General features: G+C 70.4%; 50 protein-coding genes (2 of these 50 cut by a window edge). 35 read left to right on the top strand and 15 right to left on the bottom strand.

The window, feature by feature from the left end:
* Together OHU89_RS18045 and OHU89_RS18040 are read right to left on the bottom strand one after the other, a co-directional pair.
* Window positions 1–999: the 5' portion of an NADH-quinone oxidoreductase subunit NuoF family protein gene (locus tag OHU89_RS18045; RefSeq protein WP_266892502.1), read on the bottom strand. The gene continues 615 nt to the left of window position 1, outside the view; only the first 999 of its 1,614 coding nucleotides appear in the window; the start codon lies at window positions 997–999; its stop codon lies off the left edge, out of view.
* Window positions 996–2,300 carry a cytochrome b/b6 domain-containing protein gene (locus tag OHU89_RS18040; protein ID WP_405644166.1) on the bottom strand — a complete coding sequence of 435 codons (1,305 nt, stop codon included), beginning with the start codon at window positions 2,298–2,300 and terminating at the stop codon, window positions 996–998. The genes OHU89_RS18045 and OHU89_RS18040 overlap by 4 nt, the downstream gene beginning before the upstream one ends.
* Window positions 2,301–2,747: 447 nt before the next feature.
* Here OHU89_RS18040 and leuS point away from each other — a divergent pair, with 447 nt between their 5' ends.
* From leuS to OHU89_RS17995, 9 genes are all read left to right on the top strand, one after another.
* Window positions 2,748–5,621 (top strand): leucine--tRNA ligase, encoded by a 2,874-nt coding sequence (gene leuS / locus OHU89_RS18035; protein ID WP_405644164.1) that lies wholly within the window; start codon window positions 2,748–2,750, stop codon window positions 5,619–5,621.
* A 150-nt stretch (window positions 5,622–5,771) separates the two neighbouring features.
* Window positions 5,772–6,503 carry a hypothetical protein gene (locus tag OHU89_RS18030; protein WP_405644162.1) on the top strand — a complete coding sequence of 244 codons (732 nt, stop codon included), beginning with the start codon at window positions 5,772–5,774 and terminating at the stop codon, window positions 6,501–6,503.
* Window positions 6,504–6,575: 72 nt separating this feature from the next.
* The gene (locus OHU89_RS18025) at window positions 6,576–7,421 is read left to right on the top strand and encodes a DegV family protein (RefSeq protein ID WP_266892510.1); all 846 of its coding nucleotides are present in this window, start codon (window positions 6,576–6,578) and stop codon (window positions 7,419–7,421) included.
* 162 nt (window positions 7,422–7,583) lie between these two features.
* Complete coding sequence (locus OHU89_RS18020; protein ID WP_405644160.1) at window positions 7,584–8,630, top strand: helix-hairpin-helix domain-containing protein; 1,047 nt, start codon at window positions 7,584–7,586, stop codon at window positions 8,628–8,630.
* A gap of 65 nt (window positions 8,631–8,695) precedes the next feature.
* Window positions 8,696–11,398 carry a ComEC/Rec2 family competence protein gene (locus OHU89_RS18015; RefSeq protein ID WP_405644158.1) on the top strand — a complete coding sequence of 901 codons (2,703 nt, stop codon included), beginning with the start codon at window positions 8,696–8,698 and terminating at the stop codon, window positions 11,396–11,398.
* A 4-nt stretch (window positions 11,399–11,402) separates the two neighbouring features.
* Window positions 11,403–12,233 carry an arylamine N-acetyltransferase gene (locus OHU89_RS18010; protein ID WP_405644156.1) on the top strand — a complete coding sequence of 277 codons (831 nt, stop codon included), beginning with the start codon at window positions 11,403–11,405 and terminating at the stop codon, window positions 12,231–12,233.
* Window positions 12,234–12,320: 87 nt separating this feature from the next.
* A complete protein-coding gene (locus OHU89_RS18005) occupies window positions 12,321–12,566 on the top strand; it encodes a hypothetical protein (RefSeq protein WP_351679045.1) in 246 nt (81 codons plus the stop codon).
* A 73-nt stretch (window positions 12,567–12,639) separates the two neighbouring features.
* Window positions 12,640–13,629 (top strand): DNA polymerase III subunit delta, encoded by a 990-nt coding sequence (gene holA / locus OHU89_RS18000; protein ID WP_405644153.1) that lies wholly within the window; start codon window positions 12,640–12,642, stop codon window positions 13,627–13,629.
* Window positions 13,630–14,063: 434 nt separating this feature from the next.
* Entirely contained in the window at window positions 14,064–14,459 is a 396-nt protein-coding gene (locus OHU89_RS17995; protein ID WP_405644151.1) for a nuclear transport factor 2 family protein, read from the top strand.
* A gap of 200 nt (window positions 14,460–14,659) precedes the next feature.
* Here OHU89_RS17995 and rpsT read toward each other — a convergent pair whose 3' ends face one another.
* Window positions 14,660–14,926, bottom strand: coding sequence for a 30S ribosomal protein S20 (gene rpsT / locus OHU89_RS17990; RefSeq protein ID WP_093909403.1), 267 nt, complete (start codon window positions 14,924–14,926; stop codon window positions 14,660–14,662).
* A gap of 222 nt (window positions 14,927–15,148) precedes the next feature.
* Here rpsT and lepA point away from each other — a divergent pair, with 222 nt between their 5' ends.
* Together lepA and OHU89_RS17980 are read left to right on the top strand one after the other, a co-directional pair.
* The gene (lepA, locus tag OHU89_RS17985) at window positions 15,149–17,017 is read left to right on the top strand and encodes a translation elongation factor 4 (protein ID WP_405644148.1); all 1,869 of its coding nucleotides are present in this window, start codon (window positions 15,149–15,151) and stop codon (window positions 17,015–17,017) included.
* A gap of 231 nt (window positions 17,018–17,248) precedes the next feature.
* The gene (locus OHU89_RS17980; protein WP_405644146.1) at window positions 17,249–19,123 is read left to right on the top strand and encodes an AMP-dependent synthetase/ligase; all 1,875 of its coding nucleotides are present in this window, start codon (window positions 17,249–17,251) and stop codon (window positions 19,121–19,123) included.
* A 75-nt stretch (window positions 19,124–19,198) separates the two neighbouring features.
* Here OHU89_RS17980 and OHU89_RS17975 read toward each other — a convergent pair whose 3' ends face one another.
* Window positions 19,199–19,762 (bottom strand): two-component system response regulator, encoded by a 564-nt coding sequence (locus tag OHU89_RS17975; protein WP_405644144.1) that lies wholly within the window; start codon window positions 19,760–19,762, stop codon window positions 19,199–19,201.
* A 12-nt stretch (window positions 19,763–19,774) separates the two neighbouring features.
* On the bottom strand, window positions 19,775–23,950 hold the full coding sequence (locus OHU89_RS17970; RefSeq protein WP_405644142.1) for a HAMP domain-containing protein: 4,176 nt from the start codon (window positions 23,948–23,950) through the stop codon (window positions 19,775–19,777).
* Window positions 23,951–24,052: 102 nt separating this feature from the next.
* Between OHU89_RS17970 and OHU89_RS17965 the strand changes: the two genes are divergently transcribed.
* Window positions 24,053–25,960 carry a SpoIIE family protein phosphatase gene (locus OHU89_RS17965; protein WP_405644140.1) on the top strand — a complete coding sequence of 636 codons (1,908 nt, stop codon included), beginning with the start codon at window positions 24,053–24,055 and terminating at the stop codon, window positions 25,958–25,960.
* Between the two features lie 36 nt (window positions 25,961–25,996).
* Window positions 25,997–27,229, top strand: coding sequence for a radical SAM family heme chaperone HemW (gene hemW / locus OHU89_RS17960; RefSeq protein WP_405644138.1), 1,233 nt, complete (start codon window positions 25,997–25,999; stop codon window positions 27,227–27,229).
* Window positions 27,230–27,325: 96 nt separating this feature from the next.
* Here hemW and OHU89_RS17955 read toward each other — a convergent pair whose 3' ends face one another.
* Entirely contained in the window at window positions 27,326–28,129 is an 804-nt protein-coding gene (locus OHU89_RS17955; RefSeq protein ID WP_266892528.1) for a DUF3097 domain-containing protein, read from the bottom strand.
* Window positions 28,130–28,160: 31 nt separating this feature from the next.
* On the bottom strand, window positions 28,161–28,892 hold the full coding sequence (locus OHU89_RS17950; RefSeq protein ID WP_405644136.1) for an MBL fold metallo-hydrolase: 732 nt from the start codon (window positions 28,890–28,892) through the stop codon (window positions 28,161–28,163).
* Between the two features lie 151 nt (window positions 28,893–29,043).
* Here OHU89_RS17950 and hrcA point away from each other — a divergent pair, with 151 nt between their 5' ends.
* The 5 genes from hrcA (at window position 29,044) to OHU89_RS17925 (ending at window position 33,712) form a co-directional block, all read left to right on the top strand.
* Window positions 29,044–30,060: a heat-inducible transcriptional repressor HrcA gene (hrcA, locus tag OHU89_RS17945; protein WP_266892532.1), complete on the top strand. Its 1,017-nt coding sequence runs from the start codon at window positions 29,044–29,046 to the stop codon at window positions 30,058–30,060.
* Complete coding sequence (dnaJ, locus tag OHU89_RS17940; RefSeq protein ID WP_046262750.1) at window positions 30,061–31,197, top strand: molecular chaperone DnaJ; 1,137 nt, start codon at window positions 30,061–30,063, stop codon at window positions 31,195–31,197.
* A 282-nt stretch (window positions 31,198–31,479) separates the two neighbouring features.
* Window positions 31,480–32,565, top strand: a complete 1,086-nt coding sequence (locus OHU89_RS17935) for a nitronate monooxygenase (protein ID WP_405644133.1) — start codon at window positions 31,480–31,482, stop codon at window positions 32,563–32,565.
* The gene (locus OHU89_RS17930; RefSeq protein WP_405644131.1) at window positions 32,562–33,302 is read left to right on the top strand and encodes a 16S rRNA (uracil(1498)-N(3))-methyltransferase; all 741 of its coding nucleotides are present in this window, start codon (window positions 32,562–32,564) and stop codon (window positions 33,300–33,302) included. Before OHU89_RS17935 ends, OHU89_RS17930 begins: the two co-directional genes overlap by 4 nt.
* Window positions 33,303–33,319: 17 nt before the next feature.
* Entirely contained in the window at window positions 33,320–33,712 is a 393-nt protein-coding gene (locus tag OHU89_RS17925; RefSeq protein WP_266892540.1) for a VOC family protein, read from the top strand.
* Here OHU89_RS17925 and OHU89_RS17920 read toward each other — a convergent pair.
* Together OHU89_RS17920 and OHU89_RS17915 are read right to left on the bottom strand one after the other, a co-directional pair.
* Window positions 33,654–34,076: a hypothetical protein gene (locus OHU89_RS17920; protein ID WP_405644128.1), complete on the bottom strand. Its 423-nt coding sequence runs from the start codon at window positions 34,074–34,076 to the stop codon at window positions 33,654–33,656. The two genes, OHU89_RS17925 and OHU89_RS17920, sit on opposite strands and share 59 nt — an antisense overlap.
* A 9-nt stretch (window positions 34,077–34,085) precedes the next feature.
* On the bottom strand, window positions 34,086–35,645 hold the full coding sequence (locus OHU89_RS17915; RefSeq protein ID WP_405644126.1) for a hypothetical protein: 1,560 nt from the start codon (window positions 35,643–35,645) through the stop codon (window positions 34,086–34,088).
* Between the two features lie 216 nt (window positions 35,646–35,861).
* Between OHU89_RS17915 and OHU89_RS17910 the strand changes: the two genes are divergently transcribed.
* Genes OHU89_RS17910 through OHU89_RS17890 form a run of 5 tightly spaced genes read left to right on the top strand, consistent with a single transcriptional unit; the run spans window position 35,862 to window position 41,920 of the window.
* Entirely contained in the window at window positions 35,862–36,350 is a 489-nt protein-coding gene (locus OHU89_RS17910) for a hypothetical protein (RefSeq protein WP_266892546.1), read from the top strand.
* Between the two features lie 46 nt (window positions 36,351–36,396).
* Entirely contained in the window at window positions 36,397–39,594 is a 3,198-nt protein-coding gene (locus OHU89_RS17905) for a S41 family peptidase (RefSeq protein ID WP_405644124.1), read from the top strand.
* 47 nt (window positions 39,595–39,641) lie between these two features.
* Window positions 39,642–39,995 (top strand): histidine triad nucleotide-binding protein, encoded by a 354-nt coding sequence (locus OHU89_RS17900; RefSeq protein ID WP_405644122.1) that lies wholly within the window; start codon window positions 39,642–39,644, stop codon window positions 39,993–39,995.
* Window positions 39,996–40,001: 6 nt separating this feature from the next.
* Complete coding sequence (locus OHU89_RS17895; RefSeq protein ID WP_405644120.1) at window positions 40,002–40,907, top strand: ribonuclease Z; 906 nt, start codon at window positions 40,002–40,004, stop codon at window positions 40,905–40,907.
* A 20-nt stretch (window positions 40,908–40,927) separates the two neighbouring features.
* A complete protein-coding gene (locus OHU89_RS17890) occupies window positions 40,928–41,920 on the top strand; it encodes an adenosine deaminase (RefSeq protein WP_405644118.1) in 993 nt (330 codons plus the stop codon).
* A gap of 175 nt (window positions 41,921–42,095) precedes the next feature.
* Here OHU89_RS17890 and OHU89_RS17885 read toward each other — a convergent pair whose 3' ends face one another.
* From OHU89_RS17885 to OHU89_RS17875, 3 genes are all read right to left on the bottom strand, one after another.
* Entirely contained in the window at window positions 42,096–42,554 is a 459-nt protein-coding gene (locus OHU89_RS17885; RefSeq protein ID WP_405654539.1) for a zinc ribbon domain-containing protein, read from the bottom strand.
* Window positions 42,526–42,864, bottom strand: coding sequence for a hypothetical protein (locus tag OHU89_RS17880; protein WP_405644116.1), 339 nt, complete (start codon window positions 42,862–42,864; stop codon window positions 42,526–42,528). The genes OHU89_RS17885 and OHU89_RS17880 overlap by 29 nt, the downstream gene beginning before the upstream one ends.
* 193 nt (window positions 42,865–43,057) lie before the next feature.
* Window positions 43,058–43,840, bottom strand: a complete 783-nt coding sequence (locus OHU89_RS17875; RefSeq protein ID WP_405644114.1) for an IclR family transcriptional regulator — start codon at window positions 43,838–43,840, stop codon at window positions 43,058–43,060.
* Window positions 43,841–43,989: 149 nt separating this feature from the next.
* Between OHU89_RS17875 and OHU89_RS17870 the strand changes: the two genes are divergently transcribed.
* From OHU89_RS17870 to OHU89_RS17860, 3 genes are all read left to right on the top strand, one after another.
* Window positions 43,990–44,886 (top strand): 5-dehydro-4-deoxyglucarate dehydratase, encoded by an 897-nt coding sequence (locus OHU89_RS17870; RefSeq protein WP_405654537.1) that lies wholly within the window; start codon window positions 43,990–43,992, stop codon window positions 44,884–44,886.
* A complete protein-coding gene (locus OHU89_RS17865) occupies window positions 44,883–46,172 on the top strand; it encodes a glucarate dehydratase family protein (protein ID WP_405644112.1) in 1,290 nt (429 codons plus the stop codon). The genes OHU89_RS17870 and OHU89_RS17865 overlap by 4 nt, the downstream gene beginning before the upstream one ends.
* A gap of 350 nt (window positions 46,173–46,522) precedes the next feature.
* Window positions 46,523–47,656 carry a carbohydrate kinase family protein gene (locus tag OHU89_RS17860; RefSeq protein WP_405644110.1) on the top strand — a complete coding sequence of 378 codons (1,134 nt, stop codon included), beginning with the start codon at window positions 46,523–46,525 and terminating at the stop codon, window positions 47,654–47,656.
* 17 nt (window positions 47,657–47,673) lie between these two features.
* Here OHU89_RS17860 and OHU89_RS17855 read toward each other — a convergent pair whose 3' ends face one another.
* On the bottom strand, window positions 47,674–48,387 hold the full coding sequence (locus OHU89_RS17855; protein WP_405644108.1) for an FAD binding domain-containing protein: 714 nt from the start codon (window positions 48,385–48,387) through the stop codon (window positions 47,674–47,676).
* Between the two features lie 268 nt (window positions 48,388–48,655).
* On the opposite strand from OHU89_RS17855, the gene OHU89_RS17850 reads away from it, so the two are divergent.
* The 8 genes from OHU89_RS17850 (at window position 48,656) to OHU89_RS17815 (ending at window position 55,682) form a co-directional block, all read left to right on the top strand.
* Window positions 48,656–49,714: a PhoH family protein gene (locus tag OHU89_RS17850; protein ID WP_266892566.1), complete on the top strand. Its 1,059-nt coding sequence runs from the start codon at window positions 48,656–48,658 to the stop codon at window positions 49,712–49,714.
* Window positions 49,715–49,727: 13 nt separating this feature from the next.
* Window positions 49,728–50,225 carry an rRNA maturation RNase YbeY gene (ybeY, locus tag OHU89_RS17845; RefSeq protein ID WP_266892568.1) on the top strand — a complete coding sequence of 166 codons (498 nt, stop codon included), beginning with the start codon at window positions 49,728–49,730 and terminating at the stop codon, window positions 50,223–50,225.
* A complete protein-coding gene (locus OHU89_RS17840) occupies window positions 50,222–51,520 on the top strand; it encodes a hemolysin family protein (protein ID WP_405644105.1) in 1,299 nt (432 codons plus the stop codon). The genes ybeY and OHU89_RS17840 overlap by 4 nt, the downstream gene beginning before the upstream one ends.
* Window positions 51,517–51,876 (top strand): MmcQ/YjbR family DNA-binding protein, encoded by a 360-nt coding sequence (locus OHU89_RS17835; protein ID WP_405644103.1) that lies wholly within the window; start codon window positions 51,517–51,519, stop codon window positions 51,874–51,876. Before OHU89_RS17840 ends, OHU89_RS17835 begins: the two co-directional genes overlap by 4 nt.
* A 23-nt stretch (window positions 51,877–51,899) precedes the next feature.
* Window positions 51,900–52,253: a cytidine deaminase gene (locus OHU89_RS17830; protein ID WP_307030819.1), complete on the top strand. Its 354-nt coding sequence runs from the start codon at window positions 51,900–51,902 to the stop codon at window positions 52,251–52,253.
* A 350-nt stretch (window positions 52,254–52,603) separates the two neighbouring features.
* Window positions 52,604–53,077: a hypothetical protein gene (locus OHU89_RS17825; protein WP_405644101.1), complete on the top strand. Its 474-nt coding sequence runs from the start codon at window positions 52,604–52,606 to the stop codon at window positions 53,075–53,077.
* 187 nt (window positions 53,078–53,264) lie between these two features.
* Window positions 53,265–54,596 carry a beta-xylosidase gene (locus tag OHU89_RS17820; RefSeq protein WP_405644099.1) on the top strand — a complete coding sequence of 444 codons (1,332 nt, stop codon included), beginning with the start codon at window positions 53,265–53,267 and terminating at the stop codon, window positions 54,594–54,596.
* Between the two features lie 54 nt (window positions 54,597–54,650).
* Window positions 54,651–55,682, top strand: coding sequence for a WxL protein peptidoglycan domain-containing protein (locus tag OHU89_RS17815; RefSeq protein WP_405644097.1), 1,032 nt, complete (start codon window positions 54,651–54,653; stop codon window positions 55,680–55,682).
* A gap of 41 nt (window positions 55,683–55,723) precedes the next feature.
* On the opposite strand, the gene OHU89_RS17810 is transcribed toward OHU89_RS17815, so the two are convergent.
* Window positions 55,724–56,062, bottom strand: coding sequence for a P-II family nitrogen regulator (locus tag OHU89_RS17810; protein ID WP_171146372.1), 339 nt, complete (start codon window positions 56,060–56,062; stop codon window positions 55,724–55,726).
* Complete coding sequence (locus OHU89_RS17805; protein ID WP_405644095.1) at window positions 56,059–57,393, bottom strand: ammonium transporter; 1,335 nt, start codon at window positions 57,391–57,393, stop codon at window positions 56,059–56,061. The genes OHU89_RS17810 and OHU89_RS17805 overlap by 4 nt, the downstream gene beginning before the upstream one ends.
* Window positions 57,394–57,612: 219 nt before the next feature.
* On the opposite strand from OHU89_RS17805, the gene tnpB reads away from it, so the two are divergent.
* Window positions 57,613–57,671, top strand: the 5' end (the start) of a protein-coding gene (tnpB, locus tag OHU89_RS17800; RefSeq protein WP_405644093.1) for an IS607 family element RNA-guided endonuclease TnpB. It continues 1,399 nt past the right edge of the window; 59 of the gene's 1,458 nt are visible here — the first part of the coding sequence; it begins with the start codon at window positions 57,613–57,615; its stop codon lies off the right edge, out of view.

Genomic DNA, 57,671 nt, shown 5'->3' with positions numbered 1-57,671 from the left:
CTTCGCCACCATCAGTGACTCGCCCAGCGGGCAGGTCTCCTGACTGATCGGCAGGATCGCGCCCGCGCCGAGCGCACCGCCCACCGCGTCCAGCGAGTTGCGGGAGACGACCGCCTCGTTGACCGTCGCGGCGTCGATCCACTTGCCGTGGTAGCCGCCGGTCAGCACGCCCTGCGGGACCGGCGGGGCGCCGGCGAGCTGCAGGATGTAGCGCAGCGGCACGCCGGTGGGGGCCTCGATCACCATGGGGCGGGCGACCGCGCCGGAGACCGTGAGCATGACGGTGCCCGGCTCGTCGTACAGGCCGGTGTTGCCGTAGCGCTCCGGGCCGATGCGGGCGGCGATCGCCAGCTGCGCGAACGTCTCGGCGTTCGACAGCAGGGTGGGCGCGCCGCCGACGCCGTTCTGCGAGGCGCTGACCTTGCGGCCGGGCGGGATCGCCGGGCCGCCGTCGATGGAGCGGATCAGCGAGGCCGCCGCTCCGGTGACCATACGGACGGGATTGCGCTGCACGCGCGCGCGGAGCGCCGACCGGCGGCCGTTGCTGAGGCCGCGTTCGGCGAGCGCGGCCTCCATGGAGCGCTGGGTGGACTCCCGGGTGACCCCCACCACGAGCGTGCGGGCACCCAGGGCTTCGGCGACGAGCAGGGCGCCGTCCAGGATGAGGTGCGGGGCACGGTTGATGAGCACCGTGTCCTTGCGGCAGGCCGGTTCGTCCTCGCTGCCGTTGACGACGACGACCGGGCGCACACCGCGCTTGATGGCCGCCTCGGCGACCGAGCGCAGTTTCTTGTGGAAGGGGAAGCCCGCGCCGCCGCGGCCCTTCAGGTTGATGTTCTCGGCGAGCTTCGCGAGTTGCTCGCCGCCCAGGGGTTCGAGCGGCCCGTGCACCTTCAGGTGCATGGGCAGGTCAAGTCTTTCGACAAGGTCGAAGCCCGACGTGAGCTGAGGAAGGCCGACCACGCGGACTTCTGGGACGTCGGGCAGGGCCTCGTTCACCTATAGCCTCCGGAAGGCATGTTCCAAGGTTCGCCCGAGCCCGGTGTGTCGAAGTCATACGAATCACCGGGCGATGGATCAGTGGCGGGACCGCTGTTGTACGTGTCGTTCGGGTAGTACGTGCCGGACAAGTTGTTCGACTCACCGGTGTCGTACACATCACTCGTGCCGTATCCGGATGTGTCCGTATTGCGGTAGGTCGGGATGTTGTATCCGGTGTCCTGGAGCGGGTCGTAGGCCGACGGAGGTGCCTCGCCGACCGGCGGGGGCGACGGGATCGGCCAGCTGCCCGAGGTGCTTCCGCCGGTGTCGTAGCGCGGGATCGCCTCCGTGGGCTGCATGTCCATCGGCATGTCCATGCGGGCGGTCTGGTCGGCGCCGTAGGACGGCTGCTGCGGGATGCGCGGGGCCGGCGGCGTGACGGCGCGGTAGGCGGCCGCGAAGCCGTTCGTGGGCTCGGGGGCGGGCGGCGCGGGGGCGGGCGGCGCGGGGGCCTCGTAGGAAGGTGTCGTACGGGACTGTCCCGCGCGCGTGTTCTCGTAGCCCGGCAGGGCGGACGAGGCCTCCGCGTTCCTGGCGCGGCTCGCGTCCAGCTCCTCGCGGCCCGGCCGGTCCTCGGTGCCCAGGACGGCCTGGATCCTGTCGGCGACCTTGCGCTTGATCGGACGGGGCGCCGCGCGCAGGGCGAGTGCGCCGATGACGCCGGCCAGCGAGAGGCTGTAGAGGATCATGAAGACAGGCTTGGCCTCGCGGCCCGAGTACAGGCCGTGGACCAGGGCGAAGCACCAGGCCGGGTAGGCCAGCATGTGCATGGCCCGCCAGCGGGCGGCGACCGGGGCCGGGGAGGCGAACTGGCTGCGCAGGGCGCCGGTGATGCCCACGAAGATCATCAGCAGGCCGGCCAGTGATCCCAGGCCGATCAGGCCGGCGCTTCCGGTGACGCCGAGTGAGAACGGGATGATCGCCGAGATCAGCGATGTGTGGTCGAGGGCGACCTTCGTGGTGATGTGCAGCAGCAGGAACGCGATCGAGCCGACCGCCGTCGTCCGGTGCACCGCCTGGCCGATGATCCGCTGTTGCGGATTGAGGAAGATCCGGTCCTGGGCGACCAGGCCCCAGATCACCGAGCAGCTGAGTGAGACGAGGGACAGCACGCCGGCGCCGAAGTTCAGGAAGTCACGGACCCTGTCACCTCCGACCAGCACGAACACGGGTATGAAGAGCAGGACGACAGCCGACACCACGCCATAGGCCGAGCGGCCTGTCCTGGGAAGCGAGCTGTTACTACGACGAGCGTTCATGGGGGCAACTCCGAGCAGTTCGGGAAAGCGGTCCCGCTGCCGCACTCTAAGTGGAGCCATACCGATCGGTACGAGGTTTGAGTTATTGCGTTGTTATCAAAGGACTATGCGGTTGTTGTGATGTCCCTTACTAGTCGTTACGCGAAGTAACTTTTGACTCTTGTTCAGTTAGTCGGGTGATGTTGGAGTGCTCTGCGGGGTTGGAGCGAACGGCACCCGGTGCCAAAGAGGCATACGTAAGCGCGTCGCCGCTTGCTCAACGGCTGCGGTACTCTGACGCCATGCGTGCCGTACGCCTTCTGCTTAGCGGGCCGCGCTGATCAGTCCCGACCGCCGGGCGAACCGGATGGGTCGGAATCGGCGCGGCGTCCCCTCCTGTGCGAGGGGATTTTTCGTTTCCTGAACGACACAGCCGCTGGCAGAGACGATCGATGGAGCTTAAGGATCATGAGCGAGACGAACCCCGCGGCCGAGGTGGCCGCGCCGCACCGCTACACGGCCGCCGTGGCGGCCGAGATCGAGGCACGCTGGCAGGACTTCTGGGACGTCGAGGGCACGTACGCCGCGCCGAACCCCAAGGGCGACCTGGCCGGTGACCCGGAGCTGGTCGCCAAGCCCAAGAAGTTCATCATGGACATGTTCCCGTACCCCTCCGGTGCGGGTCTGCACGTCGGCCACCCCCTGGGCTACATCGCCACCGACGTCTTCGCCCGCTTCCAGCGGATGACCGGCCACAACGTCCTGCACACCCTGGGCTTCGACGCCTTCGGCCTGCCCGCCGAGCAGTACGCCGTGCAGACCGGCACGCACCCGCGTGTCTCCACCGAGGCCAACATCGAGAACATGAAGGTCCAGCTGCGCCGGCTGGGCCTGGGCCACGACAAGCGCCGGTCGTTCGCCACGATCGACCCCGAGTACTACAAGTGGACCCAGTGGATCTTCCTGCAGATCTTCAACTCCTGGTACGACGACGAGGCGAACAAGGCCCGCCCGATCTCCTCGCTGATCGCCCAGTTCGAGACCGGTGAGCGCGCCGTACCAGGACACACGCGCGCGTGGAACGAGCTGAGCGACGCCGAGCGGGCCGACGTCCTGGGCGAGTTCCGCCTGGCCTACGCCTCCGACGCGCCGGTCAACTGGTGCCCCGGGCTGGGCACCGTGCTGGCCAACGAGGAGGTCACCGCCGACGGCCGCTCCGAGCGCGGCAACTTCCCCGTCTTCAAGGCCAAGCTGCGCCAGTGGAACATGCGCATCACCGCCTACGCCGACCGGCTGCTGGACGACCTGGACGCGCTGGACTGGCCCGAGGCCATCAAGCTGCAGCAGCGCAACTGGATCGGCCGCTCCGAGGGCGCCCGCGTCGACTTCCCCATCGACGGCGAGAACATCACCGTCTTCACCACGCGCCCGGACACCCTGTTCGGCGCCACCTACATGGTGCTGGCGCCCGAACACCCGCTGGTCGAGAAGTTCACGCCGCAGGAATGGCCCGAGGGCACCCACGACGTGTGGACCGGCGGCCACGCGACCCCGGCCGAGGCCGTCGCCGCGTACCGCGCGCAGGCCGCCTCCAAGTCCGACGTGGAGCGACAGGCCGAGGCCAAGGACAAGACCGGCGTCTTCATCGGCTCGTACGCCACCAACCCGGTCAACGGCGACCGGATCCCGGTCTTCATCGCCGACTACGTCCTGATGGGCTACGGCACCGGCGCGATCATGGCCGTCCCGGCGGGCGACCAGCGCGACTTCGAGTTCGCGCGCGCCTTCGAGCTGCCGATCCACTGCATCGTCGAGCCGACGGACGGCCGGGGTACCGACACCTCCACGTGGGAGGACGCCTTCGGGTCGTACGACGCGAAGATCATCAACTCCAGCGGTGCGGGTGTCTCCCTGGACGGCCTGGGCGTCGTCGAGGCCAAGGCACGCATCACCGAGTGGCTGGAGCGCTCCGGTGTCGGTGAAGGCACCGTCAACTTCCGGCTGCGCGACTGGCTGTTCAGCCGGCAGCGCTACTGGGGCGAGCCCTTCCCGATCGTCTACGACGAGGACGGCATCGCCCACTCGCTGCCCGAGTCGATGCTGCCGCTGGAGCTGCCCGAGGTCGAGGACTACTCGCCGCGCACCTTCGACCCGGACGACGCGGACACCTCTCCGGAGACGCCGCTGTCGCGCAACGAGGACTGGGTGAACGTCACCCTGGACCTGGGTGACGGGCGTGGCCCGCGCAAGTACCGCCGTGAGACCAACACCATGCCCAACTGGGCCGGCTCCTGCTGGTACGAGCTGCGCTACCTGGACCCGCACAACAGCGAGAAGCTGGTCGACCCCGAGATCGAGCAGTACTGGATGGGCCCGAGCGAGGGCCAGCCGCACGGCGGTGTCGACCTGTACGTCGGCGGCGCCGAGCACGCGGTGCTGCACCTGCTGTACGCGCGCTTCTGGTCCAAGGTGCTGTTCGACCTGGGGCACGTCTCCTCCGTGGAGCCGTTCCACAAGCTGTTCAACCAGGGCATGATCCAGGCCTTCGTCTACCGCGACAGCCGTGGCATCGCGGTGCCGGCCGCCGAGGTGGAGGAGCGCGACGGCGCGTACTACTACCAGGGCGAGAAGGTCTCCCGGCTGCTGGGCAAGATGGGCAAGTCCCTGAAGAACGCCGTCACTCCGGACGAGATCTGCGAGGAGTACGGCGCCGACACCCTGCGCCTGTACGAGATGGCCATGGGCCCGCTGGACGTCTCCCGGCCGTGGGACACGCGCGCGGTGGTCGGCCAGTTCCGGCTGCTGCAGCGGCTGTGGCGCAACGTCGTCGACGAGGCGACCGGCTCGCTGGTGGTGACCGACGCCGAGCCCGACGAGGACACCCTGCGCGCCCTGCACAAGGCCATCGACGGCGTACGGCAGGACCTGGACGGCATGCGGTTCAACACCGCCATCGCCAAGGTCACCGAGCTGAACAACCACCTGACCAAGGCGGGCGGCTCGGTACCCCGCTCGGTCGCCGAGTCGCTGGTGCTGCTGGTCGCGCCGCTGGCCCCGCACATCGCCGAGGAGCTGTGGCGCAAGCTGGGCCACCCGGACTCGGTCGTCCACCAGGACTTCCCGGTCGCCGACCCGGCGTACGTCGTGGACGAGAGCGTGACCTGCGTCGTGCAGATCAAGGGCAAGGTCAAGGCCCGTCTGGAGGTGTCCCCGGCCATTTCCGACGAGGAGCTGGAGAAGGTGGCGCTGGCCGACGACAAGGTCGTGGCGGCGCTGGACGGGGCGGGGATCCGCAAGGTGATCGTGCGGGCGCCGAAGCTGGTGAACATCGTTCCGTCGTGAGACACGGTGCGGGTGCCGGTGCCCCCTAGGGGTTCCGTACGGGCAGGTTCGGGGTTCTTCCGGAACTCCGCGCCTGCCCGTTGCGTTTACCGTTGAAGAGCGGCGCGGAACATCGCGCCCAGTCGTAGGAGGAGCATCGTGGAGGCACTGATGGCGATAGTCGCTCTGCTTTTCGTGCTCTTCCTGGTGCTCGGTGTCTACGCCACGGTGAAGGTGGTCGGCGCCGCCAAGCGGGGCGTGGACCGCACCATCACCCAGGCCCGCCGCACGGTCGAGGACCACACGCTGCGGGCCAAGTCCTTCGCCCAGCCCGGCGCGGCGGGCGAACTGGCCCAACTGCGGCTGAAGCTGCGCACCTCCATGCGCGCCACCCAGGACGCCCTGCACGCGGGCGTGGACGAGGACGAGTCCCTCAAGGAGTCCCTCGCCCTCTTCCAGCGGCTCAGCGCGCACGGACACGAACTGGACGGCGAACTCAGGCGCCTGGAGTCCGAACCGGACCGGGCGACGCTCGCCGAGCGGCTGCCGGCGCTGCGCGAGCGCACCGAGCAGATCACGCACTCCGCGGACTCACTGCGCTGGGCGGCCCGGGACCGTGCCCGCCGCTTCGCGGACGACGACCTGGACTCGCTGAGCTCCCAGATCGACATGGAGGCCGGCGCGCTGCGGCACTGGACGACAGCGGAGCCGACGGAGCCCGCGCAGTCCGCGCCCCCGTGGCCCGAGGCACCCGTCGCCGACGCCACCACGGCCCAGCAGACCTGGCCGGAGACACCGAAGTCACGCACCGCCGACGAACCGACCCGGCCCGCCATCACTCCGCCGGCACAGCGCCCCGCGTACCCCTGGCAGAAGAAGCCCCGTCCCGAGAGCACGACTTGATCCGGTCAAGGCTGCCCCAGGTGACAGGGGTCGGGCTGCCGCCCTGGCGCTACGGCAGGTAACCTCCAGCTCATGTCCCGCCATGTCGCGATCGTCACCGATTCAACGGCCTACCTGCCGCAGCGGACGATGGAGCGCCACGGCATCACCGCGGTGCCCCTGACCGTCGTCCTCGGCGACCAGGCCCTCGAAGAGGGCACCGAGATCTCGACCCGATCCCTGGCCCAGGCTCTTCAGAAGCGGCGCCCTGTCACCACCTCGCGCCCCAGCCCCGCGCTCTTCGCCGAGACCTACCGGCGGGTCGCGGAGTCCGGCGCGACCGGCATCGTCTCCCTGCATCTGTCCGCCGAGCTCTCCGGCACATACGACGCGGCGGTCCTCGCGGCGCGCGAGGCGCCGGTGCCGGTACGGGTCGTGGACACCGGGATGATCGCGATGGCCCTCGGCTTCTGCGCGCTCGCCGCGGCGGAGGCGGCCGAGGCGGGCGGCACGATGGACGAGGCCGTCACCGCCGCGGAGAAGCGGGCCGCCGGGACGTCCGCCTACTTCTACGTCGACACTCTCGACTATCTGCGCCGGGGCGGCCGCATCGGTGCCGCCCAGGCGCTCCTCGGCTCCGCGCTCGCGGTCAAGCCGCTGCTCCAGCTGCAGGGCGGCCGGATCGAACCGCTGGAGAAGGTGCGCACCGCGTCGAAGGCGATCGCCCGCCTCGAGGAGATCGTGGCCGACCGGGCGGGCAGCGCGCAGGTCGACATCGCTGTCCATCATCTCGCCGCCCCCGACCGGGCGTCGGCACTGGCGGACCGGCTGCGGGCCCGGGTGCCGGGGCTGGCGGATCTGCATGTCAGTGAGGTCGGTGCGGTGATCGGGGCGCATACGGGGCCGGGGTTGTTGGGGGCTGTGGTTTCGCCGCGGTGAGGCGGTGGTGCGGTGACGCGATGGCGCGGTGACGCCGTCGGCGGGGGCTGTGGGTGGTTGGCTGTCACTCGTGTGGGTGGCGGAGTTATCCACAACTGGGGTGTAGTCCCCGGGAATTGAGCAAGATCATCGCGAGAGCGCCGGGTGCCCGATCCTCGTCGCATGGCACTTCGATCACGTTCACGCACAGCGACTTCGACCAGTGGGCCGGGCCGTGGGCCTGCCTCCGACGTCCGTACCCGCCACCACCAACGCCACCATCGGCCGTCACGGGGCCGGCACCGGTATGCGTCGGCTGAGGAACTCCGTCGGCGTGCGGAGGTCATGTTCGCCGATCGCGTCGGGGAGCGACGCGAGGCGGGGACAGGGCCGCCGGGCCTCGACGGGGATGTTGTGCCCGGTGCGGGGGCCGACGGCATCGGCGCGGACGCGGACTTGAGTCCTGACGCCAGGTCGGCACCGGTGGGCTGGGTCGATGTTCCCCCTGCGACGGGGGATCGGCGGGCGCGGGCCGGGCTGGCTCTTCGGGAGCGGATGCCGGTGTGGTTGCAGGCCAGGTGCGGCTTGGAGCGGCGGAGTGTGGTCGCGCTGGCGGTGGTGCTCGTCGTCGCCGCGGGTTTCGCCGTGCAGCACTTCTGGGCGGGGCGGACGCAGGCCGTGCGGGCACCCGAAGTCGTGGCCGCCCCCTTCGCGGAGCGGAGTGCGGAAGCCGGTCCCGCTGCTTCGACCGATGCGCCGAACGCGGTGGGCTCGCCCGTGGCCGAGATCGTCGTGGATGTCGGCGGCAAGGTCCGTGATCCCGGCGTTCACCGGCTCCCCGCTGGTTCGCGTGTCGCCGACGCGCTGCGGGCGGCCGGTGGGGTGCGGCCCGGTACGGACACCGAGGATCTCAACCGTGCTCGCTTCCTCATCGACGGCGAGCAGGTCGTGGTCGGCGGTCCTGCCGCGCTCGGGGTCGGCTCGGGCGGTACGGCGGGCGGCGGTCCGGCCGGCTCCGTGCCGGGAGCGGGACCCGCGGCACCGGTCCCCCTCAACACGGCCACCGTGGACCAGCTGGACACCCTGCCGGGGGTCGGTCCGGTCCTGGCCCAGCACATCGTCGACTACCGCACCCAGCACGGCGGCTTCCGCTCGGTGGACGAGCTGCGCGAGGTCAACGGCATCGGGGAACGCCGCTTCGCCGATCTGCGGAATCTCGTACGACCATGAGTCACGTACCCGAGTGTTCGCCCTCTTCCCCTTCTCCACCGGCGACGCCCCGGCCCCGGCGAGCCGTGCACGCCGCCTCCGGCAAACGGCTCGGGGACGCCAACCCCCGCCAGGAAGGGCCGGCCGACCTACGACTCGTCCCACCCGCGCTCGCCGCCTGGGCGACGGCGGCGCTGATGCTGGACGCCGCGCCCGAGTGGATCACCGGTGTCGCCGTCCTGTGCCTGGTGGCAGCGGGCGTGATGCTGCTGACGCGACGCCGTGCGGGGCCGCGGGTCTCGGTCGCCGCCGTGCTGCTCTGCGTCGCCGCGGCCGCCGTCTCGGCCGGGCTGCACGGAGCCGATCTGCGCCGTGGGCCGGTGCCCGGGCTGGCGCGGGAGTACACGACCGTGACCGCCGAGATCGAGGTCACCTCCGATCCCCGGCTCACCCGGCCGCGGGTCAAAGGGGACCGTATGGCGCCGACTTCCGTGCTGATCAAGGGTGAGGTGCGGCGGGTGGCGAAGGCGGGCGGGGCGGTGGTGGACACGCGAGCGCCGGTGCTGGTGATGGTCGACGTGGCGGGGTTCGGGAGGAGTGCGGACGGAGGGGCCGGGGCGCCGACAGCGGGTTCGGGCGGTCGGGGGGCTCCGAGTGCCGTTGCCCGGGGCGGAGAGGGAGGCGCGGGTCCCTCCGGCGGGGCGATGAGCGGGGGCGGATCTGCCTTCGGGCCGACAGGTGGGGGCGGTTTCGCCAACGGACCGACAGGTGGGAGTCCCTTCGGCGACAGGGCAGCGGGTGGTGGAGGCTCCTTGGTCGGCGGGCCCGAGTCCTCGCCCTGGCTGAGGTTGCTGCCTTCCACACGGTTTCGTGTCTCCGCGCGGCTGGCGCCGGTGATGGTGGGTGGGGACAGGGTCGCGGCCGTGGTGCGGGTGCGGGGGCAGGGGGTGCCGGAGGTCGTGGCGGGGCCGTCGGGGGTGCAGCGGTTCGCCGGGCGGTTGCGGGGCGGGTTGCGGGAGGCCACCGACGGGCTGCCGGGGGATGCGCGGGCGCTGCTGCCGGGGCTCGTCGTAGGGGACACCTCGCGGATCACTCCGGACCTGGACGAGGCGTTCAAGGAGACCGACCTCGCGCATACGCTCGCCGTCTCCGGGAGCAACCTCACGATCATCCTGGCCCTGCTCATCGGGCCGCCCGGACTGGCCCAGCGCGTCGAGCGCCGGGGGCTCGCACCCCGGCTCGGCATCCCCCTGCGGACGACGGCGCTGCTCGGCGGGGCGCTCACGCTCGCCTTCGTCGTCGTGTGCCGGCCGGACCCGAGTGTGCTGCGGGCCGCGGCCTGCGGAACCGTGGTCCTGCTCGCCCTGGCGACCGGGCGCCGCAGGTCGCTGATCCCGGCGTTGGCGACGGCCGTCCTGCTGCTGGTGCTGTACGACCCCTGGCTGGCCCGGAGTTATGGATTCCTGCTGTCCGTGCTGGCCACCGGGGCCCTGCTCACGCTCGCGCCCCGCTGGAGCGCGGCTCTGCGACGGCGGCGGGTGCCACCGCGGCTCGCCGAGGCACTGGCCGCCGCGGGTGCCGCGCAAGCTCTGTGCGCCCCGGTCGTCGCGGTGCTGTCGGCGCGGGTCAGCCTGGTGGCGGTGCCGTGCAATCTGCTCGTGGAGTTCGCCGTGGCGCCGGCCACGGTGCTGGGCTTCGCCGCGCTGGCGACGGCACCCCTGGTGATGCCGCTGGCCAAGGCGCTGGCCTGGTGCGCGAGTTGGCCCGCGGGGTGGATCGCGGACGTCGCCCGTACCGGGGCGTCCCTGCCCGGCGCCGGGGTGGACTGGCCCGGCAGCTGGACCGGGGCGGTCCTGCTCGCCCTGGTCACGGTGGCCGTGGTGACGGCCGGGCGGCGGCTGTTGCGGCATCCCGGGTGGTGCGGGGTCTGCGGAGCACTGCTCCTGCTGGTGGTGGTGCAGCCGCCGCCGCTGGCCCGGGTGATCACGGGGTGGCCGCCGCCCGGCTGGCGGTTCGTGATGTGCGATGTGGGACAGGGGGACGCGACCGTGCTCGCGGCAGGTGACGGTACCGGTGTGGTGGTGGACGCGGGGCCCGATCCGACGCTCGTCGACCGGTGTCTGCGCACCCTCGGTATCACCAGGATCCCTCTGGTCGTGCTGACCCACTTCCACGCCGACCATGTGGCGGGCCTGCCCGGCGTGCTGCGCGGGCGGAGCGTGGGGGCGATCGAGACGACCGGGTTCGAGGAGCCGGTGGACCAGGTGGAGTTCGTACGGCGGCAGGCGGCGCGGCATCGGATTCCGCTCACCCGTGCCGTGGCGGGGGAGCGACGGCGCACAGGGGCGCTGGCCTGGGAGGTGGTGTGGCCGCCGCCGGCCGGGAGAGCCCCGGGAGCTCCGGTCTTCTCGACGGAACCGGAAGGGCCGAACGATGCCAGCGTCGCCCTGCTCGTGCGGTCGGGCGGGCTGCGGTTCCTGCTCCTCGGCGATCTCGAACCCCCGTCCCAGCGGGCCCTGTTGAGATCCCCGGCGGGCGCGCTGCTGGGCGGCGTGGACGTACTCAAGGTCGCCCACCACGGCTCGGCCTACCAGGATCCGGAACTGATACGCAGAGTGGCTCCGCGGCTGGCGCTCATCTCGGTGGGGAGGGACAACACGTACGGACATCCGGCCCCCGGCACGGTCGCGGCGCTGCGGGCCCAGGGGGCGATGGTGCTGCGGACGGACGAGGACGGGGCGCTGGTGGTCCTGGGAACGGGTGGGTCGCTGCGGGTGGCGGGAGACTGAGGGCATGCATTCCACACAGGTAGATGCCTATCTCCGCCGCCTCGGTGCCGAGCACCCGGCGTGGCCCACCGTGGACGTCCTGCGCGAGCTGCAGCTGCGCCATCTGCAGACCGTGCCCTTCGAGAACCTGTCGATCCATCTCGGCGAGGAGATCGTGCTGGAGGAGAAGCGGCTGCTGGACAAGGTGGTGGGGGCGCGAAGGGGCGGGTTCTGCTACGAACTCAACGGCTCCTTCGGGGCGTTGCTCGCCGCGCTGGGCTTCGAGGTGACACTGCTCGCGGCCCGGGTGTACGGGGAGGAGGGGCGGCTCGGCATCCCGTACGACCATCTCGCCCTGCGGGTGCGGACGGTGGACGGGGGCGACTGGCTGGCCGACGTCGGCTTCGGGGCGCACAGTCACCATCCGCTGGCGATGGGGGCGCGGGGGGAACAGATCGATCCCGCGGGCACGTTCCGGGTCGTCGAGGCCGGGGCGGACGCGGCCGGGGTGCGGGGTGGGCACGTGGTGGCGGAGGCGGCCGACCTGGACGTCGTCATGGGCGGCAAACCCCAGTACCGCCTGGAGGTACGGCCCCGGGTGCTCGGCGACTTCGTGGCGGGCGCCTGGTGGCACAGCACCTCGCCGGCCTCGCACTTCACTCGGTCGCCGGTGTGTTCGCGGGTCACGGAGGACGGCGGGAGGATCACGCTCAGCGGGCGGAGCTTCACGGTGACGGGGGCGGACGGGACGCGCGAGGTGCGGGAGCTGGGGACGGACGAGGAGGTGCTGGGGGTGTACCGGGAGCGGTTCGGGGTGGAGCTCGACCGGGTGCCGGTGACGCGTAAGGCGGGGTGAGGCGGTGGGCCGGGGCAGTGGGTGAGGTCCTGCTGGTCATCGGCTGAGCTGGGGTTTGAGGCTTCCCGAGTGCCGGACAATGGCTGGGTGAGCGATGTGAGACATGTGCTGGTGCTGCCTGACCGGGATGCCGCGGAAGAGGTGGCGGAGGCGCTCAGGGAGCGGTTCGGGGTGGCTGAGGAGCCGCGCATCGTCCGCGACGCGCTGGCGGGGGAGGACGACGCCGAGGACGCGCAGTGGCTCGTTGTGCTGCGGGACGAGGACGGGCGGCTGGATCCCGGGGCGCTGGACGAGTTCGCGGGGGAGTGGGACGGGTGGCGGGAGGAGCCGTAGGGGTGGGGGTGCCCGTCGGGCTCGTCCGGTGGGCGGGGCTCGTTGTCAGTGGCCCGTGCCATGCTTGTCGGCGATGGCAAAGAAGAGTGCGAACGACGACCCGCTTGCCCCGGTGACGCTTGCCGTGGGGCAGGAGGACCTGCTGCTCGACCGTGCCGTGCGGGAGGTGGTCGCCGCTGCGAAGGCCTCCGACGCCGACACGGACGTACGGGATCTGAACCCGGACCAGCTGCAGCCCGGCACGCTCGCCGAGTTGACCAGTCCCTCGCTCTTCGCGGAGCGCAAGGTCGTGGTCGTACGCAATGCGCAGGACCTGTCGGCCGACACCGTGAAGGACGTGAAGGCGTATCTCTCGGCGCCCGCCGAGGAGATCACGCTCGTGCTGCTGCATGCCGGTGGGGCGAAGGGCAAGGGGCTGCTCGATGCCGCGCGGAAGGTGGGGGCGCGGGAGATCGCCTGTCCGAAGATGACCAAGCCGGCGGACCGGCTGGCCTTTGTGCGGCAGGAGTTCCGGGCGACCGGGCGGTCGGCCACGCCCGAGGCCTGTCAGGTGCTCGTCGATGCGATCGGGAGTGATCTGCGGGAGCTGGCTTCGGCCGTGTCGCAGTTGGTCGCCGATGTCGAGGGGACGATCGACGAGGCGGTTGTGGGGCGGTACTACACCGGGCGGGCCGAGGCGTCGAGCTTCACCGTCGCCGACCGGGCGGTCGAGGGGCGGGCGGCGGAGGCGTTGGAGGCGTTGCGGTGGTCGTTGGCCACGGGGGTGGCGCCGGTGATGATCACGAGTGCGTTGGCTCAGGGGGTGCGGGCGATCGGGAAGTTGTCGTCGGCTCGGGGTGGGCGGCCGGCGGATCTTGCGCGGGAGCTGGGGATGCCGCCGTGGAAGATCGATCGGGTGCGGCAGCAGATGCGGGGGTGGACGCCCGATGGGGTTGCTGTGGCGTTGCGGGCCGTTGCCGAGGCGGATGCGGGGGTGAAGGGCGGGGGGGATGATCCTGAGTACGCCCTGGAGAAGGCGGTCGTGGTGATTGCTCGGGCGGCGCGGTCGCGAGGGCGGGCGTAGCGGGCCTCGCTGAGGTTCGTCCGTGGCCGGCGTCGGCTGTTCTCGCCCCCGCCGCCCCTACCCGTCCCATCCTCCAGGGGCGCTGCCCCTTCGACCCCGGCTCCCTGGGGGCTCCGCCCCCAGACCCCCGTCGGCCCTTAAGGGGCCTCGTCCTCAAACGCCGGACGGGCTGGAGGATGCGGGCCTGCTCTGAGAGGCGCGGGTGGGTGGGGGATCGGGACGGCGGATCCTCGTCCTCAGACGCCGGATGGGCTGGAGGATGCGGGCCCGCCCTCAGGGGCGCGGGTGGGTGGGGGATCGGGACGGCGGATCCTCGTCCTCAGACGCCGGATGGGCTGCGATTGCCTGTATCGGTGTGACGGGGGGCTTCTCCGGGAGGACAATCGGGCGCATCAGCCGTATATCGCCGAAACAACGGGAAGGTGGCGGTTGCCATGGCTGAACACCCGCACGCTGTGCTCGTCCGCAAGGGCTACGAGGCCTTTCAGCGTGGTGACATGGACGCCTTGCGTGGTCTGATGACCGCGGACTGTACGCAGCATGTGCCCGGTAGTCACCCGCTCTCGGGGGACTTCAAGGGGCAGGACGCGATCATCGAGATGTACGGCCGGTTGTTCGAGGAGACCAACGGCACGATGAGTGCCGAGCTGCGCAGCCTCCTCGTCGACGGCCGCGGCCATGTCGTCGCACTGCACCACTTCACCGCGGAACGCAAAGGGAAGCGGCTGGAGGAGAACAGCTGCATCATCTTCCGGATCGTGGGAGACAAGGCCACCGATCTCGACGAGTGCGTCGAGGACATCGACAAGTCCAACGACTTCTGGTCGTGACACCGCATGCCGAAGGCCCCGGCTTCCACCCTGGGGAAGGGCGGGCTCCGGGGCCTTCGGACCAAGCTTTCGAGCTCATACCCGCGTGGCGAACGCAGGCCGCGTACGAGCTCTGGGTGCCGGGTGGGAGCGGATGAGAGAGGGCCCGCTCTGGGTCCTTCCGGCGGTCAGATCAAAAAGATCAGATCAGATAAAAGGTGTCAGCCCTTGAGGGACGCGACCTTCGAAGCAAGCGCCGACTTCTTGTTGGCGGCCTGGTTCTTGTGGATGACGCCCTTGGCGACGGCCTTGTCGAGCTGACGCGCGGCAGCGCGCTGGTACTCGGTGGCCTTCTCGGTGTCACCCGCGGCAGCGGCCTCGCGGGCCTTGCGGATGGCGGTCTTCAGGGAGGACTTGACGGCCTTGTTGCGCAGCCGAGCCTTCTCGTTGGTCTTGATCCGCTTGATCTGGGACTTGATGTTCGCCACTGATTGAGCCTTTTCAGGTTCAGGCACGGGACCACAAGGGACCCGGGCCAGGTGATTTCTTGGGGTGTGCCTCGTGCTGAGAGAGCAGGAGACACAGCTACCCACAGTACCAGTGGGCCGGCCGACGGCCCAAAACGGCCTCCGGTCGCCGCCCATGGGACCATGGAGCCTACGTATCGATCCGACCCGAGGCACAAGGCGCCTCAAGAGACAGGACCCTGCGTGCCCGCGACCCCTAACAATGTGCCCGAGCCGAGCCGTACCGACCCGGCTCTGATCCGCAATTTCTGCATCATCGCGCACATCGACCACGGCAAGTCCACGCTCGCCGACCGCATGCTCCAGCTGACCGGAGTGGTCGATCAGCGGCAGATGCGTGCTCAGTACCTCGACCGCATGGACATCGAGCGTGAGCGTGGCATCACGATCAAGTCCCAGGCGGTCCGACTGCCCTGGGCCCCGACCGAGGAGCCGGGCAAGACCCACATCCTCAACATGATCGACACCCCGGGGCACGTGGACTTCACGTACGAGGTGTCCCGGTCGCTGGCCGCCTGTGAGGGCACCGTCCTCCTGGTCGACGCCGCCCAGGGCATCGAGGCCCAGACTCTCGCCAACCTGTACCTGGCGATGGAGAACGACCTCAAGATCATCCCTGTACTGAACAAGATCGACCTGCCGGCCGCCCAGCCGGAGAAGTTCTCCGAGGAGCTCGCCAACCTCATCGGCTGCGACCCCGACGACGTCCTCAAGGTCTCCGCCAAGACGGGCCTGGGCGTCGAGGCGCTGCTGGACCGGGTGGTCGCCGACGTCCCCGCGCCGGTCGGCATCCAGGACGCACCCGCCCGCGCCATGATCTTCGACTCCGTCTACGACTCCTACCGCGGTGTCGTGACGTACGTCCGTGTCATCGACGGTCAGCTCAACAAGCGCGAGCGGATCCGCATGATGTCCACCGGCGCGACGCACGAGCTGCTGGAGATCGGCGTCTCGGCTCCCGAGATGAAGGCGGCCGACGGCCTCGGTGTCGGTGAGGTCGGCTATCTGATCACCGGTGTGAAGGACGTCCGCCAGTCCAAGGTCGGTGACACGATCACCACCCTGCACAAGGGGGCCACCGAGGCGCTCGGCGGTTACAAGGACCCGAAGCCGATGGTCTTCTCGGGTCTGTATCCGCTGGACGGCTCCGACTACCCCGAGCTGCGCGACGCCCTCGACAAGCTCCAGCTCAACGACGCCGCGCTGGTGTACGAGCCGGAGACCTCCGCCGCCCTCGGCTTTGGTTTCCGCGTCGGCTTCCTGGGCCTGCTGCACCTCGACGTGATCCGCGAGCGGCTGGAGCGCGAGTTCGGACTCGACCTCATCGCCACCGCGCCGAACGTGGTCTACCGCGTCGTCATGGAGGACGGTTCCGAGCACACCGTCACCAACCCGAGCGAGTTCCCCGAGGGGAAGATCGACGACGTGTACGAGCCCGTCGTACGCGCCACGATCCTCGCGCCCTCCGAGTTCATCGGCTCGATCATGGAGCTGTGCCAGACCCGGCGCGGCACCCTGCTCGGCATGGACTACCTCTCCGAGGACCGGGTCGAGATCCGCTACACCCTCCCGCTCGCGGAGATCGTCTTCGACTTCTTCGACCAGCTGAAGTCCAAGACGCGCGGCTACGCGTCCCTCGACTACGAGCCCACCGGCGAGCAGGCCTCCAGCCTGGTCAAGGTCGACATCCTGCTGCACGGCGACAAGGTGGACGCCTTCTCGGCGGTCACGCACAAGGACGCGGCGTACGCGTACGGTGTGCGGCTCGTCGCCAAGCTGCGCGAGCTCATCCCGCGGCAGGCCTTCGAGGTGCCGATCCAGGCCGCCATCGGCTCCCGGGTCATCGCCCGCGAGACCATCCGCGCCATCCGCAAGGACGTCCTCGCCAAGTGCTACGGCGGTGACATCTCCCGTAAGCGGAAGCTGCTGGAGAAGCAGAAGGAGGGCAAGAAGCGGATGAAGATGGTGGGCTCTGTGGAGGTTCCGCAGGAGGCCTTCATCGCCGTGCTGAGCAGCGACGACAACGCGGGTTCCGGCAAGGGCAAGAAGTAGCGTCGTTTTCCCGTGAAAATAGGGGCCTGTCGCGTGTGAGCGCGACGGGCCCCTACGCGTGCGTAGCGTCGCGCTCTGTAGAAAGTGACAGGCCGCCGCCCCTTACATCGGCGTCGGTGGCGCTCTACTCTGATCTCCACTCGATAGTTACTCGTGAGTTAAACAACACCCACTCGAGTCACCAGCCGCACTGAGCCAGCCGCCGCACTGTCGCGGGCCCCGGAGGATGTCGTGAGCGACACACAGACCCTGATCGAGAACCGTCCGCCGAGCGTGGCGACCCTCTTCCTGGAGCGCGTTTCGGCCACACCGGACGCCGAGGCGTACCGCTATCCCGTGCCCCCGGCCTCCGGCGAGGGCCCCGACGACTGGAAGTCGCTGAGCTGGGGGCAGACCGCCGAGCGGGTCTACGCCATCGCCGCCGGTCTGATCGAGCTCGGGGTGCAGCCCGAGCAGCGGGTCGCCCTGTCCTCCGCGACCCGCATCGAGTGGATCCTCGCGGACCTCGGCATCCTGTGCGCCGGTGCCGCCACGACCACGGTGTATCCGCAGACCAACGCTGACGAGTCCGCGTTCATCGTCTCCGACTCCGACAGCCGCGTGCTGTTCGCGGAGAACGCCGAGCAGCTGGCCAAGGCGCAGGAGAAGCGCGCCGAGCTGCCCGACCTGACCCATGTCGTGGTCATCGACGCCGAGGGCGTGGAGACCGGCGACTGGGTGCTGACCCTCGCCGAGCTGGAGGCCCGTGGCGCGGCCCGCCTGGAGAAGGACCCCGACCTGATCAAGGAGCGGGTCGGCGCGATCACCAAGGACCAGCTCGCCACCCTCATCTACACCTCCGGCACCACCGGCCGCCCCAAGGGCGTCCGCCTGCCGCACGACAACTGGGCGTACATGGCGAAGGCCATCGCCGCGACCGGCCTGGTGAGCGTCGAGGACGTGCAGTACCTATGGCTGCCGCTCGCGCACGTCTTCGGCAAGGTGCTCACCTCGGGGCAGATCGAGGTCGGTCACGTCACCGCCGTCGACGGCCGTGTCGACAAGATCATCGAGAATCTGCCGATCGTGCAGCCGACGTACATGGCGGCCGTCCCGCGCATCTTCGAGAAGGTCTACAACGGCATCGCCAACAAGGCCCGCGCGGGCGGCGGCGCCAAGTACAAGATCTTCCGCTGGGCCGCCGAGGTCGCCCGCGAGTACGCCAAGGTCACCCAGGACAACTTCCGCCGCACCGGCACCGCGAGCGCCCCCTTCGGCCTTGCCGCCAAGCACGCGGTCGCCGACAAGCTGGTGTACGCCAAGATCCGCGAGGCCTTCGGCGGCAATCTGCGCGCCTGTGTCTCCGGCTCCGTGGCCCTCGCCCCCGAGATCGGGTTCTTCTTCGCCGGCGCCGGCATCCACATCCTCGAGGGCTACGGCCTGACCGAGTCCTCGGCCGCCTCCTTCGTGAACCCGGGCGAGGCGTACCGCACCGGCACGGTCGGCAAGCCGCTGCCCGGCACGGAGGTGCGGATCGCGGAGGACGGCGAGATCCTGCTGCGCGGGCCCGGCATCATGGAGGGCTACCACGGGCTGCCGGAGAAGACCGCCGAGGTGCTGGAGGCTGACGGCTGGTTCCACACCGGTGACATCGGCGAGCTGTCGCCCGACGGCTACCTGCGCATCACCGACCGCAAGAAGGACCTCTTCAAGACCTCCGGCGGCAAGTACATCGCGCCCACCGAGGTCGAGGGACAGTTCAAGTCGGTGTGCCCGTACGTCTCCAACATCCTGGTGCACGGCGCCGACCGGAACTTCTGCACCGCCCTCATCGCCCTCGACGAGGTGTCGATCCTCGGCTGGGCGAAGGAGAACGGCCTGGACGGCAAGTCGTACGCCGAGGTCGTGGCCGCGCCGGCCACCGTCGAGATGATCGAAGGCCACATCAAGGAACTCAACGAGGGTCTCCAGCGCTGGCAGACCATCAAGAAGTTCCGGCTGCTCCCGCGTGACCTCGACGTCGAGCACGGCGAGATCACGCCGAGTCTCAAGCTGAAGCGGCCGGTTGTGGAGCGGGAGTACAAGCACCTCATCGACGAGATGTACGCGGGGGCTCGCGAGGCGTAGGGGGCGGCGGGGGATTGTGCGCGGCTGACGGTCCGTCGTGGCTTGTCGCGCAGTTCCCCGCGCCCCTGACCGGCGTTATAAGCGCCCTCTGCTGACCAGTTGACGTAGCTCCCGGACCTGTGTGCGCAGTGTTGCCAGGTCCGGGGGGTTCTCCCCGGACAGTTGCTTCTCCAGGTCGGCCAGGCGGGTGTCCACCTCGCCCTGGTCCTGGGCCAGAAGTCTCTCCAGTTGCTGGTTCTTGCGGTGCAGGTCCAGGAATACGGTGACCTTCGCCCTGAGCACCCAGGGGTCGAAGGGCTTGGTCAGATAGTCCGCGGCGCCGGTCGCGTAGCCGCGGAAGGCGTAGCCGGAGTCGTCCTCCGCGCCGGTCAGGAAGATGATCGGGACGTCCTTGGTCTGATCGAGCCGTTTGATGTTCGCGGCGGTCTCGAAGCCGTCCATGCCCGGCATGCGGACGTCGAGCAGGACGAGGGCGAACTGCTGCCGCAGCAGCGCCTTCATCGCCTCCTCGCCCGAACGTGCGCGGACGAGCGGCTCGTTGAGGGACCCCAGGACGGCCTCCAGGGCGACCAGGTTGTCCTCCATGTCGTCGACGAGGAGGATGCTGGCGCGCTCTTCGGTCGTTGCCTCAGCGCTCATGGTGACTGTGCCTCATTCAGTCGTCGGCGGGACCGGCACTTCCCCTGTCATGCCCGGTTCCGGTGCGTCGGTCTCCGCGTCGGCCGCGGGCTTCGGGACACCTTCCTCGTCCTGCGGGCCCTCCGGGTCGAGGAGCGCGCACACGACGGTCAGCAACTGATCCACGTCGACCGGCTTGGGTACGTAGTCGTTGGCGCCCCGCGCGATCGACTTCTCCCGGTCTCCAGGCATCGCCTTCGCGGTCAGCGCGACGATCGGCAGGCCCGTCCAGCGCGGGGTGCGGCGGATGGCGGCGATCGTCTCGTAGCCGTCCATCTCCGGCATCATGATGTCCATCAGGACGAGTTCGACGTCCGGGTTGCGCTCCAGCGTCTCGATGCCCTCCCGGCCGTTCTCGGCGTAGAGGACGGGCATGCCGACCCGGCCGAGGACATGGGTCAGTGCGAAGACGTTGCGGATGTCGTCGTCGACGATCAGCACCCGCCGCCCGGGCAGCACCTGGCCCGCCCGGCCCCTCTTCCACGCCTCCAGCTTGGTGGGCGTCGGCCACGAGTCGTCCACTTCGGCGGAGGTGAAGGGCTCGGTCGACAGTTGTTCCGGTACCGGCAGGGTGTGCTCCTCGGGAGTGGGGCCGGTCGCCGAGTGGCCGGGGCTGACGACGGGGACGTACAGCGTGAACGTGGAGCCCTTGCCGGGCTCGCTCTCGGCGACGATCCGGCCGCCGAGCAGACCGGCGATCTCGCGGCTGATCGACAGACCGAGGCCGGTGCCGCCGTACTTGCGGTTGGTGGTGCCGTCGGCCTGCTGGAACGCCTCGAAGATCACCGGCAGTTTCTCCTGCGCGATGCCGATGCCGGTGTCGGTGACGGAGAACGCGATCACCTGACCGCTGTCGCGGACGTAGTGGAGCTCGGTGTCCGTGACCCGGTCGACGCGCAGCTCGACCCGGCCCGTCGCGGTGAACTTGATCGCGTTGGAGAGCAGGTTGCGCAGGATCTGCTGGAGCCGCTGCTCGTCCGAGTACATCTCGCGCGGCACGTCCTCGCCGACCGCCACCTCGAAGGCGAGCCCCCGGTCGAGGGTGAGCGGGCGGAAGGTGGCGTGGACATAGTCGAGCAGCTTGATCAGCGGCAGCTTCTTCGGGCGTACGTCCATCCGGCCCGCCTCGATCTTCGACAGGTCGAGGATGTCGTTGATCAGCTGGAGGAGGTCCGAGCCCGAGCGGTGGATGGTCGTCGCGAACTGCACCTCCTGGTCGGAGAGATGGCCGTGCGGGTTGTCGGAGAGCAGCCGGGCCAGGATCAGCAGGGAGTTGAGCGGGGTGCGCAGCTCGTGCGACATGTTCGCCAGGAACTCCGACTTGTACTGGGAGCTGGTCGCCAACAGGGCGGCCTTCTCCTCCAGTTCGGCGTTCGAGCGCTGCAACTCCGCCTGCTGTTTCTGGAGTTCGTCGGAGCGCTCCTGGAGCTGGCGGGCCAGGCGCTGGGACTCGCCGAGCAGGGACTCCGTACGGGAGTTGGCGATGATCGTGTTGATCGCGACGGCGATGGTGTTCACGAACTGGTCGAAGAAGGCCAGATGGACGTCGGAGAAGCGGGAGAAGGACGCCAGTTCGATCACGCCGAGGAGCTTGTCCTCGAAGAGGATCGGGATGATGACCACGCTGGTGGGCGCCGCCTCACCGAGCCCACTGTTGATCTTGATGTAGTCCGGCGGGGCCTCCTCGACGAGGATCCGCTTCTTCTCGCGGGCGGCCTGCCGGACCAGGCCGTGCACCGGGAGGCCCCCGGTCTCCATGGTCGCGCCCTGTGCCGAGCCGTAGCCGGCGATGAACGCGAGTCCTTTCGCGGGGACGGTGGTGCGGAGAGCGGCACTGTCCTCGTCGGGGTCGGCCAGGAAGAACGCGCCGTACTGGGCGTTCACCAGCGGGGTCAGCTCGCGCAGCAGCAGGTCGGCGACCTCCATCAGGTCCCGGTGGCCCTGCATCAGCGCGGCGAGGCGGGCCAGGTTGGACTCCAGCCAGTCCTTGGCTCGGGTGGTCTCGCGGAGGTTGGCCACCATCAGGTTGATGTTGTCCTTGAGTTCGGTGACCTCGCCCTGGGTCTCCACGGTGATCGAGCGGGACATGTCGCCCTGGGCCACCGCGGAGGCGACCTCGGCGATCGCGCGGACCTGGGTGGTCAGGTTCAGGGCGAGCTCGTTCACGTTCGTCGTCAGGCGCTTCCAGGTGCCGTACACGCCCTCTACCCTGGCCTGGCCGCCGAGTTGGCCCTCGGAGCCGACCTCGCGGGCCACGCGGGTGACCTCGGAGGAGAAGGAGGACAGCGTGTCGACCATAGTGTTGATGGCGGTCTTCAGCTCCAGGATCTCGCCCCGGGCGTCCACGTCGATCTTCTTGGAGAGGTCGCCGTTGGCGACGGCCGTGGTCACCTGGGCGATGTTGCGGACCTGCGAAGTGAGGTTGTCCGCCATGTAGTTGACGTTGTCCGTCAGGTCCCGCCACACCCCGGAGACGCCCAGTACCTGGGCGCGGCCGCCGAGCCGGCCGTCGGTGCCGACCTCGCGGGCCACGCGGGTGACCTCGTCGGCGAAGGCGCGCAGCTGCTCCACCATCGTGTTGACGGTGTCCTTGAGTTCGAGGATCTCGCCGCGCGCGTCCACGGTGATCTTCTTGGAGAGGTCGCCGTTGGCGACGGCGGTCGTCACCTGGGCGATGTTCCGCACCTGCGAAGTCAGGTTCAGGGCCATGAAGTTGACGTTGTCGGTGAGCTCCTTCCACACCCCCGACACACCGCGCACCTGCGCCTGGCCGCCGAGGTTGCCTTCGGTGCCGACCTCGCGGGCGACGCGGGTGACCTCGTCGGCGAAGGCGGAGAGCTGGTCGACCATCGTGTTGATGGTGGACTTCAGCTCCAGGATCTCGCCCTTCGCCTCCACCGTGATCTTCTTGCCGAGGTCGCCCTGGGCCACGGCGGTGGAGACCAGAGCGATGTTCCGCACCTGTGAAGTGAGGTTGTCCGCCATGAAGTTGACGTTGTCGGTGAGGTCCTTCCAGACACCGCTCACCCCCCGCACCTGAGCGCGCCCGCCCAGGTTGCCCTCGGTGCCGACCTCACGGGCGACCCTCGTCACTTCGTCGGCGAAGGCGGAGAGCTGGTCGACCATCGTGTTGATGGTGGACTTCAGCTCCAGGATCTCGCCCTGCGCGTCGACGGTGATCTTCTGACTCAGGTCGCCGTTCGCCACGGCCGTCGTCACCTGGGCGATGTTCCGCACCTGCGAGGTCAGGTTCGACGCCATGAAGTTGACGTTGTCGGTGAGGTCCTTCCACACCCCCGACACGCCCCGCACCTGGGCCCGGCCGCCCAACTGCCCCTCGGTGCCGACCTCGCGGGCCACGCGCGTCACCTCGTCGGCGAAGGCGGAGAGCTGGTCCACCATCGTGTTCACGGTCAGCTTCAGTTCGAGCAGCTCACCGGTCGCCTCGACGGTGACCGAGCGGGTCAGGTCGCCGCGTGCCACCGACGTGGTCACCAGGGCGATGTCCCGCACCTGGGCCGTCAGCCGGGCAGCCATGGTGTTGACCGCCTCGGTCACATCCCGCCAACTTCCCGACAGCCCCTGCACCTTGGCCCGCCCACCCAGGCGCCCTTCGGTGCCGACCTCGCGCGCGACCCGGGTCACCTCGCCGGTGAACAACGACAACTGGTCGACCATCTTGTTCACGGCCCGCCCCAGCCGCCGCAGATCGCCGCGCAACTGACGGTTGCCGTCGTGCAGGTCGACCCGCTGGGTCAGATCGCCGCCGGCCACCGCGTCCAGGACCCGGGTCGCGTTCGCCGCCGGGGCCACCAGGGCGTCGAGCAGCTGGTTCACATCGCTGACCCGGGACGCCCAGGCACCCGCGCCGGGGCTCGGCGAGAGCCGCTCGTCGAGCCGGCCGTGCCGCACCAACTCCCTCTTCACACGCTGGACTTCGGTGGTGAAGTGGACGTTGCGGTCGACCAGTTGATTGAAGATCGCGGTCAGTTCGGCCGTGACACCATGGGCGCCGGTCTCCGTCACCTTCGCGAAGTGCCCGTCCCGGGCGGCCGTCATCGCGGCGAGCAGCGGACGCAGATCCGATGCTCGAATCTGGTCATCTTTCTGTCCGTCTTCGAGCACACGCGTAGCACTGTTCTCACTCATGGCGGCCCACTTCGGTAACTCGGCGCTTATGGGCGTGGCCAGTCTGTCACTCTGTCCGCACTGACCGAGGTGTATTCGTCCGATCTGCTCGGGGAGCGGGACATGGGGGCCATTCCGGCGCAACGGGAGACCGATCCTGGTGCTTCTGACGTCCCTGTGCACAGGAGTGTGCTTCCGTACGCCCGGGCGCACGCCACCCTCACGGGCAGCTCCCTCGCGCCGGGCGCCGCCCGCGCACTTCTGCGCGCCGCCCTCTCCGAGTGGGCCGAACTGGGCCTGTCCGGCACGGCACCGCTCACCGACCGGCTGGCCGACGACGCCGTCGTGGTCGTCAGCGAACTCGTCACCAACGCGGTCGTGCACGCCGGTACCGACGTCGATCTGGAGTGCCGTCTGGAAACGGAGACCGGTGCCCTCGTCGTCGAGGTCGCCGACCAGCACCCCTCGCGCGCCCCGCGCGACGGCACGGGCGAACCGTCGTACGAGACACCGGAGTACGGCCGCGGACTGCGCCTCGTGGCCACCCTCGCCGAGTCCTGGGGCATCACCTACCGCAAGGGCACCAAGACCGTGTGGGCGCGGCTGACCGAGGAGGACAGCGCCGCAGTGGGGCAGAGCGGGGCGTACGCGGGGGTGCACGGCCTGGAGATCGCCGGGGTCCTCGCCCCCGAACCCCGGCGCGCCGAACGCGACCGGGAGTGGCTCAACCGCGGCGCGCTGTCCTTCCTCGCCGAGGCCTCCGACCTGCTCGCCGGACAACTCGACGAGGACCTGGTCGCCGCCCTCGCCGGACAGCTGATCGTGCCGCGGCTCGCCGACTGGTGCGCGGTGTGGCTGGAGGACGAGCACATGGGGCGCGGCGGCGTGTGGGGCGGCGACGGGACCGGCGGGGTGGGCCCACGGCTCGCCCGCGTCTGGCACGGCCATGAGAGCCGTATCGAGGAACTGCGCCGGGCCCTGGAGAAGGACCCGCCCAGACCGGTGGACCCGCCGCGCTCCGGGCCCGTGCCGTTCCCCTGGCCCGGCGACGCGCTGGGCGTGCACGGGGCGAACGGCACGGCACTGGCGTACCGGCTGATCGCGGGCGGCCGGCCGCTCGGCACGCTCGTCATCGGACGCTCCGGGCTGCTCCGCTTCCCCGACGAGATCACCGGCCTGGTCGAGGACCTCGGCCGCCGGGTCGCCCTCGCCATCGGCGCGGCCCGCCAGTACGCCCGCCAGGCCACCATCAGCGCCGTCCTCCAGCGCGGGCTGCTGCCCGGCGCGGTCGCGGAGATCCCCGGGATGCGCAGCGCGCTGGTGTACGAGCCGTGCGACAAGGGCGGCCCCAGCGGCGACTTCTACGACCTCTTCCCGGCCGGCGACGGCCGCTGGTGCTTCGCCGTCGGTGACGTCCAGGGCAAGGGTCCCGAGGCCGCCGTGGTGATCGGCCTGGCCCGCCCCTGGCTGCGGCTCCTGGCCCGCGAGGGCTACCGCGTCGCCGACGTCCTGGACCGCCTCAACCAGCTGCTCCTCGACGACGCCACGGAGGCCGCCGACGCCGCCGCCCGCGCACTGATCGCCGCGGGCGGCCAGTCCCTGACCGGCGACGGCCCCCAGACCCGCTTCCTCTCCCTCCTCTACGGCGAGCTGGCCCCCTTCGACGGCGGTGTGCGCTGCACCCTCGCCTCCGCCGGGCATCCACTGCCGCTGCTCCTCGGTGCGGGCGGCGAGGTCCGCACCGCCGCCCGGCCCCAGACCCTGCTCGGCGTAGTCGAGGACGAGACGTACACCAGCGAGACCTTCGACCTGCGGCCCGGCGACACCCTGCTCGCCGTCACGGACGGGGTGACGGAGCGGCGCTGCGGCCCCCGCCAGTTCGACGACGGCGACGGCCTCGCGACGGCGCTCGCCGGCTGCGCCGGGCTCACCGCCCCGCTGATCGCGGAGCGCGTCAGACGGCTGGTGCACGAGTTCGGCGTAGGGCCGCCGGAGGACGATCTTGCGCTGCTGGTGCTCCAGGCGGAGTAGCCGGAGCAGTCGCCACGGTCCTGGACAATGGAGGACATGCCTTCCGCACTCCCCGACGGCGAGCCCGTCCCCGACGACGGCGCGCTCCCCGCATCCGCGCTCGCCGGGGCCGACGCCCGCCCCCTCGGGTTCTACCTGCACGTTCCGTACTGCGCGACCCGCTGCGGCTACTGCGACTTCAACACCTACACAGCGACCGAGCTGCGCGGCACGGGCGGTGTGCTGGCCTCGCGCGACAACTACGCCGACACCCTGATCGACGAGATCCGGCTGGCCCGCAAGGTCCTCGGCGACGACCCGCGCCAGGTCAGCACGGTGTTCGTCGGCGGCGGTACGCCGACCCTGCTGGCCGCGGACGATCTCGTACGGATGCTGGCGGCGATCCGTGACGAGTTCGGTCTGGCGCCGGACGCGGAGGTGACGACGGAGGCGAACCCGGAGTCGGTGGACCCGTCATATCTGGCCACCCTGCGGCAGGGCGGCTTCAACCGGATCTCCTTCGGCATGCAGAGCGCACGGCAGCACGTGCTGAAGGTGCTCGACCGCACGCACACCCCGGGCCGCCCCGAGGCGTGCGTGGCGGAGGCCCGGACGGCCGGGTTCTCGCACGTCAACCTGGATCTGATCTACGGCACCCCGGGTGAGTCGGACGACGACTGGCGGGCCTCGCTGGAGGCGGCGATCGGCGCGGGCCCGGACCACGTCAGCGCCTATGCGCTGATCGTCGAGGAGGGCACGCAGCTGGCCCGTCGTATCCGGCGCGGTGAGGTCCCGATGACCGACGACGACGTCCACGCGGACCGCTATCTCATCGCGGAGTCGGTGCTGTCCGAGGCGGGCTACGACTGGTACGAGGTGTCGAACTGGGCCACCTCGGAGGCGGGCCGCTGCCTCCACAACGAGCTGTACTGGCGCGGCGCCGACTGGTGGGGCGCGGGACCCGGCGCCCACTCCCACGTGGGCGGGGTGCGCTGGTGGAACGTGAAGCATCCGGGGGCGTACGCGGGGGCGCTGGCGGCGGGTCGGTCGCCGGGGGCGGGCCGTGAGCTCCTGTCCGAGGAGGACCGACGGGTCGAGCGGATCCTGCTGGAGCTGCGGCTTCTGGAGGGGGTGCCGTTGTCGTTGCTGCGGGAGGAGGGGCTCCGGGCCTCCCGCCGGGCTCTGTCGGACGGACTTCTCCAGGAGGAGCCGTATGGCGCGGGGCGTGCGGTGCTCACCCTGCGGGGGCGGCTGCTGGCGGATGCGGTGGTGCGGGACCTCGTGGACTGAGAGGTTGTCGGGCCGGCTGCGGGTTCGTCGTGGCTGGTCGCGCAGCCCCGCGCCCCTGGGTGGGTGCAGTTCCCCTGGTCGATGAGGTACCGCGTGTTACGCCGTGACGAAATCGATCAGCTCCTCTACTCGGCCCAAGAGCTCCGGCTCCAGGTCCTTGTAAGAGTTCACCCGCTTCAGGATCGCCTGCCAGACCGCGCCCGTGTTCTCCGACGGCCAGCCCAGGGCCCGGCACACGCCCGTCTTCCAGTCCTGGCCGTGGGGGACGCGTGGCCAGGACTCGATGCCCAGGGACGACGGCTTCACCGCCTCCCAGATGTCGATGTACGGGTGGCCGACGACGAGGGCGTGGTCGCTGGTCACCGACTGTGCGATGCGCCACTCCTTCGTGCCCGGCACCAAGTGGTCCACGAGGACGCCCAGGCGGGCGTCCGGGCCCGGCGCGAACTCCTCGACGATCGACGGGAGGTCGTCGACGCCCTCCAGGTACTCCACGACCACGCCCTCGATGCGCAGGTCGTCGCCCCAGACCTTCTCCACCAGTTCCGCGTCGTGCCGGCCCTCGACGTAGATCCGGCCGGCGCGGGCCACGCGGGCGCGGGCGCCGGGGACGGCCACCGAGCCGGATGCCGTACGGGTGGGACGTAGCGGCGCCTGACCGGTGGGACGTACGAGCGTCACCACCCGGCCCTCCAGCAGAAAGCCTCTCGGCTCCATCGGGAACACCCGGTGCTTGCCGAAGCGGTCCTCCAGGGTCACCGTGCCCGCCTCGCAGCGGATCACCGCACCGCAGAAACCGGTGCCGGGTTCCTCGACCACCAGGCCGGGCTCCGCCGGGACCTCGGGGACGGGTTTCGGCTTCTTCCAGGGAGGGGTCAGGTCGGCGGAGTACTGGCGCATTCGGATGACGATAGGAGAAGCCCGCCATCACCTAACGCGACACGCCGAAGCGGGTTGCCAGGGCGTCGCGCTGCCGTCGTACGAACGCCGCGTCCACCACCGCTCCGTGACCGGGTACGTACAACGCGTCTTCGCCGCCCAGGTCCAGCAGTCGGTCCAGCGCCGCCGGCCAGTGCGACGGTACGGCGTCGGGGCCCGCCTGCGGTTCGCCGGACTCCTCGACCAGGTCGCCGCAGAAGACCACCTCGGGGGAGCCCGGGACCAGGACCACGAGGTCGTGGCCGGTATGGCCGGGGCCGACGTTCGCCAACAGGACCTGGCGGCCGCCGCCGAGGTCGAGGGTCCACTCGCCGGAGACATGATGGCGGGGGTGGGGCAGGGCGCCGACGGCCTCGTCGGCCAGTGCCGTGTCCAGGCCGTTGCGGATCGCGTCCGCGCGCAGTGCCTCGCGGGCCTGGTGCTGGTCGAACAGTGCGTCCATGCCCACCGGCCCGTACACCTCCGCCCCCGCGAACGCCGCCGCCCCGAAGACATGGTCGAAGTGGGGATGGGTCAGCGCGAGATGAGTCACACGATGCCCGGCGAGCGATTCGGCCTGCGTCCGCAACCGCGCACCCTCGCCGAGGCTCGATCCGGCGTCGATCAGCAGAGCGGTCCCCGAACCGACGACCAGCCCCGCTGTGCAGTCCCAGCCCGGCAGCCGGCACCGCCCGACCCCGGCCGCAACCCTCTCCCACCCCAGCTCTTCCCAAGTCACCGTCATACAGCGACGCTAGCCGTACGAGCGGTCGCGGCAGGACCGACCTTGCCCGGGCGGTACCCCACCGCCGTACACTGGGCCGGGGAATGCTGGCACTCGGGCGGACAGAGTGCCAGGCAAGACGCAGAGGGAACGACATCTGGAGGTGTGCGCGATGCTGAGTGAACGCAGGCTTCAGGTGCTGCGCGCCATCGTCCAGGACTATGTGGGCACCGAGGAGCCGGTCGGTTCCAAGGCCCTCACCGAGCGGCACAGCCTCGGCGTCTCCCCGGCGACGATCCGCAACGACATGGCGGCCCTGGAGGACGAGGGGTTCATCGCCCAGCCGCACACCAGTGCCGGGCGGATCCCCACGGACAAGGGCTACCGGCTGTTCGTCGACAAGCTCGCGGGCGTCAAGCCGATGACCGCACCCGAGCGGCGCGCCATCCAGAACTTCCTCGACGGCGCCGTCGATCTCGACGACGTGGTGGCGCGGACCGTACGGCTGCTCGCGCAGCTCACACGGCAGGTCGCGGTGGTGCAGTACCCCTCGCTCACCCGGTCCACCGTGCGCCATGTCGAACTGCTCGCGCTCGCACCCGCACGCCTGATGCTCGTGCTGATCACGGACACCGGGCGGGTCGAGCAGCGGATGATCGACTGCCCGGCGCCCTTCGGCGAGACGTCCCTCGCCGATCTGCGGGCCCGGCTCAACAGCAAGGTCGCGGGCCGGCGCTTCAGTGATGTGCCGATGCTCGTCGAGGACCTCCCCGAGGGCTTCGACCTGGAGGACCGCGGCACCGTCTCGACCGTGCTCTCCACCCTTCTGGAGACACTCGTCGAGGAGAACGAGGAGCGCTTGATGATCGGCGGAACCGCCAATCTCACCCGCTTCGGACATGACTTCCCCCTCACTATCCGTCCGGTTCTCGAAGCCCTCGAGGAGCAGGTCGTGCTCCTCAAGTTGCTTGGTGAGGCCGGGGATTCGGGCATGACCGTACGCATCGGTCATGAGAACGCCTATGAGGGACTCAACTCCACGTCCGTCGTGTCGGTCGGCTACGGTTCGGGCGGCGAGGCAGTAGCCAAGCTCGGCGTGGTCGGACCGACCCGCATGGATTACCCGGGAACGATGGGAGCGGTACGCGCAGTGGCACGGTACGTCGGACAGATCCTGGCGGAGTCGTAAGTGGCCACGGACTACTACGCCGTTCTCGGCGTGCGTCGCGACGCGTCGCAGGAAGAGATCAAGAAGGCCTTCCGTCGGCTCGCTCGCGAGCTGCACCCGGATGTCAACCCTGATCCGAAGACCCAGGAGCGGTTCAAGGAGATCAACGCCGCTTACGAGGTGCTCTCGGACCCGCAGAAGAAGCAGGTCTACGACCTCGGCGGCGACCCCCTGTCCCAGGCGGGCGGCGGTGGCGCGGGCGGCTTCGGGGCCGGTGGGTTCGGGAACTTCTCGGACATCATGGACGCGTTCTTCGGTACGGCGTCGCAGCGGGGTCCGCGGTCGCGTACGCGGCGGGGCCAGGACGCGATGATCCGGCTGGAGATCGAGCTCGACGAGGCGGCCTTCGGCACGACGAAGGACATCCAGGTCGACACGGCGATCGTGTGCACCACCTGTAGCGGTGAGGGCGCGGCGCCGGGGACCTCCGCTCAGACGTGTGACATGTGCCGCGGACGCGGTGAGGTGTCGCAGGTGACGCGGTCGTTCCTGGGGCAGGTCATGACGTCCCGGCCGTGTCCGCAGTGCCAGGGGTTCGGGACGGTCGTTCCGACGCCGTGCCCCGAGTGTGCGGGCGATGGCCGCGTACGGTCCCGTCGCACCCTCACGGTCAAGATTCCGGCCGGTGTCGACAACGGCACGCGGATTCAGCTCGCCGGTGAGGGTGAGGTCGGGCCCGGTGGGGGTCCTGCCGGAGACCTGTACGTCGAGATCCACGAGTTGCCGCACTCGCAGTTCCAGCGGCGCGGTGACGATCTGCACTGCACGGTCACGCTTCCGATGACCGCGGCGTCTCTCGGTACCAAGGTGCCGCTGGAGACGCTGGACGGGCTGGAGGAGGTCGACATCCGGCCGGGCACGCAGTCCGGGCAGTCGATTCCGCTGCACGGGCGTGGTGTCACGCATCTGCGGGGCGGCGGCCGGGGTGACCTCATCGTCCATGTCGAGGTGCAGACGCCTAACAAGCTGGATCCGGAGCAGGAGCGGTTGCTGCGGGAGCTGGCGAAGCTGCGGGGCGAGGAGCGGCCCACGGGGCAGTTCCAGCCTGGGCAGCAGGGGTTGTTCTCGCGGTTGAAGGACGCGTTCAACGGTCGGTGATCGGTGATCGGTAGAGGGCGGCTGCGGGCAGGGATTTCCTCGCCCCCGCCGCCCTTATCCATTCCCATCCCCAGGGGCGCTGCCCCTTCGACCCCGTCCCTGGGGGCTCCGCCCCCAGACCCCCGTCGGCCCCGAAAGGGCCTCGTCCTCAAACGCCGGACGGGCTGAAAAGTGCTGGTCGGTGGGGGGTGCGCGGGGGGCTCACCCGCGGCCCATTCCGCTGTCCTATGCCAGTGGACGGCCGGATTCGGACTTGTTCGGAGGACGTGACAACATGCGGTCATGTCCTCCGCGCTGACCGATCTTTTCCCGCATCCGATCGTGCAGGCCCCTATGGCGGGCGGCGTTTCCGTGCCGCAGCTCGCTGCCGCCGTGTCCGATGCCGGGGGGCTCGGGTTCCTTGCCGCCGGGTACAAGACGGCGGACGGGCTGTATCAGGAGATCAAGCAGCTGCGCGGGCTGACCGGGCGTCCCTTCGGGGTCAATCTGTTCATGCCGCAGCCGGAGTACGCCGACCCGGCCGCCGTGGACGTGTACGCGCACCAGCTGTCCGGCGAGGCCTCCTGGTACGAGACCGAGCTCGGGGACCCCGACAGCGGACGTGACGACGGATACGACGCCAAGCTCGCCGTACTGCTCGACAACCCGGTGCCGGTGGTGTCCTTCCACTTCGGCGTCCCCCGCAGCGAGGTGCTGGAGTCCCTGCGGCGCGCGGGAACCTTCACCCTCGTCACCGCGACCACCGCCGAGGAGGCCCTCGCCGTGCAGCGGGCCGGCGCCGACGCGGTCATCGCGCAGGGCGTGGAGGCCGGCGGGCATCAGGGGACCCACCGTGACATCCCGGAGAACGACGGGACCGGGATAGGGCTGCTGTCGCTCGTCGGGCAGATCCGCGAGACCGTCGGCATCCCCGTCGTCGCCGCCGGCGGCATCATGCGCGGCAGCCAGATCGCCGCCGTCCTCGCCGCCGGCGCCGGCGCCGCACAGCTCGGCACCGCCTTCCTCGCCACCACGGAGTCCGGCGCCGCGCCCGTCCACAAGCAGGCGCTCACCAACCCCCTGTTCGTCCGCACCGAGTTGACCCGTGCCTTCTCCGGCCGCCCCGCCCGCGGGCTCGTCAACCGCTTCCTGCGCGAGCACGGCCGGTACGCCCCCGCCGCCTACCCGGAGATCCACCACCTCACGTCCCCGCTTCGGAAGGCCGCCGCCAAGGCCAAGGACCCGCAGGGCATGGCCCTGTGGGCCGGCCAGGGCCACCGCATGGCACGCGAGCTGCCCGCCGCGCAGCTGGTGGAGGTGCTGGTCGCCGAACTCGCCGACGCCCGGACAGCGTTGTCGGTCTTCCCGAAGGGCGATGACCTCCGATGACGGCTCCCGTGTTCGTGGTCGAGCACTTCGACGCCGGGGGCGGTGGACGCTACGTCCTGGAGGGCCCCGAGGGGCGCCACGCGGTCTCCGTGAAGCGGCTCCAGCCCGGCGAGGAGGTCGTCCTCACCGACGGCGCGGGACGTTACGCGGTGTGCGACGTGATCGGCACCGAGGGCAAGGACCGGCTGATCGTCCACATGACCTCGGTGTCCGAGGAGCCGGAGGAGTTCCCCCGTGTCACCGTCGTCCAGGCCCTCCCCAAGGGCGACCGCGGTGAGCTGGCCGTCGAGACCATGACCGAGACCGGCGTCGACGCGATCGTGCCCTGGCAGGCCGCCCGCTGCATCACCCAGTGGAAGGGCGACCGCGGACTGAAGGCCCTCACCAAGTGGCGGTCCACCGCCCGCGAGGCCGGCAAGCAGTCCCGGCGGTTCCGCTTCCCCGAGGTCGCGGACCTGGCCACGTCCAAGCAGGTCGCGGCACTGCTCGCCAAGGCCGACTTCGCCGCCGTACTCCACGAGAGCGGTGACGAACCGCTGGCCACCGTCGAACTCCCCACCGAGGGCGACATCGTGCTCGTCGTCGGACCCGAAGGGGGCGTCTCCCCCGAGGAGTTGGCACTGTTCGAGGAAGCGGGGGCGAAGCCGTACGTCCTCGGGCGTACCGTGCTGCGTACATCGACCGCCGGGACCGCCGCGACCGCCGTGCTCCTCGCGCGCACCGGCCGCTGGTCCTGAGAACCAGAGGGAACGCCTTGGAACTCGCCCAAGTCCGGCTGCTCGTCTCCGACTTCCCCGTCTGTTACCGCTTCTACGCCGAAGTCCTCGGCCTCAAGGCGCAGTCGGGGGCGACGCAGGGACCGTACGAGAAGTTCAGCCCCGCCACCGGCTCCGCCGGTATCGCCCTCCAGGACCGGTCCATGATGGCCGGGATACTGGGGGAGCTGGGCGACGAGGCGAGCGGGCACCGGTCACTGGTCGTGCTGCGCGTCGACGATCTCGACACCTACTGCGAACAGATCGCCGAGCGGGGTGCCGTCCTGCTGCACGGTCCCGCCCCCATGACCGACCGGATGCGGGTCGCCCACCTCAAGGACCCGGAGGGGAACCTTGTGGAGCTGCAGGAGTGGCTGCTGCTGCGCACTTGAGGTCGACGGTCTCGGCGACCGCGTAGAACAGCTCCCAGCCGTCCAACTCCCGGTCACCGGGCCGCAGTAGGCCGCGCCGGGCGGCTTCGTCCAGCAGGGCGCGCACGACGCCGGGCTCGCGGAGGTTGATCCCCTCGCCCTGTCCGTCGGCCGCGTAGCCCTGGAACCAGGGGTGGCCCTCGGAGACGTACCGCCGCGAGCCGGGGCCGCCCGCCCGGAAGACGATCCGGGTGCGGTTGCCCTCCCTGTGCAGGGTGACGATGTCCCGCCAGACGCCGTCTGGGCCCTTCTTCTGGCGGAAGTTCCACAGGTAGGTCGTCCGCTCGTCCACGACGAGACGGCGAAGGCGGCGGTCGTTGCGCATGCCGTCACGTTAGACGGGCGGGCAGCGCTTGGTCTTCGGGTTTTCCGCGGGCAGCAGTCGGACGTCCTCGCGACGGACCGCGAACGACTCCTGGACGTCGCCGTTCTTGCGCCTCGGGTCCCAGAGCCAGATCCAGTCGCCCGAGGTGCCGAAGGACAGGACGGGGTGGTCGGTCGGGGCCGGGCCGTTCTCGACGGCGAGCGGCTTGTCCGGGTCCACCGGGCTCAGACACATGAAGTGGCCGTAGATGCCGAAGTAGGCGTCTGGTTCGCTGCCGTCGCGGGCGGCGTTCTCGGCGTCCCGGCCGGCGGTCTTGGCCGCCTGTGAGGTGCCCAGGAGGATCGCGCCCAGCGCGTAGGAGACGATCAGCAGGCTCGCCAGGACCGCGGCGAAGAAGCGGTTGCCGCTGTCCCGGCCCAGGTGGAAGTGGCGCAGCCAGCCCACCACCGCCAGGAAGAACAGCATGCTGCCCAGGGCGAGGCCCATGGGTTCGCCCGCCGCCAGATAGGTGCCGAGACGGGGTGTGGGCACGGCGTCCGCGCGGATGTCGAAGCGGTCCAGATACGACGAATGCATCTGGCCGCCCAGCCAGTTGACCATCGACCACACCACCGGCACCGACAACGGCAGCAGCCAGGCCGCATGCCGCGTGAAGATCGTCCGGCGCAGTGCGAGCACCGTCCCGGCCCCGGTGAACGCGACCACCGCCATGACCAGCACCACCGCCCACAGCACCCGCGGCTTGGTGTCCGTGCCCACCAGCGCCCCGAACCCCGCCATCGCCGAGGTCCCCGCCACCCCCGCCGCCCACTGCACCGGCCGCCCCCGGTCCCGGGTCTCCTTCGCCATCCGGCCCAGCGGCAGCGCCCCCGCCGTGCTCAGCAGCGCGGGCAGCAGCTTCCACCAGCCGTCCGCCCACACCAGGTACATCCCGCAGACGGCCGCCAGCACGATCCCGACCGCGCCCGCCGTCACCAAGGTCCAACGGACCCGGCGTGCGTGCGGGGTCTCATCCAGCGGCGGGTTCGCGTCCGAATGCCCCGGAACCCGCAGCCCGTGCGCGGCGGGGTCGAATACCCGCCCGCCCAGCGTCCGGGCGGCCAGCTCGGTGCGCGCGGCGTCCTGGGACTCCGGCCCTGCCGGGACCGTCACGGCACGCTGCTCGTCCGAGAGCCCCAGCCAGGTCAACAGGCCTCCCCAGGAGGGCAGTACGCGATGCACGTTGTACGTCGTCGTCGTCGGCCGTGGGTGTTCCACCAGGGCCGCGTCCCGCACCCATGCGCCCAACTCCGCCTGACGGGCGAGCCGTTCCACCTCCGAGGTGGCCGTGCGCAGGGCTCCCAGGCGGGCTCCGTGGAGCCGGATCTCGACGACGAGCGTGGTTCGGTGCGGAGCGGCGGGTGCGGCCTCCTCGGCCTCGGCCGGACGTACGGTCCAGCCCCGTTCCTCGAACAGGCCTGTCACATAGGCCACTTCATCCGCCTGGTCGACCACGTCGACAAGGATCCGCACCCGACGCCGACGCGGCGGAGCGGGCGGCCCCGCCGCCGGGGAGGCCGTCGTTTCCACGGACGGAGCGGTGTCGTCCGAGGGGCGCGGCGCGGGCAGGACGCGCCGACGGAGCGGCGAGCTGGGCAACGGTCCTCCAGATGATCGAGTGTCACTCGATTGTGGGGCGAGTGTCCGTATGCGCTCTACCGCGGCGGCCGTGACAGTGGGAAGCTGCCCTCCATGGGGGTATTGCGCAGGTTTTGGGGCCGCCCGCGAGGACACCGGGTTCAGCGGGTGGCAGCCGTGTCCGTGCTCGCGGTCGTGGTCGCCGGGGGGCTCACCGCCTGTGATCCGGCGGGGCTGAACTCCGCTTCCGTGGCGTACACGACCGACCAGACGGTCACCAAGGAGCTGGAGCGGCAGAAGGCCAACGTGCAGTGGCTGACCTGCCAGGCCTCCTACGGGAACCGGCCCACGCCGACGGCGACCGACAACGCCGTGGCCGAGGTCCACTGCACCGGCGAGACCACCAGCAATCAGGACATCGACGTCGACGGCAAGATCACCCGTGTGGTCAACGGCCAGTGTGTGCGCGGCGAGCTGACCGCGAAGATCGACGGCAAGCAGTGGTTCCAGGTCAACGGACTGGGCAACTGCAACGCCTCGCCCGAGCCGAACAACCCGGGCGGCAACGGGCAGCCGGGGGACACCGTCACCGTGACGGTCACGGAGACCATCTGGTGCGACAAGTACCCGGACTGCAGGCCCGTCCAGGGCAAGTGATCCAAAGCCCTGTCCGTGGGCCGTCGGCCCTGCATAGGGTTGACTCGTGACACAGCCCGCGACGCCCTCGTATCTCCGGTTTCCGCACCTGCACGGCGACTTGGCGGCCTTCACCGCCGAGGACGACGTGTGGATCGCCCCCCTCGACGGCGGCCGGGCCTGGCGGGTCAGCGCCGACAACGTGCCCGTCTCCACACCGCGCATCTCGCCCGACGGCACCACCGTCGCCTGGACCTCCACCCGGGACGGCGCCCCCGAGGTGCACATCGCCCCGGTCGACGGCGGCCCCGCCAAGCGGCTGACGCACTGGGGGAGTTGGCGTACCCAGGTGCGCGGCTGGACCCCGGACGGCCAGGTCCTCGCGATCACCACCCACGGCCAGGCCAGCCTGCGCCGCTCCTGGGCGCACGCCGTCCCGCTCGACGGGGGACCGTCGACCCTCCTGCCGTACGGGCCCGTGGGCGGTGTCGCGCTCGGGCCGTCCACCGTGCTGCTGTCCGCGCCGATGGGGCGGGAGGCCGCCTGGTGGAAGCGGTACCGGGGCGGTACGGCGGGCAAGCTGTGGATCGATCACCAGGGCGACGGGGAGTTCGTACGGCTGCATGAAGACCTCGACGGGAACATCGAGTTCCCGGTGTGGGCGGGGGAGCGGATCGCCTTTCTCTCCGACCACGAAGGGGTCGGCGCGCTGTACTCCTCCCTCGCCGACGGGTCCGATCTGCGGCGCCACACACCCCTCGACGGGTTCTACGCCCGGCACGCCGCCGGTGACGGCACCCGGGTCGTCCACACCTCCGCCGGTGAACTGTGGGTCCTGGACGACCTGGACGGGGCCGAGCCGCGCCGGCTGGAGGTGCGGCTCGGTGGGCAGCGCGTCGACCGGCAGCCGTTCACGGTGAACGCCTCGCGCTGGTTCGGCTCCGCCGCCCCCGACCACACCGCGCGCGGCAGCGCGGTCGCCGTCCGGGGTGCCGTGCACTGGGTCACCCACCGTTCCGGCCCGACCCGGGCGCTGGCAGCCGAACCCGGCGTACGGGCCCGGCTGCCCCGCACCTTCCGCACGGAGGGCGAGGAGTGGGTGGTGTGGGTGACCGACGCGGAGGGCGACGACGCCCTGGAGTTCGCGCCCGCCACCGGCCTGGCCCCCGGCGCCACCCCGCGCCGCCTCGCCGCCGGACAGCTCGGCCGGGTTCTCGGGCTCGCCATGGCCCCCGACGGCAGCCGGGCCGCGGTCGCCGCGCACGACGGACGCGTCCTGCTCGTCGAGCGGGAGACCGGCGAGGTCCGCGAGGTGGACCGGAGCGCGGACGGCGACGTCTCCGGGCTGGTCTTCTCACCCGACTCGGCCTGGCTCGCCTGGTCCCACCCCGGCCCGCGCCCGCTCCGCCAGCTCCGCCTCGCCAACACCACCGACCTCTCCGTCACCGAGGCGACCCCGCTCCGCTTCCAGGACTACGCGCCCACCTTCACCCTGGACGGCAAGCACCTCGCCTTCCTCTCCACCCGCTCCTTCGACCCGGTCTACGACGAGCACGTCTTCGACCTCGCCTTCGTGGTCGGCGACCGCCCGCACCTGATCACGCTCGCCGCGACCACGCCCTCGCCGTTCGGCCCGCAGCGGCACGGCCGCCCCTTCGAGGCCCCGGACAAGGACGAGACGCCCGACAGCGAGGGCACCCCGGCCACCCGCATCGACCTCGAAGGCCTCGCCGACCGGATCGTGCCGTTCCCGGTCGAGGCCGCCCGCTACTCCAACCTGCGCGCGGCGAAGGACGGCGTGCTGTGGCTGCGCCACCCGGTGCAGGGTGTCCTCGGCTCCTCCCGGGCCACCCCGGACGACCCCGACCCCAAGACCGAGCTGGAGCGCTACGACCTGGCCCAGCAGCGCCTGGAGCATCTCGCCGCCGACGCCGACCACTTCGCGGTCAGCGGGGACGGCAAGCGGGTCCTGCTGTGGACCGACGGGCGGCTGAAGGTCGTACCGAGCGACCGGCGGGCCTCGGGCGACGACGACAGTGACACCAACATCACCGTCGACCTCGCCCGGATCCGCCAGACCGCCGACCCGTCGGCCGAGTGGCGGCAGATGTACGAGGAGACCGGCCGCATCATGCGGGACCACTTCTGGCGCCCCGACATGAGCGGTGTCGACTGGTCCGGCGTCCTGGACCGCTACCGCCCGGTGGTGGACCGGGTCGCCACCCACGACGACCTCGTCGACCTCCTCTGGGAGGTGCAGGGCGAGCTCGGCACCTCGCACGCCTACGTCATGCCGCGCGGCGGCTACGGCAGCGGCCCCCGGCAAGGGCTCCTCGGCGCCGACATCTCCCGTCACCAGGACGGCAGCTGGCGTATCGACCGCATCCTTCCGACCGAGACCTCCGACCCCGACGCCCGCTCCCCGCTCGCCGCGCCCGGTGTCGCGGTGCGCGCGGGCGACGCGATCGTCGCGGTCGGCGGGCATCCGGTCGACCCGGTCACCGGTCCGGGCCCGCTCCTCGTCGGCACGGCGGGCAAGCCGGTCGAGCTGACCGTCTCGCCGTCCGGCGGCGGTGACGTGCGGCACGCCGTCGTCGTACCGATCGCCGACGAGGAACCGCTGCGCTACCACGCGTGGGTCGCGGACCGGCGGGCGTACGTCCACGAGAGGTCCGGCGGCCGGCTCGGCTACCTCCACGTCCCCGACATGCAGGCCCCCGGCTGGGCCCAGATCCACCGTGACCTGCGGGTCGAGGTGGCCCGTGAGGGGCTGGTCGTCGACGTCCGGGAGAACCGCGGCGGTCACACCTCCCAGCTCGTCGTCGAGAAGCTGGCCCGGCGGATCGTCGGCTGGGCCCTGCCGCGCGGGCTGCGGCCGTACAGCTATCCGCAGGACGCGCCGAGGGGGCCGGTGGTCGCCGTGGCGAACGAGTTCTCGGGCTCCGACGGCGACATCGTCAACGCGGCGATCAAGGCGCTGGGGATCGGGCCGGTGGTCGGCACCCGGACCTGGGGTGGCGTCATCGGGATCGACAGCCGGTACCGGCTCGTCGACGGCACGCTGATCACCCAGCCCAAGTACGCGTTCTGGCTGGAGGGTTACGAGTGGGGCGTGGAGAACCACGGCGTGGACCCGGACGTCGAGGTGGTCCAGCGCCCGCAGGACCACGGCGCGGGGAAGGACGTACAGCTGGACGAGGCGGTACGCATAGCGCTGGAGGCCCTGGAGCGGACCCCGGCGAAGGTGCCTCCGTCGCTTCCCTGACCTGATCGATACGATGCCCCCACACCCGCGACCCGAAGGGACACCACATGCCAGGGGAACCGCAGGACGACTGCCTGTTCTGCAAGATCGTCGCAGGGCACATCCCGGCGACGATCGTCCGTGAGACGGACACCACCGTCGCCTTCCGGGACATCAACCCCCAGGCCCCCACGCACGTCCTGGTGATCCCCAGGGTGCACTACGAGAACGCCGCGACCCTCGCCGCCGCCGAACCGGCCATCGCCGCCGACGTCCTCGGCGAAGCACAGTCGGTCGCCGAGGAAGACAAGCTGGAGAGCTACCGCATCGTCTTCAACACCGGTGCCGGCGCCGGCCAGACCGTCTTCCACGCCCACGCGCACGTCCTGGGCGGTCGCGGCCTGCAGTGGCCGCCCGGGTAAGTCACCGTGTCCGTACGTGAATTGGTGGTCCTCGGCACCGCCAGCCAGGTTCCCACCCGGCACCGCAACCACAACGGCTACCTCCTGCGCTGGGACGGCGAGGGCATCCTCTTCGACCCGGGCGAGGGCACCCAGCGCCAGATGCTGCGGGCCGGTGTCGCCGCGCACGACCTGAACCGGATCTGTGTCACGCACTTCCACGGCGACCATTCGCTGGGGCTCGCCGGTGTCATCCAGCGCATCAACCTCGACAAGGTCCCGCACCAGGTCACGGCCCACTACCCGAAGTCCGGCCAGCGCTTCTTCGACCGGCTGCGGTACTCCACGGCGTACCGGGAGACGGTCGGGATCACCGAGGCGCCGGTGAGTGAGGACGGGGTGCTGGCCACGGGTTCCACCTATGCGCTGGAGGCCCGAAAGCTCTCCCACCCCGTCGAGTCGTACGGCTATCGCGTCGTCGAACCCGACGGCCGCCGGATGCTGCCCGACCGTCTTGCCGCGCACGGCATCAAGGGCCCGGACGTCGGCCGGATCCAGCGGGAGGGCTCGGTCGACGGGGTCTCCCTCGAGGACGTCAGCGAGGTGCGGCGCGGGCAGCGGTTCGCGTTCGTCATGGACACCCGGCTGTGCGACGGCGTGTACGCGCTGGCCGAGGGGTGCGACATGCTCGTCATCGAGTCGACGTTCCTCGACGAGGACACGCAGCTGGCCGTCGACCACGGCCACCTGACCGCCGGGCAGGCGGCCACCGCGGCGCGGGACGCCGGCGTACGGCATCTCGTGCTCACGCACTTCAGCCAGCGCTACGGCGACCCCGACGAGTTCGAACGGCAGGCGCGGGCGGCGGGCTTCGAGGGCGAGCTGACGGTCGCGCACGATCTTCTGCGGGTGCCGGTTCCGAAACGGCGGTAAAGCGGCCGTACGATGCTTCGATGCCCCTCCCCAAAGCTGAACTGCACCTCCACATCGAAGGCACGCTGGAGCCCGAGCTGGCGTTTGAGCTGGCCGCCCGCAACGGCGTCGAGCTGCCGTACGCGGACACGGACGAGCTCCGCAAGGCGTACCAGTTCGAGGACCTCCAGTCCTTCCTGAACCTGTACTACGAGCTCATGGCCGTCCTGCGCACCGAGCGGGACTTCGAGGACCTCGCGAACGCGTATCTGGCCCGTGCCGCCGCGCAGGGGGTACGGCACGCGGAGATCTTCTTCGATCCGCAGGCGCACATCGCGCGCGGTGTGGGGATGGGGACGGTCGTCGACGGGCTGTGGCGGGCGCTCGGCAGCAGCGAGGCGAATCACGGCGTCTCGACGCAGCTGATCCTGTGCTTCCTGCGGGACGAGTCCGCCGAGTCGGCCCTGGAGACGCTGGACGCCGCGAAGCCGTATCTCGACCGGATCGTCGGTGTCGGGCTCGACTCCGCCGAGGTCGGGCATCCGCCGGTCAAGTTCCGCGAGGTGTACGAGGCGGCTGCGGCCCTTGGTCTGCGGCGGGTGGCGCATGCCGGGGAGGAGGGGCCGCCGGAGTACATCACGCAGGCCCTTGATGTGCTCGGTGTGGAGCGGATCGATCATGGGCTGCGGTGCATGGAGGACCCCGAGTTGGTCTCGCGGTTGGTGCGGGATCGCGTGCCGCTGACGTTGTGCCCGTTGTCCAATGTGCGGCTGCGGACGGTTGATGTGCTGGCCGATCATCCGTTGCCCGCGATGCTGGATGCGGGGTTGCTTTGCACGGTGAACTCCGATGACCCGGCGTATTTCGGGGGGTATGCGGGGGACAACTTCGATGCGGTGCGTTTGGCGCTGGGCCTTGGCGAGGAGCGGTTGCGGGAGCTGGCTCGGAACTCGTTTGTCGCGTCCTTCTTGGAGCATGACGAGGAGCGGCGGGCGCGGTACCTCGCGGAGGTCGAGGCGTACGAGTTCTCGTAGGCCAGGGTTTCGGTGCCGCACGTGATGTCTGTTCGAGCCACGGAAGACGGTAAACCAGCGAGATACCCGGCCGTCACCTTCTCGGTCGTCAATGGTGGAGCTTGGCCGTTTACACCGAGTCGCGCTCCCGACTGCCCCCTACGACGGGACGGTTACGGGTCGCATCTCCCGGCTCTCACGATGTCATCGCGAGAGCCGGGACGGGTGCGGTGACAAGCACCCACGCCGAGCGTGCTCGATTGCGCACGTTGACCCCGGCGACGACGTCGGCTGGCCCAGCGAGGCCACACCGACGGCAGCAAAAGCAATCCCGAGTGGGCCTGTTGGCCTTTTCGGTGTGCCCGCAGCGCGGGCAGCGCTGCGAGGTGTAGCTCGCGTCCACCTCCAGAAAAGCAACTCCTGCCCGACGGGCCTTGTAGGAGAGATGCTGTCCCAGTTGGTGGAACGGCCACGAGGAGAGGGTGTCCCGCTGGTCGCGTCGAAGCCGTACCCGGTCCCGGATCCCGTCCAACTGCTCGGCGGCGACTCCCCTTCCGGTGCGTTGCGCGACGGACACGATCTCCTTGCTGATCTTGTGGTTCACATGTGTGGCATGGCGCTGCTCTCTATGAGCTCGGCGGGCCAGCCGGCGGATGGACGAGCGTGTGTTCTTCCGCTCCAGCTCGGCGCGTTCGTGGGCTTGCCAGCGCCCGCTGCGCGGCCAGTGTCGCGTAGGCGTCCACGACCTTCCTCACCACCCGCACCGCTGGCTGCGCGGAAAGGCCGAAGGCGGCTTTCACATCCCCGTACACGACCTTCTGAAGCCCATTGCGGTCCCGTACGCCTGATTGGAATGCGATGAGGGAGACGTAATCGGCGGCCCGATTGCAGGCGCGCAACGTTGCTTCCAACGCCTGAGTTTGCTCGGGCGTCGGCAGCAACTTGACGCGCACCATCAATCGCATGACAGCAACCGTAGGGACTTGCCCGCACCTCAGGACCTGGTTCACACACCGTCACTCGAACAAGTGAATTTCTCGCGCGCGCGTGTCCGTGCAAGCTGTTTCGTTTCTCTTCGAGTGCGGCGCCAGGTCTCGTGCGGAAGTCGCGCGAGGCCCAAACCGTGGTGGTCCGTAGTCAGCAGTGCCGTCCACCGAGTTACCGCCAGTGCGGCGCGCCCCCCGCACCCGGTACCGTCGCCTCGATCTTGGCCCTGATCTCCCGCATCACCGCGATGATCTGCTCCTCGTGCGCCGGGGTCAGCCGGGCCACCGGGACCGAGCAGCTGATGGCGTCCTGGGCGGGGGAGTCGTAGCGCAGGGCGAAGCCGAAGCCGATGATGCCGAGGACGCCCTCCTCGCGGTCGACGGAGTGGCCGCGGGAGCGGATCTCGGAGAGGTCGGCCGTCAGGGTGTCGCGGGTGGTGTGGGAGTTGGGGGTCAGGGCCTCGTAGGGGCCCTCCGGCAGCTCCTCGTCGGGATGTTCGGCCAGGAGGGCCTTGCCCAGGGCGCCGACGTGGGCGGGGAGGCGCCGGCCGACGCGGCTGATCGTGCGCAGGTACTCGTGGGACTCGCGGGTCGCCAGGTACGCCACGTCCCGGCCGTCCAGGCGGCCCATGTGGATGGTCTCGCCGAGCGCCTGGGACGCCTCGTCGAGATACGGGCGTACGACCCGGACGCGCGGGTCGGAGTCGAGGTAGCTCGTGCCGGTCAGCAGGGCGTGGATGCCGATGCCGTAGAGCGAACCGGTGACGTCGGTGCGGACCCAGCCGCGGGAGATCAGGGTCTGCAGCAGCGCGTACATCGAGCTGCGCGGTACCTCCAGCTCGTCCGCCAGCTCCTGCAGCCGCGCCGGGCGGTCCCCGCGCGCGGCCAGCACTTCCAGCAGTTCGACCGTCCGCGCGGCCGACTTCACCTCGCGCACGCCCCCTGTCTCCGACATGTGCCGATCGTAATCGGGGTGTCCGCGCCATTGACGGTCGCGGTTCGCGTATCTAATCTCCATCTTCATACGTGGATTATGTCTACATAGGGAGATGAGTGAGGGTGAGTCTCGATACGGGCGAAGTCGTGCGGCGGCTGGAGGAGGGCATGGCGGGCGGCGTCCTGTCGTTCCCGCTGACCAGCTTCCACGCCGACGGCTCCCTCGACCCGGACGGCTTCCGCACCCATGTCGCCGCCCAGATCGCCACCGCCCCCGGCGCCGTCTTCCCCGCCTGCGGCACCGGCGAGTTCTTCTCACTGGACGAGGACGAGTACCGGACCGTGGTCTCGGTGGCCGTCCAGGAGTCCGCCGGCCGGGTGCCCGTCGTCGCCGGGATCGGCTACGGCTGGGCGCAGGCCGTCCGCTTCGCCCGCATCGCCGAGGAGGCCGGCGCCGACGCGCTGCTGGTGCTCCCGCACTACCTGGTCGCCGCCCCGCAGGAGGGCCTCGTCCGCCAGGTGGCGGAGATCGCCGCTCGGACCCGGCTGCCGCTCATCGCCTACCAGCGCGGACAGGTCACGTTCGGCGTGGAGGCGTTCCGGCAACTGGCCGCCATCCCCACCGTCATCGGCCTCAAGGACGGCCACAGCGACCTCGACCGCCTCCAGCGCCTCACCCTCGCCGCCCCCGAGGGCTTCCTCTTCTTCAACGGCGCCGCCACCGCCGAGATCCAGGCCCGCGCCTACGCCACCGTCGGCGTCCCCGCCTACTCCTCCGCCGTCCACGCCTTCGCCCCGGAGATCGCCGACGCCTTCTTCGGCGCGCTGAAGGCCGGCGACGAGGGCACGGTGGAGAAGCTGCTGCGCGACTTCTACGTCCCGCTCGTTGAACTCCGCGACCGCGTCCCCGGATACGCCGTGTCGCTGGTGAAGGCCGCCGCCCGGCTGCGGGGCCGTCCCGTGGGTCCCGTACGCGCGCCCCTGACCGATCCTTCGGCCGTCGACCTGGCCGACCTCACGTCCCTCCTCGCCACCGGCCTCGACCTCGTGGGAGCCGCCCTGTGAACCTCACCATCACGGACGTCCGGCTGACGCCGATCCTCGTCGCCGACCCGCCGCTGCTCAACACGCAAGGGGTGCACCAGCCGTACACCCCCCGTCTGATCGTGGAGGTGGAGACCGCGGACGGGGTGACCGGGATCGGTGAGACGTACGGCGACACCAAGTACCTGGAGCTGGCGCGGCCCTTCGCCGAGAAGCTGGTGGGGCGGCAGGTGTCCGACCTGAACGGGCTGTTCACGGTCGCCGAGGAAGTCTCGGTCGACTCCTCCCGGGTCTCCGGGCAGGTCGACGTCGGCGGGCTGCGCGGGGTCCAGACCGCCGACAAGCTGCGGCTGTCCGTCGTCTCCGGGTTCGAGGTCGCCTGTCTCGACGCGCTCGGCAAGGCGCTCGGGCTGCCGGTGCACGCGCTGCTCGGAGGGAAGGTGCGGGACGCGGTCGAGTACAGCGCGTACCTGTTCTACCGGTGGGCCGATCATCCCTCGGGCGTGGCCTGCGAGAAGGACGACTGGGGGGCGGCCGTGGATCCGGCCGGGGTCGTGGAGCAGGCGCGGCTGTTCAAGGAGCGGTACGGGTTCACGTCGTTCAAGCTGAAGGGCGGGGTCTTTCCGCCGGACGAGGAGATCGCGGCCGTTCGGGCGCTGGCGGAGGCCTTTCCCGGGCACCCGTTGCGGCTCGACCCCAACGGGGCCTGGTCCGTGGAGACTTCACTGAAGGTCGCCGAGGAGATCGGGGACGTCCTCGAGTACCTGGAGGACCCGGCCCTCGGTACGCCGGCCATGGCAGAGGTGTCCGCCGGGACGGACGTGCCGCTCGCCACCAACATGTGCGTGACGACTTTCGCGGAGATCAAGGAGGCGTTCACTCGCGACGCCGTCCAGGTGGTGCTGTCGGATCACCACTACTGGGGCGGGTTGCGGAACACGCAGCAACTCGCCGCGATCTGCCGGACGTTCGGGGTCGGGGTGTCCATGCACTCCAACACCCATCTGGGGATCTCGCTGGCGGCGATGACGCATGTGGCGGCCACGGTGCCCAACCTCCACCACGCGTGTGACTCCCACTATCCCTGGCAGTCGGAGGACGTCCTCACCTCGCGGCTGACCTTCGACGACGGCAAGGTCGCTGTTTCGGACGCGCCCGGGCTCGGGGTCGAACTCGACCGGGAGAAGCTGGAGTTCCTGCATCAGCGGTGGCTCGACGACGACGGGGCGCTGCGTGAGCGGGACGACGCGGCGGCTATGCGGGTCGCCGAGCCGGGGTGGGTGACGCCGAGCGTGCCTCGCTGGTAGCTCCGGGCCTCTTCTCGCCCCCGCCGCCCCTACCCGTCCCATCCTCCAGGGGCTGCCGCCCCTTCGACCCCGCTCCCAGGGGGCTTCGCCCCCTGGACCCCCATCGGCCCGAAGGGCCTCGTCCGCAAACGCCGGACGGGCTGAGTTTGCCTGGACGACCGGATCCGGACACGGCCCGCGAAGGTGCCGGGGGCCTCCCCCGCCCCGAAGGCGACTCCCGGTGCTGCTCGCACCGCCCGTCCGGGGCCGTCGACGGCCTGACGTGGCGGGCGGGTCGGGCGTGAGCGGCGGCCGGTTGTCAGTGGTGTGGTGCAGACTGGCCTGATCGGCACCACGTCAGGGAGCGCACCGTGATCGTGTCCGGGAAGGGACCGTCGTACGACACCGGAGAGACCGGCCACTGCCAGGCCCAGGTCGACCCGCTGGTCGCCCTGCGCGCACCGGACGACCCGCCCTGGGACGTGTATCTGACCGGCCCCGTCTTCCTCGACATCATCTTCACCGGGCTCGACTCCGCCCCGGTGCGCGGGACCGAGTCCTGGGCGCGCGGGATGGGGTCGAGCCCCGGCGGTGTCGCCAACATGGCCACCGCGCTGGCCCGGCTGGGGCTGAAAACGTCCCTCGCCGCCGCCTTCGGCTCCGATCACTACGGCGAGTACTGCTGGGACGCCCTGGAGCAGGGCGAGGGCATCGACCTCTCACCGTCCCGCACGGTCACCGGCTGGCACTCCCCGGTCACCGTCTCGATGGCGTACGAGGGTGAGCGCACGATGGTCTCCCACGGCCATGAGCCGCCCCCCGAGGAAGCGGCGCCTGACTGCCCGCCCCGCGCGCGTGCGGCCGTGGCCTCGCTGGTGCCGGGCAAGCGGGCCCCCTGGATCACCCAGGCCGCGAGCGAGGGCACCCGCATCTTCGCCGACGTCGGCTGGGACGAGACCGGTGCGTGGGACCTGGCGGGACTGGCCGACCTGGAGCACTGCGAGGCGTTCCTGCCGAACGCGGAGGAGGCCATGCGGTACACCGGCGCCTCCTGCCCCCGCGAGGCTGCCCACGCGCTCACCGCACAGGTGCCGCTGGCCGTGGTCACCCTCGGCGCGGAGGGCGCGTACGCGGTGGACCGGCGCACGGCGGAGACCGCCGAGGTCCCCGCCATCGCCGTGGAGGCCCTCGACCCCACCGGCGCCGGCGACGTCTTCGTGGCCGGCTTCGTCACCGGCACACTGGCGGGCTGGCCGCTGGCCGACCGGCTGGCCTTCGCGGGGCTCACGGCAGCGCTGTCGGTGCAGGAGTTCGGCGGGTCGCTGTCGGCGCCGGGCTGGTCCGAGATCGGGGCATGGTGGCGCAGGGTCCAGTCCGTCGAGGGACAGGACCCGACGGCCCTGCGGCGCTACGGGTTCCTGGCGGACCTGGTGCCGACGGAGCAGGCGAGGCCGTGGCCGTTGCGGCGGGCGGTGCCGACCATCGGTTTCCGCCGGTCGGCCTGACGCTCGCGGCGGGCGGTTCAGGCGACGCGGTCGAGGACGGTGGTCACCTCTTCGCGGACCACGTCCCACGCCCCGGCGGGCAGCGCGCCGATCGGTGTACGCGCCAGGGCGTCGAGGACCGGGCCGGTTTCCGTGTCGTGCTCCACGCTCTCGCAGAGCACGTCGTAGCCGTCCCGGACGGCGACCCGCAGGAGGCGTCCGTCCGTTCCGGCCGTCACCGCGACCGCGACGACGAGGGGCGGTGCGCCGCCCGGCTCGTCGGGCAGCTTGCGGTGGCTGCTGGCCAGCGGGGTGCGCCAGCGCAGGTTCAGCAGCACCGGACGCTTCGCGGTGAGCTCGGTCAGGTCGGTCTCGTAGGGGCCCTCCGAGTCCAGCACCGTGGCGCGGGCGTCCAGGACGAGCGCGGCGGGGAGAAGACAGCGCAGGGTGCTGCCGACAATGTTCCCGCCGACCGTCGCGGCCCGGCGCACCGCCCCGGTGCCCACCCGCGAGGCCGCCCGGCGCAGCACCTCCGGGACCCGGTCGTCGACCCGGGACAGCAGCACCGCCGCCCCCAGCTCCTCGGTGCCGAGCACATTGGCCTCCGGCACCTCGCGCAGTGACATCGCCTGCTCCGGGAAGCCGTCCCTTTGCCAGACGGCCCACTGGAGCGTGGCACCGCCGACGGGTATCGCTCCCTCGGACAGACACTGCTGTGCCTCGGACACGGACGTGGGCAGACGCAAGAACACGGCCGACCTGCTTTCCCCGGCGGGCAGCGCACCGCCCCGAACACGTGTGGCACGGACGGGGCGGATTCTGCCCAGCTACGCGGGGGGAGCATGCAGGGCTCACCGCTGCATTCAGGGCGCTCTCACCGGCCGGTGCCGCGGAGGCCGGTCGCGCCCGAAAAGGCCTACGGGGTTGTCAGTCCACCGGCGTACCCTTGAAATCGCCAGGCCGCCCATGTGGCGGGCGAGTCGTTTCGAGGAGGACGAGCAAGGCCTACAGAGCCGGCCCATGACTCAGACACCCACAGCTCACACACCCGCGCAGGGGCAGGCGAGAGCACATTTCACCGTCCCCGCCCAGCACCCCATGGTGACGGTGCTGGGGTCCGGCGACTCCCTCCTGCGTGTGATCGAGAAGGCCTTCCCGGCGGCCGACATCCATGTCCGGGGCAATGAGGTCAGCGCGGTCGGCGCCGCCGCCGAAGTCGCCCTCATCCAGCGCCTGTTCGACGAGATGATGCTGGTGCTCCGCACCGGACAGCCGATGACGGAGGACGCAGTGGAACGCTCTATCGCGATGCTCAGAGCGAGTGAGAACGGCGAGGGGGACGGCCCGGAGACCCCGGCCGAGGTCCTCACCCAGAACATCCTCTCCTCGCGCGGCCGCACGATCCGCCCCAAGACCCTGAACCAGAAGCGGTACGTCGACGCGATCGACAAGCACACGATCGTCTTCGGCATCGGCCCCGCCGGCACCGGCAAGACCTACCTCGCCATGGCCAAGGCGGTGCAGGCCCTGCAGTCCAAGCAGGTCAACCGCATCATCCTGACCCGCCCGGCGGTGGAGGCGGGGGAGCGGCTGGGATTCCTGCCCGGCACGCTCTACGAGAAGATCGACCCGTATCTGCGCCCGCTGTACGACGCGCTGCACGACATGCTGGACCCGGACTCGATCCCGAGGCTCATGGCCGCCGGGACCATCGAGGTCGCGCCGCTGGCGTACATGCGTGGCCGTACGCTCAACGACGCCTTCATCATTCTCGACGAGGCCCAGAACACCTCACCCGAGCAGATGAAGATGTTCCTCACCCGCCTCGGCTTCGAGTCGAAGATCGTGATCACGGGTGACGTGACCCAGGTCGACCTGCCCAACGGCACCAAGTCGGGTCTGCGTCAGGTCCAGGACATCCTGGAGGGCCTCGACGACGTCCACTTCTCCCGCCTGTCGTCGCAGGACGTCGTACGGCACAAGCTGGTCGGCCGTATCGTCGACGCGTACGAGAAGTACGACAGCGACCACGGTACGGAGAACGGCACCCACAAGGGCGGCCGTAACAAGCGGAAGTAGACAACCCAGCACCATGTCGATCGACGTCAACAACGAGTCCGGAACCGAGGTCGACGAGCAGGCGATCCTCGACATCGCCCGCTACGCACTCGCGCGGATGCGCATCCACCCGCTCTCCGAGCTCTCGGTGATCGTCGTGGACGCCGACGCCATGGAGCAGTTGCACATCCAGTGGATGGACCTGCCGGGGCCGACGGACGTCATGTCCTTCCCGATGGACGAGCTCCGTCCGCCGTCGAAGGACGAGGACGAGCCCCCGCAGGGCCTCCTCGGCGACATCGTGCTGTGCCCCGAGGTCGCCAAGAAGCAGGGCGAGGAAGCCGAGACGCAGCACTCCATGGACGAGGAGCTCCAGCTCCTCACCGTCCACGGGGTGCTGCACCTGCTCGGCTACGACCACGAGGAGCCGGACGAGAAGGCCGAGATGTTCGGCCTCCAGGCCGCCATCGTGGACGGCTGGCGCGCGGAGAAGGGCCACACCGGCCCGTCCCCGGCCCCGACCGTGTCATGAGCCTTCCCCTCGTCTCCGGCGCGATCGCCCTGGTCGTCGTCGCATGGCTCGCCGCCTGCGCGGAGGCGGGCATCGCGCGCATGTCCAGCTTCCGTGCCGAGGAGGCCGTACGCTCCGGCCGCCGCGGCAGCGCCAAGCTCGCCCAGGTCGCCGCGGATCCGACCCGCTATCTCAACGTGGCGCTGCTGGTCCGTGTCGCCTGCGAGATGGCGGCGGCCGCCATGGTCACGTACGCCTGCCTCCAGGAGTTCGACGGCACGACCGAGGCCCTGCTGGTCGCGATCGGCGTCATGGTCCTGGTGTCGTACGTCGCCGTCGGTGTCTCCCCGCGCACCATCGGCCGTCAGCACCCGCTGAACACGTCCACGGCGGCGGCGTACGTCCTGCTGCCGCTCGCCCGGATCATGGGCCCGATCCCGAGCCTGCTGATCCTCATCGGCAACGCGCTCACCCCGGGCAAGGGCTTCCGGCGCGGTCCCTTCGCCTCCGAGGCGGAGCTGCGTGCGCTGGTCGACCTCGCGGAGGCGGAGTCGCTGATCGAGGACGACGAGCGCCGGATGGTGCACTCGGTCTTCGAGCTCGGCGACACCCTCGTGCGGGAGGTGATGGTGCCGCGGACCGATCTCGTGGTGATCGAGCGGTACAAGACGATCCGTCAGGCCCTCACCCTCGCGCTGCGGTCCGGTTTCTCGCGGATACCGGTCAGCGGTGAGAGCGAGGACGACATCGTCGGGATCGTGTATCTGAAGGACCTGGCCCGCAAGACGCACATCAGCCGGGACGCGGAGAGCGAGCTGGTGTCGACCGCCATGCGGCCCGCCGCCTTCGTGCCCGACACCAAGAACGCCGGTGACCTGCTCCGTGAGATGCAGCAGGACCGCAACCACGTCGCCGTCGTCATCGACGAGTACGGCGGCACGGCCGGCATCGTCACGATCGAGGACATCCTCGAGGAGATCGTCGGCGAGATCACCGACGAGTACGACCGTGAACTCCCGCCGGTGGAGGAGCTGGGCGAGGACCGCTACCGGGTCACCGCGCGGCTCGACATCACCGATCTGGGGGAGCTGTACGACCTCGACGAGTACGACGACGAGGACGTGGAGACCGTCGGCGGGCTGCTGGCGAAGGCGCTGGGGCGGGTGCCGATCGCCGGGGCGTCCTCCGTGGTGGAGCTGCCGGACGGGCGGGCGCTGCGGTTGACGGCGGAGGCGGCGGCCGGGCGGCGGAACAAGATCGTGACCGTGCTGGTGGAGCCGGTGGAGCCGCCGAAGGAGGAGGACGAGTCGGAGTGACCCCACAGGAGCTGCGTACCTTCTGTCTCTCCTTCAACGCGGCCGTGGAGGACTTTCCCTTCGCCCCGGAGATCTCGGTCTTCAAGGTGCTGGGCAAGGTGTTCGCGCTGAGCTGGATCGACGCCAGTCCTCTGAAGGTCAACCTCAAGTGCGATCCGGAGGACGCGATGCGGCTTCGGGGTGAGTACGAGGGGTTGATCGCGCCCGGGTATCACATGAACAAGCGGCACTGGAACACGGTGCGGGTCGACGGGGAGCTGCCGGACCGGCTGGTGCGGGAGCTCATCGAGGACTCGTACGACCTGGTGGTGGCAGGGCTGCCGCGGGCGGAGCGGCTCCGCCTGGACCGGGGCTGATCCGTGATGTTTATGCTCGCTCCATGACTGACAGCAGCGCGCTCGACCCCGAGGACCGCAAGATCGTCACCCTGGCCCGTTCCGCGCGGGCGCGTAACGGTGTGCCCGAGGGGGCGGCCGTACGGGACGAGACGGGGCGTACGTATGTGGCGGGGACGGTGGGGCTCGACTCGTTGCGGTTGAGTGCGTTGCGGACCGCGGTGGCGATGGCTGTGGCGTCCGGGGCGAAGTCGTTGGAGGCGGCTGCGGTGGTGACGGATGCGGAGTCGGTGCCTGCGGAGGATCTGGCCGCGGTGCGGGATCTGGGTGGGGCGGGTACGCCGGTGCTGGTGGCTGGGGTGGACGGGGTTGTGCGGCTGACTGTGTCGGCGGGCTGAGGCCCAGAGGGTTTTCGCCCCCGCCGCCCCTACCCGTCCCATCCCTGGGGGGGGGTCTGCCGCCCCCAGACCCCCCGCTTCGGCCCCGAAAGGGCCTCGTCCTCAAACGCCGGACGGGCTGAAAAGCACGCTGGGCTGAGAGGTATCGGCGTCGGCTGAAATTGAACCTTGCCGTTTTCAGTCTCTCGCGTATCAATGGAATCCGTAGTTCCGACGGTCCGTCAGATTTGGATCCCGCCACCCCCCACGCGGAGCGTTCCGCACCACGCGCCGCAGGCGGGCCGTTCGGGTTGTTCTCCCATCCATCCCCACATGGCAATTTCCCTATATGGGAAGGGAGTCGGAACCCCATGAGAGGCAAACGATTCAGTACGGGTGCGGCATTGGCCGTCGGGGCCCTCGCGGTCACCGGGCTCGCGTTCGCGCCCACCGCCGTGGCCGTGACCCCGGACACGGCCACGATCACCGCCGACTGCGGAACCTTCGGCAGTGGCGAGGCCACGCTCACCGCCACCCAGGACGGTACGTCCGCAACCATCACCGTCACCTCCGCGATCACCGCGCCGATCGCGCTGGCCGAGGACTCCATCACCTCCACCCTCACCCTGGTGAACGCGAGTGGCGGCACCGCCACCTTCAGCGGCACGGAGAACCCCGCGCTCGCCGCCGGTGACGCCGTCACCGTCGGTCCGCTCAATGGCATCGTGGCCTCGGGCGACAGCCTGGAGGCGTACGGCGGTTCGCTGCAGATCGTCGTCCTCGGGATCACCGTCAACTGCACGGCGACCGGGCCCCAGTCGCCCGGACCGTTCGTGTTCGACTGAGAATCTGCAACCGAACCGGCCCAACCTGCTTGCGTGGAGCGTCAGTTCACCTCGCGACACGGTGAACTGACGCTCCATCAGTTCACCGGTTCATATCCATTGACTTCTCACGCAATCCACACATCAATGCCCCCTGTCGGCGCAGAAGAGCCGCTGCGCCCGCATCCCTCAGAGGGGGCAACCAGACATGAGATCCCAAGCGCCCAGGCCCAGAAGTCGAAGACGCCGTCTCGCCGCGCTGCTCGGCGCCACCGCCCTCGCGGTCACCACGGGCGGTGCGCTGGCCGGTCCGGCCCAGGCCGCCGACAACGTCGACTTCGCCACCCGCTGCATCCCGCCCGCCATCTCGGGACTCCCGCCGATCGAGGGCACCACCACCGCGATCATCACGGTGAGCGACACCACCCCCTACGTCGGCGACACCGTCGACGTGACGTACACGGTGGTCAAGCCCGCCGCGAGCAACCCCACCGCCATCGACCTGCCGGCCGACATCATGACGCCGTCCGGCAAGGCCGTCCTGAGCGGGGCGCAGAGCGGGAACGTGGCGGTCGCCGGACCGAAGAAGAACAACCCGGTACCGGGCAACGCCGCGTTCCCGTCGTTCAGCATGACCGGCAGCTTCACGGTCACCGCCACGGGCGCCATCACGCTCTCGCCCGGTGACTACAACATCCACACCAGCTATCTGCTGGAGCTGGACACCCCCTGCACCGTCATCACCCCGCCCGCCCCGGGCTCCGTGACCATCACGGCGAGCGATGCTCCCGGACCCAACACCCGTGCCATCGCGCTCGGTTCGAGCTCCGGCAACCCCGGTGCCGGTGTCACCGTCACCGGCAGCGCCTTCACCCCGGGTGCCACCGTCACCCTCGCCGGACGCGCCGGTTCCAGCCAGACCGGGGACACGGCGACCGTGACGGCGGACGCGGCCGGTGCCATCAGTGGCTCGCTGGTCGTCAACGACAAGACGACGACCGGCATCGTGGCCTACGAAGGGAGCAGCTGGGACTCCGCCGTGGGCGCCGGACCGGTCGCCTACACCGTCATCGACGACACACCCGTCCCGGACAACGCCCAGAAACTCACCACCACCGTGCGCGGCGGCGTCCTGTCCATGACCCAGGCCGGGGACACCGTCTCGCTGTCGGCGGTCGAGTACGGCGAGGGCGGCGCCTCCACGGGCGACCTCAACGCCGTGACCGTCAAGGACTTCCGTGGCGGTACCGCGGGCTGGTCCCTGACCGGCAAGGTCACCGACTTCACCGGTCCCGGTGTCACCATCGGTGCCGACCAGCTGAACTGGACCCCCGCCTGCGACACCAAGGCGGGCAGCCCCAGCACCTGCCAGGCCGGTTCGGCGGGCAAGGTCGGCTCGTCCGGGGCGACCCTCGCGGCGGCGCCCGCCGACACGGCGACCGGCGGCGAGTTCACCGCCGACGCCGAACTCTCCCTGAACGTACCGGCGTTCACGCCTCCGGGCTCGTACTCCGGCGTTCTCACCCTCACGCTCAGCTGACCGTACGGGCGTCCGCACCCGCCCGTCCAACTCGTCCCGTGGGGGTCCGCACCCATGCGCAAGCTGTACGTCCTCCTCCTGAGCCTGCTGCTCACCGCCCTCGCCACGCCCTCGCACGCCGCCGACAACGGGAGCTGGTCCGTCTACCCCGTGTCCGGGTCGGTGGCCGAGCGGCCGTACTTCTCTCTCTTCGCCGATCCCGGGCAGACCATCGAGGACAAGGTGGTCGTCGTCAACAAGACGGCCGAGCCCATGACGTTCCGGCTGTACTCCGCCGACGCCTACAACACCGCGCGCGACGGCGGGTTCGCCGTACGCACCATGAAAGAGAAGATGCGCGGCGTGGGTGTGTGGGCGAAGCCCGCGAAGTCCCGGATCAAGGTCCCCGGGCACGGCAAGGTCACCGTCCCCTTCACGCTGAAGGTGCCCGACGGCGCCGAACCCGGCGACCACCCCGGCGCGATCGTGGCACTCGACGAGCGCATCGATCCGGGGGAAGGCTCCGTCGCGCTCGGTGTGCAGCGGGCCGTCGCCGCCCGTGTCTACCTCCGGGTCGGCGGGCCCACCCTGCCCGCGATCTCCGTCGAGGACGTCCGCGTCATCCACCACCAGCCGCTCGTACCCGGCTTCGGCGACAGCGCGGCCACGGTCTCCTACACCCTCCACAACACCGGCAATCTCACCCTGAACCCGAAGGTGGAGCTGCGGGCGACGGGCCTTTTCGGCCGCACGCTGCTCGCCCGCGACCTGACGAGGATCCCCTCCGAGCTGCTGCCCGGCCAGAAGGTACGGCTGAGCGAGCCGTGGAAGGGCGCGCCGCAGCTGGACTGGGGTGACGTGACCCTGACGGCGAGCGCCAAGGACACCCGCGAGTCGGCGGGCGCCTCCTTCTTCGCGCTGCCGTGGCTGGTGGCGGTGGTGCTGCTGGTGGTCGTGGCCGTGGGCGTCGTCCTGCTGATCAGGGCGCGGCGGGCACGGACCGGGTCCCGACGCCCACGGCGCGGCGCGGGCGGTCCCTCGGCGGGAGAGCCGCGGGCGGTTCGGCGGGAGCCGGCTGCCGTGTCGTCACGAGCTCCGCGACCGTGATCCGGGCGAGCGCGTACCGCTCGCCCCCACGACGCCCCGGCTCAGAGCGCGTCCGGACCGCGCTCGCCCGTCCGCACCCGTACGACGGTGTCGACCGGCAGGGCCCACACCTTGCCGTCGCCGATCTTGCCGGTGTGCGCGGCCTTCACGATCGCGTCGATCACGGCCTCGGAGTCGGCGTCGTCGACGACGACCTCGATACGGACCTTGGGCACCAGGTCGACCTGGTACTCGGCGCCGCGGTACACCTCGGTGTGGCCGCGCTGACGGCCGTAACCACTGGCCTCGGTCACGGTCAGCCCGTGCACGCCGAGCTCCTGGAGCGCCGTCTTGACCTCGTCGAGGCGGTACGGCTTGACGATCGCGGTGATGAGCTTCATGCCTGGGGCTTGACCTTCTGAGCGGAGGGAACGACGGAGGCGCTGACCGGGGCACCGTGGCCCAGGACGCCGTGATCGTATGCCGTCTCGGCGTGCACCGTAAGGTCGAGACCGGTGTGCTCCTGCTCCTCGCCCGCCCGCAGGCCCAGCGTCCCGTCGATCAGCTTGGCGATGCCGTACGTCACCACGAAGGCGTACGTCCCCACGGCGACCACGGCCACCAGCTGCTTGCCGAGCTGGGCGAGGCCGCCGCCGTAGAGGAGGCCCTCGGTGCCGCCGGTCATCGACTCGACGGCGAAGACGCCGATGAGAAGGGTGCCGATGATGCCGCCGACCAGGTGGACGCCGACGACGTCGAGGGAGTCGTCGTAGTTCAGCTTGAACTTCCAGCCCACGGCGTACGAGCAGACGACACCGGCCGCCAGGCCGATGACCAGCGCGCCGAGCAGGGAGACCGAGCCGCAGGACGGGGTGATCGCGACGAGGCCGGCGACCGCGCCGGAGGCCGAGCCCAGGGTGGTGGGGTGGCCGTCGCGCTTCTGCTCCACGAAGAGCCAGCCCAGCAGGCCCGTGCAGCCTGCCGCGAGGGTGTTGAGGAAGGCGGCCGCGGCCAGTCCGTTGGCGCCCAGGGCCGAGCCGGCGTTGAAGCCGAACCAGCCGAACCAGAGGAGACCCGCGCCCAGCATGACCATGGGCAGGTTGTGCGGACGCATCGCGTCCTTCTTGAAGCCGAGACGCGGGCCCAGGACCAGGCACAGGGCCAGACCGGAGGCACCGGAGGTGATCTCGACCGGGAGACCGCCCGCGAAGTCGAGGGCACCGAGCTTGTCGAGGATCCAGCCGCCCGGGCCCCAGACCCAGTGGGCGACGGGAACGTATACGAGCAGCGCCCACACCGGGACGAAGACCAGCCACGCGCCGAACTTCGCGCGGTCCGCGATCGCGCCGCTGATCAGCGCGGCGGTGATGATCGCGAAGGTCAGCTGGAAGGTGGCGAAGAGAAGGGTGGGGACGGTGCCCTGGACGCTGTCGGGGCCGATGCCGGACATGCCGGCGTGGTCGAGGCCGCCGATGAGTCCGCCGCCGATGTCGTCGCCGAAGGCGAGGGAGTAGCCCGCGGCCAGCCATACGACGGTCACCAGGGCGATCGACACGAAGCTCATCATCAGCATGTTGAGGACGCTCTTCGTGCGGACCATGCCGCCGTAGAACAGGGCGAGGCCCGGGGTCATCAGCAGGACGAGGGCGGTGGCGGCGAGCAGCCAGGCGGTGTCGCCGGTGTCGATACGCCCGGCGGCAAGGGGGGCGGCGAGAGTCACGGGGGTCTCCATCGAGGTGGGGGCTCGTCAGAGGGTCACCGGCGTGCGTTACCGGATGTGTACCGATGTGTTTCTTCCATGTTTCGTTGCGTGAGGGTTTCTGAAAGCTCACGAGGGTGGGCAGGGCCTTGCCCGCTTCGATGGGAACAAGAGGTCACCCATCGAATCTGTGACCTCTGCGGGAATCCCTCGTTGGGTGTGGCGGGGGGCTCATGGAAACGGGGTGGCTGAGTGGGCGGGAAGTTCCGACAGCAATCGGGGTTTTCGGTGCAGGCCTACAGGTTCGCGCT

It is taken from the genome of Streptomyces sp. NBC_00019 (assembly GCF_045041015.1).
Classification (GTDB): domain Bacteria; phylum Actinomycetota; class Actinomycetes; order Streptomycetales; family Streptomycetaceae; genus Streptomyces.
The sequence above is the reverse complement of the archived record's forward strand: the minus strand, read 5'-3'. Positions and strand labels throughout refer to the sequence as shown.

Excerpts from the sequence above, each read along its gene's own strand:
- OHU89_RS18040 (WP_405644166.1), bottom strand. The coding sequence starts at position 2,300 with ATGAACGCTCGTCGTAGTAACAGCTCGCTTCCCAGGACAGGCCGCTCG.
- leuS (WP_405644164.1), top strand. The coding sequence starts at position 2,748 with ATGAGCGAGACGAACCCCGCGGCCGAGGTGGCCGCGCCGCACCGCTAC.
- OHU89_RS18030 (WP_405644162.1), top strand. The coding sequence starts at position 5,772 with ATGGCGATAGTCGCTCTGCTTTTCGTGCTCTTCCTGGTGCTCGGTGTC.
- OHU89_RS18025 (WP_266892510.1), top strand. The coding sequence starts at position 6,576 with ATGTCCCGCCATGTCGCGATCGTCACCGATTCAACGGCCTACCTGCCG.
- OHU89_RS18020 (WP_405644160.1), top strand. The coding sequence starts at position 7,584 with ATGGCACTTCGATCACGTTCACGCACAGCGACTTCGACCAGTGGGCCG.
- OHU89_RS18010 (WP_405644156.1), top strand. The coding sequence starts at position 11,403 with ATGCATTCCACACAGGTAGATGCCTATCTCCGCCGCCTCGGTGCCGAG.
- holA (WP_405644153.1), top strand. The coding sequence starts at position 12,640 with ATGGCAAAGAAGAGTGCGAACGACGACCCGCTTGCCCCGGTGACGCTT.
- OHU89_RS17995 (WP_405644151.1), top strand. The coding sequence starts at position 14,064 with ATGGCTGAACACCCGCACGCTGTGCTCGTCCGCAAGGGCTACGAGGCC.
- OHU89_RS17975 (WP_405644144.1), bottom strand. The coding sequence starts at position 19,762 with ATGAGCGCTGAGGCAACGACCGAAGAGCGCGCCAGCATCCTCCTCGTC.
- OHU89_RS17970 (WP_405644142.1), bottom strand. The coding sequence starts at position 23,950 with ATGAGTGAGAACAGTGCTACGCGTGTGCTCGAAGACGGACAGAAAGAT.
- OHU89_RS17965 (WP_405644140.1), top strand. The coding sequence starts at position 24,053 with ATGGGGGCCATTCCGGCGCAACGGGAGACCGATCCTGGTGCTTCTGAC.
- hemW (WP_405644138.1), top strand. The coding sequence starts at position 25,997 with ATGCCTTCCGCACTCCCCGACGGCGAGCCCGTCCCCGACGACGGCGCG.
- OHU89_RS17955 (WP_266892528.1), bottom strand. The coding sequence starts at position 28,129 with ATGCGCCAGTACTCCGCCGACCTGACCCCTCCCTGGAAGAAGCCGAAA.
- OHU89_RS17950 (WP_405644136.1), bottom strand. The coding sequence starts at position 28,892 with ATGACGGTGACTTGGGAAGAGCTGGGGTGGGAGAGGGTTGCGGCCGGG.
- hrcA (WP_266892532.1), top strand. The coding sequence starts at position 29,044 with ATGCTGAGTGAACGCAGGCTTCAGGTGCTGCGCGCCATCGTCCAGGAC.
- OHU89_RS17935 (WP_405644133.1), top strand. The coding sequence starts at position 31,480 with ATGTCCTCCGCGCTGACCGATCTTTTCCCGCATCCGATCGTGCAGGCC.
- OHU89_RS17930 (WP_405644131.1), top strand. The coding sequence starts at position 32,562 with ATGACGGCTCCCGTGTTCGTGGTCGAGCACTTCGACGCCGGGGGCGGT.
- OHU89_RS17920 (WP_405644128.1), bottom strand. The coding sequence starts at position 34,076 with ATGCGCAACGACCGCCGCCTTCGCCGTCTCGTCGTGGACGAGCGGACG.
- OHU89_RS17900 (WP_405644122.1), top strand. The coding sequence starts at position 39,642 with ATGCCAGGGGAACCGCAGGACGACTGCCTGTTCTGCAAGATCGTCGCA.
- OHU89_RS17890 (WP_405644118.1), top strand. The coding sequence starts at position 40,928 with ATGCCCCTCCCCAAAGCTGAACTGCACCTCCACATCGAAGGCACGCTG.
- OHU89_RS17880 (WP_405644116.1), bottom strand. The coding sequence starts at position 42,864 with ATGCGATTGATGGTGCGCGTCAAGTTGCTGCCGACGCCCGAGCAAACT.
- OHU89_RS17875 (WP_405644114.1), bottom strand. The coding sequence starts at position 43,840 with ATGTCGGAGACAGGGGGCGTGCGCGAGGTGAAGTCGGCCGCGCGGACG.
- OHU89_RS17870 (WP_405654537.1), top strand. The coding sequence starts at position 43,990 with ATGGCGGGCGGCGTCCTGTCGTTCCCGCTGACCAGCTTCCACGCCGAC.
- OHU89_RS17850 (WP_266892566.1), top strand. The coding sequence starts at position 48,656 with ATGACTCAGACACCCACAGCTCACACACCCGCGCAGGGGCAGGCGAGA.
- ybeY (WP_266892568.1), top strand. The coding sequence starts at position 49,728 with ATGTCGATCGACGTCAACAACGAGTCCGGAACCGAGGTCGACGAGCAG.
- OHU89_RS17840 (WP_405644105.1), top strand. The coding sequence starts at position 50,222 with ATGAGCCTTCCCCTCGTCTCCGGCGCGATCGCCCTGGTCGTCGTCGCA.
- OHU89_RS17830 (WP_307030819.1), top strand. The coding sequence starts at position 51,900 with ATGACTGACAGCAGCGCGCTCGACCCCGAGGACCGCAAGATCGTCACC.
- OHU89_RS17825 (WP_405644101.1), top strand. The coding sequence starts at position 52,604 with ATGAGAGGCAAACGATTCAGTACGGGTGCGGCATTGGCCGTCGGGGCC.
- OHU89_RS17820 (WP_405644099.1), top strand. The coding sequence starts at position 53,265 with ATGAGATCCCAAGCGCCCAGGCCCAGAAGTCGAAGACGCCGTCTCGCC.
- OHU89_RS17815 (WP_405644097.1), top strand. The coding sequence starts at position 54,651 with ATGCGCAAGCTGTACGTCCTCCTCCTGAGCCTGCTGCTCACCGCCCTC.
- OHU89_RS17810 (WP_171146372.1), bottom strand. The coding sequence starts at position 56,062 with ATGAAGCTCATCACCGCGATCGTCAAGCCGTACCGCCTCGACGAGGTC.
- OHU89_RS17805 (WP_405644095.1), bottom strand. The coding sequence starts at position 57,393 with ATGGAGACCCCCGTGACTCTCGCCGCCCCCCTTGCCGCCGGGCGTATC.